Below are 56019 nucleotides of genomic sequence, written 5' to 3'. Positions count from 1 at the left end.
AGGATTGCCCACGGCTTTGCAACGCCCCGCCGGCGAATTCCTCGCCTGTACGGAACAGCGACGGCCCTCGGCGGCGACCTTGATCCGACGGCGCAAGCCCGGCGCCGCGATAGCATTGGACCGCATCGGCCGGCAACTCTAAGCTGCGTTTCCCTTCGTACACGCGGGCGCCCATGTACTCCGTCGTCAACGTCGTCATTCCGATCTTCGCCCTGATCCTGGTGGGCTACGTCTGCCGCCGCACCGGCCGCCTGGGACCGACCGCCGCCGCCGAGATCAACAAGTTCGTGGTCTGGCTGGGCCTGCCCTCGCTGCTGTTCCAGGTCACCGCCGGCTCGAGCTGGGAGAAGGTCTGGCAGCCGGGCTTCATCGTCGCCGTCACCGTCGGCTGCCTGGCGGTGTACCTACTGACCCTGGCCTACCGCCTGCGCGGCGAGCGGCGCCTGGTCGACGCCAGCATCGACAGCCTCAGCGCCTCCTACGCCAACACCGGGTTCATCGGCATTCCGCTGTGCGCGCTGGTGTTCGGCCAGGATGGCCTGGAGCCGGCGATGATCGCCTCGATCCTGGTGGTCTGCGTGCTGTTTTCCCTGGCGGTGGTGTGCATCGAGATCGGCCTGCAGGCCGAGAAGAGCCTGCACCACGCCGTGCTCAAGGTGCTCAAGGCACTGGCGAAGAATCCGCTGATCGTCTCGCCGATCCTCGGCGCGTTCTGGGCAATGGGCGGGCAGCCCCTGCCCGGCCCGCTGCACCAGTTGCTCACCCTGCTGGCGAACGCCACCACGCCCTGCGCACTGGTGTCGCTCGGGCTGTTCCTCGCCCAGGCGCAGAAAGGCTCCAGCGAGGGCGCGATGCCGATCGTGCTGATCAAGCTCATCGTGCAGCCGCTGATCACCTGGGTGATCGCCTTCCCGCTGCTGCACCTGCCGCCGCTGTGGGCCAACTCGGCGCTGCTGCTCGCCGCCCTGCCCACCGGCACCGGGCCGTACATGCTCGCCGAGTTCTACAACCGCGAGGCCGCGCTGGTATCGCGGGTGATCCTGGTCTCGACCCTCGGCTCGCTGCTGACCACCTCGCTGCTGCTCTACCTGCTCGGGCTGTAATCCGCCGTACAAAGGCAGCTGCGGCGCAGACACCGCGCGGCGGCGCTGGCATCATTGCAGCCCGCCGCGCCTGCTCGCCCCAGGACGCGCAGCAGACTTTGCACAGGTTCCCAGGAGAGTTCGCCCATGGCCGCCCGGCCCATCCTCACCGTGATTCCACCCACCTCGCCGCTGCGTGGCCAGGTCGCGCCGCCCGGCTCGAAGTCGATCACCAACCGCGCGCTGCTGCTGGCGGCGCTCGCCAGGGGCACCAGCCGCCTCAGCGGCGCGCTGAAGAGCGACGACACCCGGCACATGTCCGAGGCACTGCGGCAGATGGGCGTCGAAGTGCTCGAGCCGGACGACACCACCTTCGTCGTCAGCAGCGACGGCCGCCTGCGCGCGCCGACCGGCCCGCTGTTCCTCGGCAACGCCGGCACCGCCGTGCGCTTCCTCGCCGCCGCGGTCGCCAGCGTCGATGGCGCCGTCACCCTGGACGGCGACGACTACATGCGCAAACGCCCGATCGGCCCGCTGCTCGACGCACTGCGCAGCGTCGGCGTCGGCGTCGACTGCGCCAGCGGCTGCCCGCCGCTGACGGTGCACGGCACCGGGTGCTTTCCGGCCGGGCGCATCGAGGTCGACGCCGGCCTCTCCAGCCAGTACGTCTCGGCCCTGCTGATGGCCGCCGCCTGCGCCGAAGGCCCGGTGGACATCGCCCTGCACGGCAAGGACATTGGTGCCCGTGGCTACGTAGACCTGACCCTGGCGGCGATGCGGGCCTTCGGCGCGCAGGTCGAGCAGCAGGACGAGATGACCTGGCGCGTAATGCCCGGCGGCTATGTCGCGCGCGACTACTTCATCGAACCCGACGCCTCCGCCGCCACCTACCTGTGGGCCGCTCAGGTGCTCAGCGAGGGCGACATCGACCTCGGCGTCGCGGATGCCGACTTCACCCAGCCGGACGCCCGCGCCAACGACTTCATCCGCCAGTTCCCGCGGATGCCGGCGCTGATCGACGGCTCGCAGATGCAGGACGCCATCCCGACCCTGGCGGTGCTCGCCGCCTTCAACGAGACCCCGGTGCGCTTCGTCGGCCTGGCCAACCTGCGGGTCAAGGAATGCGACCGCGTCGCCGCCCTGCACGACGGCCTCAACGCGATCCGCAGCGGCCTCGCCAGCGTGGAAGGCGACGACCTGCTGGTGGCCGCCGACCCGGCGCTGGCCGGCAGCACCTGCGACGCGCTGATCGAGACCCACGCCGACCACCGCATCGCCATGTGCTTCGCCCTCGCCGGGCTGAAGATCCACGGCGTGCGCATCCTCGACCCGGAATGCGTCGGCAAGACCTACCCCGGCTACTGGAAGGCCCTGGGTTCGCTGGGCGTCACCTTCGAGCGCAGCTAGCCGAACGGACGCGGACAAAAAACGGCCCTGAGGGGCCGTTTTTCGTTCGATTCGAGCGGATACCGCGCGTCGCCCGGCCGACCGGTGCTGCTCGCGCCCGTTACTCGCCGGCCTGCAACACCCAGCCGCTCACTTGCAGGGCGAGGTCGTCGCTGGCCCGGCCGAAGGCGTCGACGACTTCGGGCACCGCGCGGCCCCGCACCGCCTGGCTCACCTCGAAACGCCGGCTGGCGAGGATCGCGCGGTTGCGGGTATCGATCAGTTGCGCGTCGAAGCGGATCAGCACCTGCGGCTGGCCAGCCTGATACTCGCTCTGGAACGCGCGCAGGTTGCCGCCCAGTTCGCGGTCGGCGCGCAGGTTGTCGTCGTCGCTGCTCAGCCGGGCGATGCCGCCGCCGGCGCGCAGCGCCTCGATCAGGCGGTCGCGCAGCAGCACCGGCACGGCGTCGCTCCAGCGCGCGCCCTTGTAGAAGCTCAGCCGGTCAGGCTGCGGCAGCACGGCGATGCGCGTGCCTTCCAGCCCGCCGGCGGCTTTCGGCCGGGTGACGCGTAGCGAACCCTCGCCGCCGGCCGGCGCCGCCGCGCTGGCGAAGTGGCCGCCGGGAAGCAGGTAGGTGTCCACCGTCTCCGGCTGCGACAGCGCCGAGCATCCGCCCAGCAGCAGCGCGCCGGCCAGCAGGGCTAGGGAGCGCCCCGGAAAAATGCGGATCATGGCTCGAACTCCTGTGCATGTTCCCGCCCGAGCAGATAGCCCACCGGGTTTTCGTTGAGGCCGTGACTGACCTGGCGCAGCGAGGCCAGGGTTTCGCGCAATTCGCGAATCGCCGGGCCGAGTTCGCCAAGGCCCTGCAGGCCGTTGGCCAGCGAGTCGCTGTTGGCGGCGAGGATGCCGTCCAGCCGCATGCTGCTGCCCTCCAGCGAGGCCAGCGTCCGCTCGGCCTGGTCCAGCACCACGCGGCCCTTGTCGTTGACCAGAAGGTTGGCATTGCGCATCAGCAGCGTGGTCTGTTCCAGCGTCGCGCTGGCCTGCTGGCTGGCCAGCGCCAGCTGGTGGACCATCTCGCGCACGTCGTCGCGCTGGTCGGCGATCATCGCGGTGGCCTGCTGCAGGTTGTCCAGCGTGCGGCTGATGCGTTCGGCGTTGTCCTCGGAGAGCATCCGGTTGATCCCTGTCAGCGCCTGGGTGACGCCGGTCATCAGGTCCTCGCCGTTGGCCAGCAGGCGGGCGATCGGTGACGGATCGGCGACGATGATCGGTGGCTCGCCGTTCTGCGCCACCAGCGGCTGGCTTTCCGGCGTGCCGCCGCTGAGCTGGATCTGCGAGGTGCCGGTGATGCCGTTCATCGACAGCTTGGCGCGGGTGTCCAGCTTGATCGGCGTGGTCGCGACGATGCGGATCTGCGCCACCACACGACGCGGGTCGTTCGGGTCGAGGTGGAGTTCCTCCACTTCGCCGACGCGAATGCCGCTGTACTGCACGGTGCTGCCCTGCGAAAGGCCGCTGACCGCCTCCCTGAAGACCACCCGGTAGCGGTTGAACTCGCCCTCCCCGGAGCGTCCCAGCCAGAAGGCGAAGAGCATGGCAGCGGCGATGGCGATCACCGTGAACAATCCGATCAATACGTGATGGGCTCGGGTTTCCATCAATCCGTCTCCCGCAGGGATGCATGGGTGTGTTCGGCGGCCCGTGCGCGCGGGCCGTGAAAGTAGTCGCGAATCCAGGCGTCGTCGTACGCCGCCACCACCTCGAGGCGATCGGCCACCAGCACGCGCTTCTGCGACAGCACGGCGATGCGGTCGCTGATCGCGTAGAGGGTGTCGAGGTCGTGGGTGACCAGGAACACCGACAGCCCAAGTGCCTCGCGCAGGGTGAGGATGAGCTGGTCGAACGCCGCCGCGCCGATCGGGTCGAGCCCGGCGGTGGGCTCGTCGAGGAACAGGATGTCCGGGTCCAGCGCCAGCGCGCGGGCCAGCGCGGCGCGCTTGATCATGCCGCCGGACAGCGAGGCCGGGTACTTGTCGCCGGCGTTCGCCGGCAACCCGGCCAGCGCCAGCTTGACGGCGGCCAGGCGCTCGGCCGAGGCGCGCGAGAGGCCGGCGTGCTCGATCAGCGGCAAGGCGATGTTCTCGATCACCGTCAGCGAGGAAAACAGCGCGCCCTGCTGGAAGAGCACGCCGAAGCGCCGCTCGAGCTGCGAGCGACGCTGCTCGGGCAGGGTCAGCAGGTCCTCGCCGAACACCCGCACGCTGCCGGCGCTGGGCCGGTTGAGGCCGATCAGGGTACGCAGCAGCACCGACTTGCCGCTGCCCGAACCGCCGACCACGGCGAGGATTTCGCCACGGCGGATATCCAGGTCGAGGTGCTCGTGCACCACCTGCGGGCCGAAACGGTTGCTCAGGTCGCGGACTTCGACGATCGCCTCGCTCACCAGTCCATCTCCATGCAGAACAGGGCCACCAGCGCATCCAGCAGGATCACCACGAAGATCGATTTCACCACGCTGATGGTGGTGTGCTCGCCCACCGACTGCGCACTGCCGCTGACCTTGAAGCCTTCCAGGCAGCCGATCACGGCGATCAGGAAGGCGAACAGCGGCGCCTTCGCCAGGCCGACCACCAAATGGCTGACGCCGATATCGCTGTGCACGATGTTGAGGAACATGCCGGGCGAGATGTCCAGCGCGATGGCGCACACCGCCAGCCCGCCGAGGATGCCGCTGAGCATGCCGACGAAGGTGAGAATCGGCAGCGCGACCAGCAGCGCCAGCAGGCGCGGCAGGACCAGCAGCTCGACCGGATCGAGACCGAGGGTGCGGATCGCGTCGATCTCCTCATTGGCGCGCATCGAGCCGATCTGCGCGGTGAAGGCGCTGGCGGTGCGCCCGGCGATGAGGATCGCGGCCAGCAGCACGCCGAATTCGCGGAGGAACGAATAGGCCACCAGGTTCACGGTGAACAGGGTCGCGCCGAAGCTCTGCAGCACGGTGGCGCCGAGGAACGACACCACCGCGCCGACCATGAAGGTCAGCAGCGCGACGATGGGCACCGCGTTCAGCCCGGTCTGCTCCAGGTGCGCGACTATCGAGGTCAGCCGCCAGCGCCGCGGGCGCAGCAGGTAGCCGAGCAGCGACTGCAGGATCAGACCGATGAAGCCGAGCATCTCCACCAGGTTGCACCAGTGCTCGACCATCGAGGCGCCGATGCGCTCGAGCAATTCCAGGTAGGCGGCGCGCGGCGCGGGCGGCGACAGCGGCACCTGATCCGCCTGCGAGCGCGCCACCAGCGTCAGCAAGGCCTGCTGCCTGGCCGGCAGGCATTCCTGGGTGGCCGCGCGTTCGACGCCCAGCAGCCGCACCAGCAGCGCGGCGCCGGCGGTATCGAGCTGGCCGATGTCGCTGAGATCGAAATGCCGTGGGGGTTCGGCGCCCTGGGCCGAGACGACTTCGCGCTCCAGCCGCATGTAGTCGGCCAGTACCCAGTCGCCGGCGATGCGCAGGGTCGAGGCATCGCCGGCATCGAGGCGCGTCAGGCTACCAGGCGTTGGGGTAAGGCTCATCGACTGTCCGGGTCAGGCGGCGGGAAACTCCCTGAGCCTGCCATGATGCCGAGAACAGAGCCTTCGCTCTAGCTTTTTGCAGGTGCAATCGCCGCCGCCGACGCGCCCGGCGCACGCCAGGCACGCGCTACTTCTGCCGACGCCGGCGGATCACCGCGATCACCGCGCCGCCCAGCAGTAGCAGGCTCGCCGCGCTGAGCGTGCTCATGGTGCCGAGCGCCGGAACCATCGGCGTGTAGCCGGCGACCATCTTCGAGTACAGCCACTTGGGCACCGTGGAGTCGGCGCCGGCGGTGTACAGCGACAGCGGGAAGTTGCCCCAGGACAGCAGGAAGGCGAACAGCGCGCCGGACCAGATGCCCGGCCACAGCAGCGGCAGGGTGATCTCCTTGAAGATGAACAGACGGCCGGCGCCCAGGTCGATGGCGGCCTCTTCCAGGGTCGCGTCGTAGCTGTAGACCTGGATCGCGATCACCAGCGTCACCACCGGCACGATCCACACCAGGTGCGCGACCACCGCGGTGCGCCAGCTCGGCGTGATGCCCAGGGCGTTCATCCACAACAGCAGCGCCAGGCCGAGCACGGCCTGCGGGAAGAAGATCGGCAACAGCAGCAGCTTCTGGTACAGCTTGCGGCCCTTCCACTCGTAGCGGGCGAACGCCAGCGCGCCGAAGAATGCCAGCAGCACCGAGATCAGCGTCACCAGCAGGGCGACGGTGATCGAGTTCTGCACAAGCGTCTGCACTTCCAGCGAGGCCAGCGTGCGCTGCCACCAGTCCAGCGAGAACTGGCGCACCGGGAACAGGAAGTAGCGGCTCTTCGACAGCCCGGCCAGCGCGCTGCAGACGATCGGCAGGTAGATCGCGATGAGCACGAAGGCGGCCCAGCTGCGGATGAAGAATTCGGAACGGATCTTCGCTTGGGTTCTCATGCTCAGCGTCTCCCCAGCACGCGGTCGAGGTCCAGCCTGGAAAGCACCGCCAGGGTCAGCCCGCCGATGATCAGCACCAGCAGCACGGCCAGCGCGGCACCGAGCGGCCAGTCCTGGGCGTAGGTGAAGGCGATCTCGATGTCGTGCACCACGGTGATCACCGATTGCCCGCCGAGAATCTTCGCCTCGGCCACCGCGCCGACGGCGAGGACGAAGGTCAGCAGCATGCCGATGAGGATGCCCGGCATCGCCAGCGGCAGCTCGACCTCGCGCCAGACCATGAAGCGCCCGGCGCCGAGGTCGGCGGCCGCGTCGATCAGGTCGCGCGGCACCATCGACAGGCCCAGGGTCATCGGGAACAGCATGAACGGCAGGTACACGTAGACCATGCCGAACAGGGTGATCCCCGGCGTGTACAGCACTTCGGGCCCCGACCCCAGGCCTAGGGCGTTGAGCAGGCCGTCGACCACGCCGTTCTTGATGAAGAACTGCACCCAGCCATAGAGGCGGACGTTTTCCGACACGAACAGCGGGAACACGAAGAGCACGCTGACCAGCGAGGAAAAACGCCCGAACGCGTGGTTGAGGCCGTAGGCGATCGGATAGGCGATCAGCGCCAGGATGATCGTGCAGGCCGCGGCCAGCCCCAGCGACCAGACGAACGAGGTCCACACGGTGTTGGAGGAATCCAGCACCGCGGAGAAGTTGGCCAGGGTGAACGAGGTGAACACCTCGAAGCTCTTCGGCGAGGCGAAGGCGTAGGCGACCACGGTGACCAGCGGCGCGAGGAAGCCCAGCATCAGGAAGAGCAGCACCGGGCTGGCATAGCGCAGGCCGGTGGACACCACGGGTGGCGCGTCGGAATCGTGCATCTCAGGCCTCCGTCACGAAGGCATCGGCGGCGTTCCAGCCGATCATCACCTGCTGGTCGAGGGCCGCATCGCGCGCCAGGGTGCGCGGGATCTCGATGAGCACGCTCTTCTCGCCGCAACGCACCTGGTACTGGATGCGCGAACCCAGCGAATACTCGTTGAACACGCTGCCGCGGATGACGTTGTCGAACTCGTCCGGCGCACTGGCGAAGCGCATGTACTCGGGGCGCACGATCACCGTCGCCGCCTGGGCGCCCTGCAGCGAATCGGGCAGGGTCAGGGTCACGGCGCTGTCGGTGTCGGCGCTGAACCATCCGCGCTCAGGATCGCGCACCAGCGGAAACTTGTTCACCTCGCCGAAGAACTCGGCGACGAATTCGGTTTCCGGCCGCGCGTAGATGCTCTCCGGCGTACCGATCTGGACGATCTTGCCGGCACTCATCACCGCGATGCGGTCGGACATCACCATCGCCTCCTCCAGCGAGTGAGTGATGTACACGAAGGTCTTGCCGCTCTCGCGGTGCAGGTCCTTGAGCTCCTTCTCCAGCACCTTCTTCAGCTTGTAGTCGAGCGCCGACAGCGGCTCGTCGAACAACAGCACGTCGGGGTCGTAGGCGAAGGCGCGGGCCAGCGCGACACGCTGCTTCTCGCCGCCGGAACACTTCATCACGTTCTTGCCGTAGTAGCTCTCCGGCAGGCGCAGCATGCGCAGCAGCTCCAGCGCGCGCTCCTTGCGTTGCGCTGGCGGCACGCTCTTCACCTTGAGCGGGAATTCGATGTTCTCGCCGACGGTCTTGTGCGGGAACAGCGCCAGCGACTGGAACACCAGGCAGGTCGGCCGCTGCTTCGCCGGGACGTTGTTGATCAGCTCGCCGCGCAGGGTGATGTTGCCGTCGCTCGGCGCCTCCATGCCGGCCAGCATGCGCAGCAGCGTGGTCTTGCCGGAGCCGGACGGGCCGACCACGGTGAGGAACTCGCCGTCGAGGATGTTCAGTGAAATGCCGCTGACCGCGGTGAACTCGTTGAAACGCTTGTAGACATCCACCAGTTGCAGAATCGGTAGCGGTGCCTTGGCGACATCATTCAATGCGCTGCTCATAGTCGTGCCTTGTTCGATTACGGGACGTGCAGGGTCCCGCCCACGCGCCGGCAAGCAGCAGCCGCGTGAGCGGGCGATGGGGCCATTCGGCGGCGCGGGCGCGCGTCATCCGGCGACGCCCGGCCTGCGGGTGTCGCGATCAGCGCATGCGCTTGGCGGCGGTGATCATGTCCAGTGCCTCGGCGTACTCGGGAACGATGTCGTACTCGACGCATCGACTCATCTCCTCGGCCAGGCTGTCCCACTGGATGATGTCCAGCTCTTCCTGGGTGAACAGCTTGAAGCACTCCGGGCTGCCCATCTGGCTGACCGGGTTGAAGGTGCCCTCGGCGAACGCCACCTGGTGGGCGACATCGGGCTTCTGCACGTACTTGAGGAATTCGGTGGCCAGCGGCGAGACGTTGGGGTTGTTCACCACCGAGGTGATCTCGATCCAGGAAACCCCGCCCTTGCCGTCGATCGGCCCGCGCAGCGGCGTGATCCCGCGGATTTCCGGATAGCCGTCGGCGCGTGCCGGCGAGGCGGTGTAGGTGCCGCCGGTGAGGTACAGGTCGATCTCGCCGGAGATCATCGCCTGGTTCAGGCTGGCGACGTCGCCGACCATCTTCGCGCCCTTGAAGACCTTCACCGCGGTCTGCTGAAACAGCTCCATCTCCGCCGGCGTGTGCTTGACGAAAGGGTTGATGCCGGCGATCAGGAAGATGTCGAAGACGTTCCAGTCGTCCGACTCCTGGATGCCGTACTTGCCGGCAAGAGCCTTGTCGTTGAACAGGTCCCAGCCAGTGTCCTCGGCGCTGGCACGGCTGATCTTCTTGGTGTTCACCACGTAATTGAACGGCCCGAAGCGCTGCGCCATGCCCAGCAGGTCTTTGCCGTCCTCGCTCATCGCCCACTTATAGGGGGCCTTGAACTCCGGCAGCATGGCGTCGAAATAAGGCTCGAACTCGGCGCGCGGCAGCGACTTGATCAGCCCAGCGGGCGCCATGACCTTGCGCGCCCAGGGGTTGTTCACGTTGATCAGGTCCCAGACGTTGGTCTCGCCACCGCGCAGGCGGTTGATCATGGTCGGGTCGTTGGTGAGGCTCTCGGCCTTCACCGTAGCCCCGGTCATCGAGCGGAACGGGTCGAGCACCTGCGCCGAGTTGTAGCCTTCCCAGCAGAGGATGTTCAGCTCCTTGCTGCGCGCCGCGGCGAAGGCCGACGAGCCGCCCAGCAGCGTGCCACCGCCCAGCGCCATCGCACCGGCGCCAGCCCCCATCATCTTCAGCAATTTCCTTCTCGACAGATCGTTCATCTTCTCTCCTACCCGGACGGGGGCGTGGTTCAGCGATGCGTCGAGTAGAACTCACGAATGAGGCAGGTTCAACATTTTTTTTCGCACCAGATGTGGACCTTCACGCACTAAAAAGCAGCACGAAATCCGTTCGATTTCAGAGTATGAGCCATAAGATATTGATTTTTATATATTTGATTGGTGGTCTGTATTTTGCCAGAGATCTCTCACTATTCAGAGAGGACCACCAAATGTTTGAGTCACTACAAAACAAAACCGTCATCGTGACGGGCGCCAGCCGCGGGATCGGCCTGGGCATCGCCAAACGCTTCGGCCAGGCCGGGCTGAACGTGCTGGTGGTGTCGCGCTCGCTCGCCGACGCGCAGGCGGTGGCCGAAGGCATCGGCGCCAACGCCTCGGCGTTCGCCGCCGACGTGAGCGAGGAATCGGCCTGCCAGGCGATGGTGAACGCCGCCGTGGAACGCTACGGCTCGGTGGACGTGCTCGCCGCCAACGCCGGGATCTTTCCCTCGGCGCGCATCGAGGACATGACCACGGCGGACTTCGACCACGTGATCGCCACCAACCTGCGCAGCAGCTTCCTCAGCACCAAGGCGGTCCTGCCGGTGATGAAGAAGAACGGCTTCGGCCGCATCGTCCTCACCTCCTCCATCACCGGCCCGATCACCGGCTATCCGGGCTGGTCGCACTACGCCGCGAGCAAGGCCGGTCAATTGGGCTTCATGCGCACCGCCGCCATCGAACTGGCCAGCGCCGGGATCACCATCAACGCGGTGATGCCCGGCAACATCCTCACCGAAGGCCTGGACGGCATGGGCGCCGACTACCAGGCTGAAATGGCCGCCTCGATCCCGCTGCGCCGCCTCGGCTCGGTGGACGACATCGCCAACGCGGTGCTGTTCTTCTCCACCCGCGAAGCCGGCTTCATCACCGGCCAGACGCTGGTGATCGACGGCGGCCAGGTCCTCCCCGAATCCAGTGCCGCGCTGGGTTGAGGATTGGGAGCTACTCGGCTCCGGCTGGTGGGTTACGCGGTGGGTGATTCGGGGTGAACCTCGGCTTCGTTGTGCCGCTAACCCACCCTACGAGTTCGGCGTGAACCGTAGGGTGGGTTAAGGCGCCCACCGGGGATGCGATCAAGGAAATGCGTAGCGCCGCAACCCACGCGGGTGGGGACACTCGACTCCGGCTGGTGGGTTACGCCGCGGGTGATTCGAGGTGAACCTCGGCTTCGGTGTGCCGCTAACCCACCCTACGAGTTCGGCGTGAACCGTAGGGTGGGTTAAGGCGCCCACCGGGGATGCATCAAGGAAATGCGTAGCGCCGCAACCCACGCGGAGCGGAGGTCCACGCGACTCCGCTTGGTGGGTTACGCGGTGGGTGATTCGGGGTGAACCCTTGGCTTCGGTGTGCCGCTAACCCACCCTACGCTCAATGCTCGCCCGCGCCTGCCCGCCGCCCAAGCGGGAGTCAAGCCTGGCGCTGCTCATCGAGCCTGCATGGATTAGCTCCCCTCTCCCATCATGGGAGAGGGGCTGGGGGAGAGGGCGGGAAAGACCGCGAAACGGCCAGCCCCTCCCCACATCGAACTCGACCACCGCTCAAGTGAACAGCCTTACGCTCAAGCCCGCCTTTCAGGGCGCGCGGCTCACACGGCCCGCAACACCTTCTCCAGCGTCTCGACGAAGAAGCCGGCGTTGTCCTCGCCAAAGCACAGCGCCGGACGAATCTTCAGGACGTTGCCGTAGGCGCCGGCCGCGCCGATCAGTATGCCCTCCTCCTTCATCGCGTTGATCACGTAAGCCGCCAGGCTGGCATCCGGCTCGCGCTGGCCACGGCTGAATTCCAGGCCGATGAACAGGCCGGCGCCACGCACGTCGCCGATCCGCTCGTCGCGACGACCGAGGTCGCGCAGGCCGTCACGCAGCAGCGTGCCGATCCGGTCGGCGTTGGCGATCAGCCCTTCCTGCTCGATCACCTGCAACACCGCTAGACCGGCCGCGGCGGCCACCGGGTTGGCGCCGAAGGTGTTGAAGTAGCCGGTTTCGGCGCAGAACGCCTCGAGCAGTCCCGGGCGCGTGACGACACCGGCCATGGGGTAGCCGTTGCCCATGGGTTTGCCCAGGGTGACGATGTCCGGCTCGATGCCGTGCCGGGCGAAACACCAGTGGCCCTTGCCCGTGCGGCCGAAGCCCGGCTGCACCTCGTCGGCGATGAACAGCCCGCCCGCCTCGTGCACCACGGCCAGCGCCTCGGCGAGAAAGCCGGCGGGATCGGCGAACACGCCGTCGCTGGAGAACACCGTGTCCACCACCAGCCCGGCGAAGGTGATGCCGTTGTTCTGCAGGTCGGCGATGGCCGCGCGCAGGTGCGCGGCGAACACCTTGCCGACCTCCTGCCCCGGCTCCAGGTGATAGCTGTCCGGCGCCGGGATGGTGCGGATGTGCGGCGGCAGCGGGCTGCCCTTGCGGTACGACGACGGCGAGATTTCCATCACCGCCGTGGTGTTGCCGTGATAGGCCGTCTCGGTCACCACGAAGCCGTTGCCGCCGGTGTGGGTCTGCGCCATGCGCAGGGCGATGTCGTTGCTCTCGCTGCCGGTACAGGTCAGCACCAGATTCGACAGCGACGCCGGGAAGGTCGCCAGCAGGGTTTCCGCGTAGGTATGCAGGTTCTCGTACAGGTAGCGGCTGTTGGTGGCGAGCAGCGCGGCCTGGCGACTGATCGCCTCGACTACTTGCGGGTGGCAGTGGCCGACGGTGGGCACGTTGTTGTAGACGTCCAGGTAGGCCTTGCCGGCCGCGTCGAACATGGTCACGCCCTCGGCGCGAACGATCTCCAGCGGCTTTTGGTAGAACAGCACCGAGGAGGCGCCGAACGAGGCGCGGCGACGCTCGACCAGCGTCGCCAGGCGCGCGTCGAGGCGCTCGGCGCTGGCCATGTCGAAGCGGTTCAACTGGAGGATTTGCTTCGACTCGGTCATCTCGGGTCCTTCTCTGCATAGGCGCTCAGGTAGCGCTCGGCCAGGGCAACGGTGCCGCGGGTGTAGTCCTCGCCCATCGACTGCGCGGTGGGCGTTTCGGCGTGGCTGGCGATCCAGGCGGTGAGTTGCATGCGACGCAGCATCAGCAGCATGGGAATGGCGTCCTCGTCCTCCCGGGGCAACTCGGCAACGCTGCGATAGCCGTCCAGCCAGGCGGCGAGGAAGTCCGGTATCCGCGAGTCTTCCTCGAGGAAGCTGACGCAGGCGGCGAAGTCGTAGGCGTACCAGCTCAACCCGCAGTCGTCGAAGTCGATCACGCTGAGGCGGTCGCCATGCACCAGCAGGTTGGCCGGGCGCATGTCGCAGTGGACCAGGCCGAAACGCTGCGCATCGGTGCCGTAGGCCGCGGTCTGCGCGCGCAGCAGCGCCTGGGTACGTTCCAGCACGTCGCGTCCGTGCGCATCGAGGCCCAGCGCCTGGCGCCAGTCGCCCCAGTGCGCCCGCGGGCCGATGATGGTGTCGAAGTCCCACACCTTGCGCACGAAGCCCTCTGGCTTGACCCAGCTGCGGCTGTGCTGGTGCAGGCGCGCGTTGATCTGGCCGAGCACGCGATACCACTCGGCGAGGTCGCCGGCGGCGTCCGGCTCGCTGCCCGGCATCCACTCGAAGGCGGCGACGTGGCGCACCGTGTCGCCATCGGCGAAGGAGCACAGCAGGCGTCCGTCGAGGGTGGGAATCGGCGCCGGCGCGCTGACCAGGCCGGACTCGCGCAACGCGAGAATCCAGCTCAGCTCGGACTCGATCTCGGCGACGCTGTGATAGTCGGGGCGCTGCACGCGAATCACCTGCCGGCGTTTTGTGGCAGTGTCCTCGACCAGATAGGTGGCGTTCTCCGAGATCGCCAGCAATCTGACCGCCGCATCCCCCGGCAGCCCCCAGTTCGGCAGCGCTCCGCGCAGCCCGGCCTCGAGCCGCTGAAGAAATTCGCTTTCGTACAACATGACAACCCCCACAACCTTGGTGCGCTAGAAGTACAACATTTGAACCACAGCAACAAGATTAAATATTGCGCTTGCAACATTTTCAGGGCGAGACGACCCCATTTCGGGCGATGGGAAAGCCTTCAACACCGAGCACCGCGGGTGACGGCGCCGGGCGTTCCCGCACGGGGGCGAATGATCTACCATGCGCAATCCATCGGCCTTTTTGTGGTGAATCCCACAGTTGGCGCCCACCTTCAACGCAGCGATTCGAGGGCACATGTCCAGAGCGAAAACCGCACGCCAGGCCAAGATCATGGCGGAACTCAACAACGCGCCGAGCCTGCGCATCGTCGACCTGGCCCGCCTGCACAACGTGTCCACCGAAACCATCCGCCGCGACCTCGACGAGCTGACCCAGGGCGGCCACCTGAACCGCACCTACGGCGGCGCCGTGCGCGCCATCGCCAGCGAGCCCTCGCTGACCGAACGCCACCGCCTCTACATCAACGAGCGCGAACGCATCGCGCGGGCCACCGTGCAGCTGATCGCCGATGCGCAGATCCTCATGCTCGGCTCCGGCTCCACCACCGTGCACGTGGCCCGGCGCATCGCCACCGAGATGAAGGACATCACCGTGCTCACGCACTCCTTCGGCGTGGCCACGGTGCTGTCGATCAACCCGACCATCCGCGTCATCGTGCTGCCCGGCGAGTACCACGCCACCGAGGGCGCGATGGTCGGCGCGCACACCATCGCCTTCCTCAACGGCTTCTCCGCGGACTATGCGATTCTCGGTGCCAGCGGCCTGTCGGACGACGGCGCCAGCGATGCTCTGATCGACTGCAGCGCGGTGTACAGCACGATGATGCAGCGTTCGAGCAAGACGCTGATCGTCGCCGACCATTCCAAGTTCAACAGCACCTTCCCCGGTCGCTACGCCTCCTGGCACCAGGTCGACTGCCTGATCACCGACCAGCAGCCCACCGGCAAGCTGCTGCAGTGCCTGAACCAGAACAAGGTGACGCTCAGGCTGAGCAACGAACCGGCGGCCTGAAGCGCCGGCCGCCCCTCAGCCGCGCAGTGCTTCCAGGCTCTGCTTCTGGCGCCCTTCTCCATCGAAGTTGTCCTCGCCCAGCCAGCGCGCGAATGCCGCCTGGCAGCGCGGCCATTCGCTGTCGAGCAGGGAAAACCAGGCGCTGTCGCGATTGCGCCTCTTGACCACCATGTGCTGGCGGAAGGTGCCTTCGTGGACGAAGCCCAGGCGCTGCGCCGCGCGCATCGAGCGGGCGTTGAGCGCGTTGCACTTCCATTCCAGGCGGCGGTAGCCCAGCTCGTCCATCACCCGTTGCGCCAGCAGGTAGACCGCCTCGGTCGAGCCCGGCGTGCGCTGCATGACGCGGCCGAAGGCAATGTGGCCGATCTCGATGCAGCCGTCCTTCGGCGCCAGGCGCAGGTAGGCGAGCAGGCCGACCGCGCGCCCGCTGGCGCGATCGATAACGGCGAAGAACAGCGGATCGGCGCTGGCCTGGTTGCCCGCCAGCCAGGCATCGAAGGGCGCGCGCTCGGCGAATGGCCCGTACGGCTGATATTCCCACAGCAGCGGGTCGGCCTCCGGCCCCTGCAGCGCCCGCCACAGATCGTCGCCGTGGCGTGCGCTATCCAGCGGTTCCAGCCGCACGAAGCGACCGTCGATGGGGGTGTGCGACGGCGCGGCGACGGGTTGCCAGTCGAGGTGTCGTTCGGTGGTCATGGGGCACTTCCTGATCAGAACAGCTTGCGGTACTGGACGAAGCCGGAGCGGTCGCCGATGCGGTCGTAGAGCTGCATGGCGTCGGTGTTGGTTTCGTGGGTCAGCCAGTGCACGCGCGAGGCGCCGGCGGCGCGGGCCTCGGCGTAGACGTGCTCGATCATCCGCCGGCCGATGCCGCTGCCACGCAGGTCGCCGGCGACGAACAGGTCCTGCAGGTAGCAGTAGTCGCCCAGCGTCCAGCAGGATCGGTGGAAGATCCAGTGCACCACCGCGACGGCGCGGCCGTCCTGCCAGGCCAGCGCGGCGTGCATCGGCTCGGCGGGATCGAGGAAGCGCTGCCAGGTGACCGGCGTGGTGCCTTCGGCCAGCTCGCTCTTATAGAACGTCAGATAGCCCTGCCAGAGCGGCAGCCAGGCGTCATGGTCGGCTGCCGTGACGGCGCGGATTTCGAGGGTGGACATGCGGGTTCCTTCTGCGTGGGTTCAGGATGGGTGATTCATGCGCTGCGCCAGTTCGCGGTCGCGCGCATCGGTGCTGGCGCCAAGGCCGTCGCGCACGCCCTGGCGGTCCGCGGCGCTGCGGTTCTGGCCGAGCTTCCACTTGCCTTCCAGGCGCTCGATGGGCAAGGCGAAACCGACGATGGCGCGCAGCATGGCATCGATATAGTCGCGCGGTGCATCGCCCAGCGCCCAGGGCTGCGCGCGCCCGGCCTCGTGACGGTCGCTGAGGCGGGCGAGCAGGTCGAGCAGGCGCGCCGGTTCGTCGAAGACCTCGGCGCGACCCTGCGCGTGGACGGCGATGTAGTTCCAGGTCGGCACCACCTTGCCGTGCTCGGCCTTCGCCGGATACCAAGACGGGCTCACGTAGGCATCCGGCCCGCTGAACACCGCCAGCGCCGGACCGCCCTCGGCGAGCACCCGCCCGTGCGGATTGGCCCGGGCGACATGCCCGTAGAGCGTGCCGAACGGACCCTCCTCCGGCACCAGCAGCAACGGCAGGTGGCTGGCCTGCAACCCGTCCGCGGCGTGGCTGACCAGCACCGCCAGGCGGCTGTCGGCGATCTGCAGGTGCAGTTCGGCGAGTTCGTCCTGGCGGAAGGCGGTTGGGACGTACATGGGGTGATTCTCCTGGCTTGACGGGATCATCCTATGCAGACTATTGGCCTTCCCCAAGATCCATTTATGCCGACTTCGACAGGGCCAATCCATGCCAGCTGTCCCGCTTCCCTTCGACCTTTCCGGCATCCGCCTCGAACCCGGCAAGGGTCTCGCCCGCCAGCTCTACCAGGCCTTGCGCGAGCGCATGCTGGACGGGCGCCTGCCCGGCGGCACGCGGCTGCCGGCGAGCCGCGACCTTGCCGCCCTGCTCGGCATCTCGCGCAACACCGTGACCCGCGCGTTCGACCAGCTGTACGCCGAGGGCTACGTCGAGGGCCGTGTCGGCGATGGCACCTACGTCGCCGCCCCGGTGGGCGCGGTGCGCACGGCGGCGCTGGTCAACGGCGGTCCGCCGCCCAGCGCGGCGCTGCGGCAATTGACGGAGCATCACCTGTCGCCGCCCCCGCAGGGCGCGCCACGGGCGTTCCGCGTCGGCGTACCGGCGTTCGACCTGTTTCCCTTCGAGACCTGGGCGCGGCTGTCGGCGCGTTTCTGGCGCAAGCCGTCGCCGGCGCGGCTGGGCTACGGCGACCCGGCTGGCGATGCGCAACTGCGCGAACTGATCGCCGCCTACCTGCGCAACAGCCGCGGCCTGCACTGCGACCCGGCGCAGATCGTCGTCACCTGCGGCGCGCAGCAGGCGATCAGCCTCTGCGCGCAGCTGCTGTTGCGCCCCGGCGACCGCGTGGCGATCGAGAACCCCGGCTACCGCGCCGCCGGGCATGCCTTCGCCGTGGCCGGCGCGCGCCTGCACGGCATCCCGGTGGACGCCGAGGGACTGGACTGCGCCGCCCTGGAGCGCGCCGGCGACTGCCGCCTGGCCTACGTCACGCCGTCGCACCAGTACCCCACCGGCGTCACCCTCTCGCTGGCGCGGCGCCTGGAACTGCTGGACTGGGCCGAGCGCCACGACGGCTGGATCGTCGAGGACGACTACGACGGCGAGTACCGCTACAGCGGCACGCCGCTGACACCGCTCGCCGCGCTGGACCGCCAGGGCCGCGTGCTCTACGTCGGCACCTTCTGCAAGATCACCTTTCCAGCGCTGCGCCTGGGCTATCTGGTGCTGCCGGCGAACCTCGCCCAGCCCTTCGCCCGGCGCCGCGCGCTTGACATGCGCCACTCGGAAATCGGCACCCAGGCGGTGATGGCGGAGTTCATCGCCGCCGGGCATTTCCAGCGCCATATCCGCCGCATGCGCAGCGCCGCCCGCAGCCGCCGCGACGCCCTGCTGGCCGGTTGGCCGGACGCCATACCGGGCTGCGCGCCGATGCCGGCGGTGGACGCCGGCCTGCACCTCTGCGTGCGCGTCGACAGCCTGGCCCGCGAACGCCAGTTGATCGGCGCCGCCGAACGCGTCGGCGTGGAAATCAATGCCCTGAGCCGCTACTGGCTACCCGACAGCGACACCCCGCAGGAGGCACGCGCCGGTCTGGTCCTCGGCTTCGCCGCCGTGCCGGAAGCGGAGATCCGCCGCGCGCTGGATGCCCTGCGCCAGGCGTGGAAAACTCCGCCCGCGTCACCAGAGGAATGAGCGAAGCGAAAGGCCGGCGGACGAATCGCAGGCAAAAAAAAAAGCAGCTCGATGCACGAGCTGCCAAGTGAGAAAGCGTTCACATGGAAAGGAGCCAATCCAAACGGTCGCGAATCCAGACGACCGACTGCATCCTAAGCCGGATGCAAGGCAGTTTCGTGACAGCGACGCCGGCGGCCGTGAAGGCGGGCTCAGTGGCCCTGCCAGCTGCAGCGATCTCGACCAGAGGCGCCCTCACGGCCGATCTTCAGAGTTCATTAAGGTTCGTTGTCGATAGTGCCCCCAGCTAATCAACGCTGGAGGGGATGTCGATGATCGATACCGAGTGGAACACCGTGTTTCCGTTGAGCTTTGGCGCGGATTTGCAGCGTCCGCTGGCGTTGTCGCTGACGCGCGAACAGGACCCCGGCCGCGAGGCGGTCGAGACGTTCATTCGCGAGCGCTTCGCGGCGGTGCACAACGCCGAAATCCATCATTTCATGCCCGAGCTGATGGCCCTGCACGACCGCCAGGGCCAACTTTGCGCCGCCGTCGGTGCCCGCCTGGGCAGAACGGGCCCGATGTTCATCGAGCAGTACCTGCAGAATCCGATGGAACAGGTCGTTTCGCTCATCGCCGGCGAACCGGTGGAGCGCCGCTGCATCGTCGAAGTCGGCAACCTCGCGGCGCGCAACGCCGGCAGTGCCCGGCTGATCATCGTCGCGATGACCTGGCTGCTGGCCCGTCATGGGCTGGAATGGGTGGTTTTCACCGGCGCCGCGACGCTGATCAACAGCTTTCAGCGCCTGGGCCTGGAGCCCCTTCTGCTGTGCGACGCCGACCCGGAAAGACTGGGCGCGGAACAGGGCACATGGGGGAACTATTACAGCCAGCATCCGCACGTCTATGCCGGCGACATCCGCTTCGGCCTGGAGCAGCTGGAAAGCAGCGGAGTGCTGGCACGCCTGGGTTTTCCTTTTTTTGACGCGCGGCACTGCCATGCGGCGTGAACTGACGGCGCTGCACGCCGAGTTGCAGAACCACCGGAACCTCCGCCCCTCGACTTATGCCCTGATCGGGGACAGCAGCCGCTTCGACTACCAGCAACTGTGGGAAGGAGTCGAGCTGCGCCGCGCCGTGCTTGAGGCACAAGTGGGCAAGGTGTTCGCGCTGGTGATGGACAACAGCCCCGAAGCCGTACTCTGGGACCTGGCGGCGTTGTTCAGCGGTTTGCCCTGCGTGACCCTTCCGCCGTTCTTCACCCAGGACCAGCGCGTCCATTGCTTCGACCAGAGCCAGGTGGATATCGCGATTGCCGACGAGGCGATGGCCGCCGACATGCAGCGCGCGGGCTTTCACCGCGACGGTGCTTTCTGGCGACGGGCGCAAAGCGCGGACCCGGGCATTCCCGCGGGCACCGCGAAGATCACCTACACCTCGGGCACCACCGGTACGCCCAAGGGCGTATGCCTGAGCGCGGAGGCCCTGCTGCGGGTAGCACGGGAGCTGGAACACGCAAGCCGCCCGGCCGCGCCGGAACGCTACCTGGCGGTGCTGCCGATGGCGGTGCTGCTGGAGAACCTGGGCATCTACGCGGCGCTGCTGGCCGGGGCGAGCATCACCGTATTCTCCCAGAAGCAGCTGGGCATCCACGGCGCCACGGGCGTGGAATGGCGACGTCTGCTTTGCGCGCTGGTAACCAGCGGCGCGCAGAGCCTGATTCTGGTGCCGCAATTGCTGCTCGGCCTGGTCATGGCGATCGAGCGCAAGCAGCTGTCCGCCGAGCAATTCCGCTTCGTCGCAGTGGGCGGCGCGCGGGTATCGGACGATCTGCTGCAACGCGCCGCCCAGGTCGATCTGCCGGTGTATCAGGGCTACGGGCTGTCCGAGTGCGCCTCGGTGGTCTGCCTCAACCGCCCTGGGCACGATCGCCCCGGCAGCGTCGGGCGGCCGTTGCGGCACGTCACGGTGCGGCTGGCGGATGACGGCGAAGTGCTGGTCAGCGGCTCCGCCCTGCTGGGCTATCTCGGCGAGCGGCCCTTCAGCGGCGACTGGCTGCCGACCGGGGATATCGGCAAGTTCGATGCGGACGGTTACCTGTACCTGCTGGGGCGCAAGAAGCACCAGTTCATCACCAGCTTCGGCCGCAACGTCAACCCGGACTGGGTCGAGGCCGAGTTGACCCAGCGCGGCACCATCGCCCAGGCCTTCGTGCACGGCGAGGGCATGCGCCAGAACATGGCCCTGCTCTGGCCGCTGGACCCCGACTGCAGCGACGAGACGCTGGCCGCGACCGTCGCCCAGGCCAACGCGCACCTACCGGACTATGCCCAGGTGCATGCCTGGCAACGCCTCCCCGAACCCTTCACCCCGGACAACGGCCTGCTCACCAGCAACGGCCGGCTGCGCAGGGAAGCGATCCTGTCGCGCTACCGCGACGCTCTTTCAGAACGCATCACCCAGTGAGGTCACACCATGAATTTCTTTGACGAACTGCAAGCCGCCACCGCCCAGGAACGCCAGACCCTGTTCAGTCTGCCGGTGATTCGCGAAGCTCTGGCCGGCGACGTCAGCCTGGAAAGCTACCGGGCGTTCCTTACCCAGGCCTATTACCACGTCCGCCATACGGTGCCGCTGTTGATGACCTGCGGCGCGCGTTTGCCCGCCCGCCTGGAGTGGCTGCGGGGCGCGGTGTGCGAATACATCGAGGAGGAATATGGCCACGAGAAGTGGATCCTCGATGACATCGAAGCCTGTGGCGGCGACGCCGACGCGGTGCGCGACGGACAACCCTCGATGGCGATCGAGCTGATGGTCGGCTACCTCTATGACCTGATCGCGCGGGGCAACCCGGTCGGTCTGTTCGGCATGGTCAACGTGCTGGAGGGCACCAGCATCGCCCTGGCCACCCAGGCCGCCAGCACCCTGCAGCAACGGCTGGAGTTGCCGGAGAGCGCCTTCAGCTACCTGTCCTCCCACGGCGCGCTGGATATCGGCCACATGGACACGTACCGCGCGCTGATGAACCGACTGGAGGACCCCGAGGACAAGAAGGCGGTGATCCACGCCAGCAAGGTCGTCTACCACCTCTACAGCGAGATGTTCCGCGGCCTTCCACGTAGCCAGTCGCGGCCGACGGCCACCGAGGTGCGGCATGCAGCTGTCTGACTGCCGCGTGGTTCTCACCGGCGCCACGGGCGGCATCGGCCTGGCGCTGGTGGAGCAGCTCTGCGAGGGCGGCGCGCAGGTGCTGGCGGTGACCCGTCAGCCCGACGCCCTGGCGGCGTTGGTGGCACGCTATCCGCTGCAACTGCATCAGGTCAGTGCCGACCTGCGCACCAGCGCCGGCCGCCAGGCCATCGTCGAGGCGGCGCGTCACCTGGGAGGCGTGAACCTCCTGCTGAACGGCGCCGGGGTCAACCGTTTCGCCCTGCTCGAGCAGCTCGACGATGCGGAGATCGCCGACATGCTGGCGGTCAACCTGGTCGCCAGCCTGCAGCTGACGCGCGCCCTGCTGCCGATTCTGCGCAGCCAGTCGCATGCGCTGGTGGTCAACGTCGGGTCCACCTACGGCTCCATCGGCTATCCCGGTTATGCCGTGTACTGCGCGAGCAAGTTCGCCTTGCGCGGTTTTTCCGAAGCGCTGCGTCGGGAGCTGGCCGACACCGACGTGAACGTGTTGTACGTGGCGCCCCGCGCCACCCGCACCCGCATGAACAGCAGCGCCGCCATGGCCCTCAACGAAGCCCTCAAGACCAGCGTCGACGAGCCGCACGGCGTGGCCCGCGAAGTCATGGGCGCCATTCGCAAGAACCTCAACGAGTTGTACCTGGGCTGGCCGGAGAAGCTCTTCGTCCGCCTGAATGGGCTTCTGCCCGGCGTCGTCGACCGCGCCCTGCGCAAACAGCTGCCGGTCATTCGCAGTTTCATTCAATTGCAGGAGAATCCCCCACGATGAAAACGGGCTCACTCACCGCCCTCGCCGCCCTGCTGTGCCTGCTTGGCCAGACCTCGGCCTGGGCCCTCGATCGGGCCGACAGCCAGCGCCTGCTGAGCATCCAGCAGCGTTGGGCGGAGGTGCAGTACAACACGCCGGAAAAACAGAAGGCGGCTGAGTTCGAGAAGCTTGCCGCGCAGGCGCAGGCGTTCACTCAGGAACGACCGGCCGCCGCCGAGGCCTGGATATGGAACGGCATCGTGGTGAGCAGCTGGGCCGGTGCCGAAGGGGGTCTGGGCGCGCTGGGCAAAGCCAAGCAGTCGAAGGCGATGCTGGAAAAAGCGCTGGAACTGGAGCCGACGGCGTTGCAAGGTTCGGCCTACACCAGCCTCGCCGCCTTGTATGACCGAGTACCGCGCTGGCCCATCGGGTTTGGCGATGTCGACAAGGCGGACGCGTTGCTGCATGACGCCCTGCGCATCAATCCGAACGGGATCGATAGCCTGTACTTCTGGGGCGACCATCTGTACCGCGAAGGAAAATACGCCGAGGCCAGGGCCGCGCTGCTCCAGGCCAGGCAGGCGGCGCCCAGGCCAGGCCGCGAACTGGCCGACGAAGGCCGGCGCCGCGATATCGATGCTTTACTCAAGGAAATCGAGCCCAAGCTCGATTGATTGCCCAGCCCGTAAGGATGCCCATGCGTTTGCTGCTCGTGGAAGATGACACCGCCCTCGGTGAGGGCGTACGCGCCGGTTTGCGCGCCGAGGGTTACACCGTGGACTGGCTGCAGGACGGCGTCAGCGCGGTGCATGCGCTGCTCAGCGAATCCTTCGACCTGCTGGTCCTGGACTTGGGCTTGCCCCGCCTCGGCGGCATCCAGGTGTTGCAGCAGATCCGCCAGCAGGCCAGCACCCTGCCGGTGCTCATCCTCACGGCGCGGGACGACACCGAGGACCGCATCGCCGGCCTTGATGCCGGCGCGGACGACTACCTGGTCAAGCCCTTCGACCTCAATGAACTCAAGGCCCGCCTGCGCGCACTGCTGCGCCGCAGTAGCGGGCGTGCCCAGGTGGTGATCGAGCACGCGGGAATCAGCCTCGACCCCACCACCCAGCAGGTGCGCTACCGCGACGCGCAGGTGGTTCTCACGCCCCGGGAATACACGCTGCTGCACGAGCTGTTGTCGCAACCGGGCAAGGTGTTTACCCGCGAGCGGCTCACCCAACTGCTGTACGGCTGGGACGAGGAAGCCGAAAGCAACACCCTCGAGGTGCATATTCACCATCTGCGCAAGAAGCTGTTTCCCGAGCTGATCCGTACCGTGCGCGGCATCGGCTATCGGGTGGAGGGCTGAGATGACTTCGTTGCGCCATCGCACCCTGTGGCTGGTCCTGGCGCTGCTGATCCTAGGCACCCTGACCATCACCCTCTACAACTTCCACGACAGCAGCCACGAAATCACCGAGATCTACGACGCCCAGCTGGCGCAGAGCGCCCGACTGCTGCAGGGTATCGTGCAGATGCCGTTGCCCGACGAGCAGCGCCAGCAGCTCTACGAGGCCTTCAATACCGCGCTGAGCCAGGCGGGACGGCACAAGGTCGGCCATCCCTACGAAGGCAAGATGGCCTTCCAGGTCTGGGACCTGCAGGGCAAGAGCCTGGTGCGCTCGGCCAGCGCTCCGGTGTTCGATGAGGTGCCGGGCGCTCCGGGGTTCGCCGAAGTGAGCATCCAGGGAGTCGGCTGGCACGGTTTCCTGTTGCCGGACGAGAAACGCGGCCTGCGCATCTGGGTCGGCGAGCGCGACGATGTCCGTCAGGACCTGGTCGACCGGATCGTGCGGCACACGCTGATCCCCAACCTGATCGGCCTGGTCCTGCTCGCGGTGCTGGTCTGGCAGGCCGTCGGCTGGGGGCTCCGGCCGTTGCAGAACATGGCACAGGTCATTCGCGGCCGGCACGCCGAGTCGCTCGAGCCACTGCTGCTGACCCCGCTGCCCCGGGAACTGGAACCGATGCAGGCCGCGCTGAACCGGCTGCTGTCGCAGGTCGGCCACCTCCTGCAACGCGAACGGCGCTTCATCGGCGATGCGGCCCATGAAATGCGCACGCCGCTGGCGATCCTGCGCATCCATGTGCAGAACGCCCTGGAGGCGCAAGACGATGAAACCCGCGAGCAGGCCTTGCGCTTCCTGCTGGGCGGCGTTGACCGACTGACCCGGGTGGTCAACCAGCTGCTGACCATGGCGAGGGTGGAGCCCGAGACGGCGCGCCAGGGCTGGCAGCCGGTAAACATCGAGAGCGAGGTGCGCAAGACCCTGGCCGAACTCACCCCGCTGCTGCTGGACAAGGGGCTCGAGCTGTCCCTGGAGGTGGCCGCCGGCCGCTACGAAACCCGCAGCGACGCGCAAGCCATAGGCATCGCCCTGCAGAACCTGGTGACCAATGCGGCCAACTTCTCGCCCGCCGGTGGCGAGGTCACCGTGCAGCTCGCGGAGGCCGGTGGCGACCGCTTCGTGCTGAGCGTTCGTGACCGGGGGCCGGGTATCGACGAGGCAAAGATCGAACGCCTCTTCGAGCGTTTCTACAGTCGCGACAACCCCAATGGCGCGGGCCTCGGGCTGTCGATCGTGGAGATGATCGCCAAACGCCTGGGCGGCAGCATCGCACTGGAAAACCACCCGCAAGGCGGGCTGCTCGCCAGCCTTTCGATCCCGCGCAGCAGCTGACGCGGCCAGGACCAACACGGCCGAGCTTCAGACTCCGTTAAGCCAAGCCCGGGATACTTCCCGCAACCAACGGCCACTCGGGGTGGCCATTTACTCACGAGGGGCATATGGCCGATCTCATCCGTTCCACCGTCAATCATCCGCGGGCCGCCGACACCCCCGTTCCCGCCCGCTATGCCCGCACTTCCCGGTGGTTGCACTGGGTGATGGCCGGGCTGGTGATCCTGGCGTACATCCTGATCAATTGCCGCGGCTGGTTTCCCAAGGGCAGCACGCCGAGAACCCTGTTCGTCCAGGGGCATTTCTGGATCGGCCTGCTGGTTCTGGCGCTCGTCCTGCCCAGGCTGCTCGCGCGCCTGCGCTCCCCGGTGCCGCCGCTGCAGCCACCGCTTGCGCCGCTTATGCAACTGCTCTCCAAGGTGACTCACCTGGCGCTCTACGGCTTCCTGCTGGTACAGCCGCTGATGGGCCTGATGGTCGTGCTGCTGGAGCGAGGCGGCATTCCGCTGGGCGGCCTCACCCTCGCTTCGCCCTTCGCGCTGGACAAGGCGATGGCGGAGAACATCGAAGCCGCCCATGTCTTCCTCGGTGAAGCGTTCTACTACGTCATCGGCCTGCACATCGCCGCCGCGCTCTGGCATCACTTCTACCTGCGGGACAGCGTGCTCAGACGCATGCTCTAGCGTTCGCCGCCCGCGCATCGGCGCCTTCCCGGCAGCTCGTCCGCCAGCGCCGATTTGCCTTTGACAGGGCCGGGAAAACCGCCACACTCACCGGCCTTTTCGCGCGGGGAATGCCCCGCGCCGGAGTGCGATTCCGTCCTCGCCAGGCGCCCTCCCCGCAGACAGGCTGACGCTGGCTACTCTACTTCGAGAAACCGGCGGCAGAATGACTGGCGGGCGCCCGCTGCCGATTCCGTCGGCCTACCGGACCTTCGCCGCCCACTCAGAGCCGTCGCGTGATCCATGCAGAGTTCTGATTCCACCGTTGCGATTGCCCTCGTGGCGCGCTCCGTTTTTCCCTGCCTGATGCTGGCCTTGGCGCTCTGGCCGCGTCGCCTACCGCGAAGGCGTGCGCTGCTGGAGCTCGCCGCCCTCGAAGTGCTGGGCCTGGTCACGCCCAACCTGCTCTGGCTACCCTGGCGCTGGCCTATGGCGTGGCGGTCGCGCTGGATCGCGCCTTCTACGCCCGACTGGGCTGGCCTGTGGATGCCGATGCACTGCGCTTCGCCCGGCGCCAACCGGCCAATGCGAAGTTGCTGTTACGCCAGGAACTCGGCGCGCGCGACGGGTTGCTCCTGCTGGCCGTGCTGGGCGCCTGCCTGCTGGCGGCCACCGGCCCGGCGTTCGCCGCGCCCGGTGGTCTCCTCGTCGTCCTCTGGGCCGGCTACCTGGGCGTGAACGGCCTGTCGCTGCGGCGCGGGTCACCCAGGCTGCCGGTGCCCAATCTGATCCTGGCATGGTGGAAAAGCCGCCGCGAACCTGAACGGGTCGCCGGGCTGGCGGCAGCGCAGCGCGAGGAACTCCCCCGCCCCACCGCCTGGCCCTTCAGCTCAACCCGGCCCAACGTGCTGCTGATCGTCTGCGAGAGCCTGTCCAGGCGCGTGCTGGAAAGCCCGGCCGGGCGCGAGGCGACGCCGCGGTACCAGGCGTTCGTCAGGCAGGAGATCGACTCGGGGCGGCTGGTCGACTTCCCCCAGGCGCTGGCCAACTCATCGAGCAGCGACATCGCCTATGCCAGCCTTTTCACCGGCCTGTCGCCCGAGCAATCCTGGGAGCGTTTCCACCGCACGCCGTTGCTCTGGGATGTCGCCAAGTCGCGGGGCTACCAACACCTCGTTCTATCGGCCCTTCGCTGGACCGCGCCGTTTACCGCGAGGTGCTCGGCGAGCAGGCCGTGAACGACATGGCGATGGATGATCGCGTACTGAACCGCTACCTGACGGCCGAACTGCCGCGCTGCGCCGCGCCGTTCTTCTCGGTGGTCAACTACAACATGCTGCACGCGCCGTTTAGCCCCCAGGGCGGCGACCGGCCGACGCGCAAACCCTCGGCACTCACCGACTACCTCGACGCGCTGCGCCTCTTCGACGCCTGCCTGGGCGAGCTGCTGGACAGCCTCTCGGCCAGCGGCCAGCTGGGCAACACGCTGATCTCCTTCACCGCCGACCACGGCGAGACGCAGGAGCGCTACGACCGCCAGCAGGCGCGGCGCATGCCGCTGCGCCTCGACCAGCTGGACCTCGACAACCTGTCGGTGCCGTTCTGGCTGCGCTGGCCGGCCAACGCCCTCGACCACGCGCAATGCCGGCAGTTGCGGGCCAACGTCGAGGTCACCGTAAGCCATATCGACCTGGATCCGACGTTGCTGCAACTGTTCGGCGTCGACCTCGAAACGCGCCAGCGCCTGGGCTCGGGGCAAAGCCTGCTGGCGCCCATCGGCGCCGGCAGGACCCTGCTGATGCACAACACCAGCGCGTTCCGCCAATGGGCCTGCGAACCCTTCGCCCTGAGTCGCCAGCACTGGCTGCTGATCTACCACGACCTGACGCGGCACTTCGAACTGCTCGACCTCAGGAACCCTGAGCTCGGCGACCACTGGGAGCCACTGGAACCCGAGGAGCGGGTGGCGTGGCTGGCCGAGCTGGCGGGCCATCCGCTGGCTGCCGAAATCCTTGCGCGGCGCCAGTTGCTCGCCCCGCCTCGCCGATCTCGGCGGTCGCCGCGCAGTACGACGAGCTGGCCAGGGACAGCGAGCGAAGCGACCTGCACGAACTGAACAACTGGGGGCTGTTTTCGCGTAGCGACTGGCAGGCCTTCTGCCAGAACTGCGCGCGCTTCATCGGCGTGCAGGACGGCGACCGGGTGTTCGAGGCGGGCTGCGGCTCAGGCGCGTTCCTCCACGCCTTGCAGGCACACTGGCAGATCGAGTTCGACGGCATGGACCTGTCGGCCGAGCTGATCAGGGTCGCCCAGTCCCGATTGCAGGGCGAGTTCTGGGTGGGCGACGTGCAGGACCTCTCCCGCGCGACCGCCAATCACTACGACAAGGTGATCTCCAACGCGGTGTTCCTCTACCTGCCGTCGCAGGCGGCGTGCGAGCGGGCCGCTCTGGAGATGGTCCGCCTGGCCCGTCCCGGCGGGCTGATCTACATCGGCCTGCTCAACGACCCGGAACGCCTGGGCCGCTATCGCAGCGAGCACCGACCTTCGGGCAACGCCTTCTTGCGCCGCAGCTTCTGGCACGACCTGGGCGAACGCCATGGGCTGGCGGTGGAAACCGTGGACCAGGACGCCCTGTACAGCAAGGCGGACGGCTACGACGCCCACGCCCGGCTGCGCTATTCGATGCGCATGCGCAAACCCGTCGCGGGCCCGAATGGCTGAACTCGGCGCGCCCCGGTCAGGAGCGGGCGAGGTGCTGGCGGAGGTGCGGCACGCGGCTTGCGCCGGCCACTAAATTGCCTGCCCGGTCATGGTGGGGAGAGCGCAGGTAGCCGATGGCGTCCAGAGGCGCGCCATTCTCCTTTCGATCAGGCGTTGCCCCCAACCATCCGCAGACGCGTCCCTGATGAAGCCGGGCACGCCACCTGCAGGCGTACTAGCGTGGTCACCTCCAGCGAGCCGGTCAGTTGGACATAGAGACAGGCAGTGGCCATCAAAAATCGTCCTCCGCCATTTTCCTGAGTCGAACCCGATGCTCGTCGCTACCCGGCGAAGAGACAGGGAAGACCTCGTCCAGCAGCCCGAGATGCCACAGGACCGACAGGTAGCCGCGCATCTCGACCGTCGGCGTACCTGCCTCGATCTTCCCTCACTCCGGGAAGGTCAGCGCGTTGCCTGGCGCCTCGCGGTAGATGTGCAGGAAGTTCAGGTGGCGCTCGTAGTGGTCGAGGATGTCGTTGATCACCTGGTTCTTGCTGTAGTCCATCAGGTCGTTGCCTTGTGTGCCTTCGCGCAGGAAGGTCTCCAGGCGGAAGTAATGCGACTTGCCGGCGCGGGCGCGGTAGGTGAAGCCCGGCACCACGTATTCCTGCGGCCAGATCTGGTAGACGAAGTTCTGCTCGTCGCCCAGCAGCACCAGCAGCTCCAGGTGGCTGAGTTTCTCGTCGCCGGTCGGCGGATGTTCGGAGAACTGCACCTTGGCGCCGCGCAGTTCCAGCTCCTGCGCCACTTCCTGCATCGCCGGGCGGCAGACGCTGTCGAGCATCTTCTGCGTGTGCGAGGTGCCGGGGAAATGCATCACCCGCGACAGGCGCTGCTTCCAGTTCAGCGAGGCGTCCACCGACATGCTGGCGAGCGGCTGCAGGTTGCTGGCCTTGCGGTAGTCCTCCAGGCGCAGCGATTTGTACAGCCCGGCCATCACGAAGAACATCACGAAGCTGAACGGCAGGCCCATGATCACCGTGGTGTTCTGCAGCGCGGTGATGCCGTCGGTCATCAGCATGCCCAGGGTCAGCAGGCCGATGGTCACCGACCAGAAGATGCGCAGCCAATTGGGCGCGTCGCTGTTGATGTCGGCGAGCCGCGAGGTGAAGTTGCCCAGCACCAGCGAGCCGGAATCCGCGGAGGTCACGTAGAACAGCAGCCCGGTGATGGTCGCCACCGAGGCGCTGAGGGTGAAGCCCGGATACTGCGCCAGCAGGCTGTAGACGCCGCGCTCCGGGTGGGCGATGACTTCGTTGGCGAAGGCCAGGTTGCCGTGGAGGATCTGGTACAGCGCGCTGTTGCCGAAGATCGACAGCCACAGCAGGGTGAACACGAACGGGATGATCAGCGTGCCGAGAACGAACTGGCGAATCGTCCGCCCGCGCGAGATGCGCGCCAGGAACAGCCCGACGAAGGGCGCCCAGGCCACCCACCAGGCCCAGAAGAACAGCGTCCAGCTGTTCATCCACTCGGTCGGCCGGTCGAAGGCGAAGCTGTTCAGCGTCATGCCGAGGAAGCGGTTGACGTAGTCGCCGATGTTCAGCACCAGCGCGTTGAGCAGGAACTCGGTGTGGCCGAAGAACAGCAGGAAAAGCAGCAGCCCCAGCGCCAGCAGCACGTTGAGTTCGGAAAGGATACGGATGCCCTTGTTCACCCCGGAGGTGACCGAGATCGTCGCCATCACCACCGACAGCAGGATCAGCGCGCCTTGCACCGTGAGGTTTTCCGGCAGGTCGAAGAGCACCTTCAGCCCGTAGTTCAGCTGCACCACGCCGATGCCCAGGGTGGTGGCGATGCCGAAGATGGTGCCGACCACCGCGGCTATGTCGACGCTGTGGCCGATCGGCCCGTCGATGCGTTTGCCGAAGATCGGGTACAGCGAGGAGCGGATCGTCAGCGGTAGGTTGTAGCGGTAGCTGAAGTAGCCGAGCGCGATGCCCATCAGCGCGTACATCGACCAGCCCGTCAGGCCGTAGTGGAACAGCGTCCAGACCATCGCCTGGCGCGCCGCCTCCACCGTCTGCCCCTCGCCTTCGGGCGGCAGCATGTACTGGGTCACCGGCTCGGCCACCGAGAAGAACATCAGGTCGATGCCGATGCCGGCGGCGAACAGCATCGCCGACCAGCTGAGCAGGCTGAATTCGGGCTTGGACTGCTCCGGGCCGAGCTTGATGGCACCGAAGCGCGAGCTCGCCACGAAGAGCACGAAGACGATGTAGAGCGTGGCCGCCAGCAGGTAGTACCAGCCGAAGGTGGACGACACCCAGCTCAGCACCGCGCCGATGGTTCGCCCCGACACCTCGGTGAAGAACACGGTCATCAGCGTGAAGGCGAGGATCAGCCCCGCGGCGGTGAAGAAGACCGCCTTGTTGAGCGAATCTCTGGGTTTCGTCTGGAGGTCGGTCGAAGGCATGTTTTCCCCTGGAAGGTCCCTTGGATGAGTCGCAGCGCGATCCGTGTCCGGCGTGGCCCGCCGGTGGCCTCCGGCGCCTGTGGAGAGCGGCCCGGAGCCGCGATTACCGGGCTGTTGAGCCAGGAAGATAGACGCCTCGTCGGCCGCTTCGTTCAGGCGCGAAGCAGGCGGCGGCGAGCAGGACGTCGCGCGGATCGACGCTGCGGCGGAGGTGAAATATACTTTTTATTGATTGAACGTTCAATTAAAAACGACTAGATTGAAGGGGTGATGCCATCGGCCGCCGCGTCCGCAGAACACGCCCGGCCACCCCAAAACGCCGCGCCAGGAGACGCACATGCCGAAAGTGGGAATGCAGCCGATACGCCGGCAGCAGCTGATCGAAGCGACGCTCGCCGCCGTCAACGAAGTGGGCATGCACGAGGCGTCGATCTCGCAGATCGCACGCCGCGCCGGCGTGTCCAACGGCATCATCAGCCACTACTTCAGCGACAAGAACGGCTTGCTGGAAGCGACCATGCGCTACCTGCTGACGCATCTGGGCAGCGCCGTGCGCACGCGTCTCGACGCCCTCGCCGACCGCTCGCCCCAGGCCCGCCTGCGGGCGATCGCGCTGGCCAACTTCGACGACAGCCAGACCAACGCCGCGGCGATGAAGACCTGGCTGGCGTTCTGGGCCAGCAGCATGCATCACCCGCAGCTGTACCGGCTGCAGCAGGTGAACAGCCGCCGGCTGTACTCGAACCTCTGTTACGAGTTCCGCCGCTTCCTGCCGCGCGACGAGGCGCGCCTGGCGGCGCAGGGCCTCGCCGGCCTGATCGACGGATTGTGGCTGCGCAGCGTGCTCAGCGGTGAACCCTTCGACCTGTCGCAGGCTCTGCTGATAGTCGATCGCTACATCGCTTCGCAACCTTAGGGTGCGCCACGCGCACCGCCGGCAACCGCGCATTCCCTGGTGCGCACGGCGCACCCTACAGCGACACCGGTACCCGTAGGGTGCGTCGCGCGCACCGCCGGGCAACGCCACATTCGCTGCGGCGCGCAGCGCGCCCTGCGACCAGCAATCCACCCATGAGAGGAGCCTTCATGTCCCGCTTTGGCGTGCAACAACTCCACATCGACGGTCGCTATCAGAGCAGCAGCGGTAGCGAGACCTTCGAGGCCATCAACCCGGCCAACGGCGAGGTCATCGCCGAACTGCAGGCGGCGACGCGCGCCGACGTCGACCGCGCCGTCGAGGCCGCGCAGCGCGGACAGAAGGTCTGGGCGGCCATGACCGCGATGCAGCGCTCGCGCATCCTGCGTCGCGCCGTCGACCTGCTGCGCGAGCGCAACGACGCGCTGGCCGAACTGGAAACCCTCGACACCGGCAAGGCGCTGTCGGAAACCACCGCGGTGGACATCGTCACCGGCGCCGACGTGCTGGAGTACTACGCCGGGCTGATCCCGGCCCTCGAGGGCCTGCAGGTTCCGCTGCGCGAGGGTTCCTTCGTCTACACCCGCCGCGAGCCGCTGGGCGTGGTCGCCGGGATCGGCGCCTGGAACTACCCGATCCAGATCGCCCTGTGGAAATCCGCGCCGGCCCTGGCGGCCGGCAACGCGATGATCTTCAAGCCCAGTGAAGTCACCTCGCTGACGGCGCTCAAGCTGGCTGAGATCTACAGCGAAGCAGGCCTGCCGGATGGCGTGTTCAACGTGCTCACCGGCAGCGGCGCCGAGGTCGGCCAGGCGCTCGCCGAGCATCCGGGGATCGCCAAGGTCTCCTTCACCGGCGGCGTCGCCACCGGCAAGAAGGTGATGGCCAGCGCCTCGGCCTCGACGCTCAAGGAAGTGACCATGGAGCTGGGCGGCAAGTCGCCGCTGATCGTCTTCGAGGATGCCGACCTCGACCGCGCCGCCGCCATCTCGCTGATGGCCAACTTCTACAGCTCCGGGCAGGTCTGCACCAACGGCACGCGGGTCTTCGTACCGCGCGCGCTGCAGGCGGCGTTCGAGGCCAAGGTGGTGGAACGGGTGAAGCGCATCCGCCTCGGCGACCCGCTGGATGCGCGCGTCAACTTCGGCCCGCTGGTGAGCTTCGCGCACATGGAGTCGGTGCTGCGCTACATCGAGAGCGGCAAGCGTGAAGGCGCGCGCCTGCTGATCGGCGGCGGGCGCGTGACGGAAGGCGAGCTGGGCAAAGGTGCGTTCGTCGCACCCACGGTGTTCAGCGACTGCACCGACGACATGCAGATCGTACGCGAGGAAATCTTCGGCCCGGTGATGAGCATCCTCACCTACGACGGCGAAGAGGAGGTCATCCGCCGCGCCAACGACACCGACTACGGCCTCGCCGCCGGCCTGGTGACCCGTGACCTCGCCCGCGCGCACCGGGTGATCCATCGCTTGCAGGCCGGCATCTGCTGGATCAACACCTGGGGCGAATCCGCGCCGGAAATGCCGGTGGGCGGCTACAAGCACTCCGGTGTCGGCCGTGAGAACGGCGTCGCCACGCTGGAACACTACACGCAGATCAAATCGGTGCAGGTCGAGCTGGGTGATTTCGCCTCGGTGTTCTGAATGCCTGCCGGCCCCGCGGGGCCACCCGAGCCGAACAATGCGAAAGGAGGTTTCATGCAGTACGACTACATCATCATCGGCGCCGGCTCGGCCGGTAACGTCCTCGCCGCGCGCCTGAGCGAAGACCGCGACGTCAGCGTGCTGCTGCTGGAAGCCGGCGGTCCCGACTACCGGATGGACTTCCGCACGCAGATGCCCGCCGCCCTCGCCTTCCCCTTGCAGGGCCGCCGCTACAACTGGGCCTACCTGACCGATCCCGAGCCGCACATGAACAACCGCCGCATGGAGTGCGGCCGTGGCAAAGGGCTGGGCGGGTCGTCGCTGATCAACGGCATGTGCTACATCCGCGGCAACGCGATGGACTTCGACAACTGGGCGAAGGAACCGGGCCTGGAGGACTGGACCTACCAGGACTGCCTGCCGTATTTCCGCAAGGCGGAGAGCCGCGACACCGGCGCCAACGACTTCCACGGCGGCGACGGCCCGGTCAGCGTGACCACGCCGAAAGCGGGCAACAACCCGCTGTTCGAGGCGATGATCCAGGCCGGCGTCGAGGCCGGTTACCCGCGCACCGACGACCTCAACGGCTACCAGCAGGAAGGCTTCGGCCCGATGGACCGCACCGTCACGCCGAACGGCCGCCGCGCCAGCACCGCACGCGGCTACCTCGACCAGGCCAAATCGCGCCCCAACCTGACCATCGTCACCCACGCGATGACCGACCGCATCCTCTTCGAGGGCACGCGCGCAGTGGGCGTCAGCTACCAGAGGGGCCACCTGAAGGAAACGGTCAGCGTGCGGGCGAATCGCGAAGTGCTGCTGTGCGGCGGCGCCATCGCCTCGCCGCAGATTCTCCAGCGCTCCGGCGTCGGCCCGGCCGACCTGCTGCAACGCCTTGGCATCGAACTGGTGCACGAATTGCCGGGCGTCGGCGAGAACCTCCAGGACCATCTGGAGATGTACCTGCAATACAGCTGCACCCTGCCGGTTTCGCTGTATCCGGCCCTCAAGTGGTACAACCAGCCGGCGATCGGCGCGCAGTGGCTGTTCGCCGGCAGCGGCATCGGCGCCAGCAATCAGTTCGAGGCCGGCGGCTTCATCCGCAGCCGCGAGGAGTTCGAGTGGCCGAACATCCAGTACCACTTCCTGCCGGTGGCGATCAATTACAACGGCAGCAACGCGGTGGAAGAGCACGGCTTCCAGGCCCACGTCGGCTCGATGCGCTCGCCCAGCCGCGGCCGCGTGCAAGTGAAGTCCAAGGACCCGCACGAGCACCCGAGCATCCTCTTCAACTACATGTCCAGCGAGCAGGACTGGCAGGAGTTCCGCGACGCCATCCGCATCACCCGCGAGATCATGGCGCAGCCGGCGCTCGACCCGTACCGCGGCCGCGAGATCAGCCCCGGCGTCGAGGTGCAGAGCGACGAACAGCTGGACGCCTTCGTCCGTGAACACGCGGAAACCGCCTACCACCCCTCCTGCACCTGCAAGATGGGCAGCGACGCGATGGCGGTGGTGGACGGCCAGGGCCGGGTGCACGGGGTGCAGGGCCTGCGCGTGGTGGACGCCTCGATCATGCCGCAGATCATCACCGGCAACCTCAACGCCACCACCATCATGATCGCCGAGAAGATCGCCGATCGGATTCGCGGCGTCACGCCCCTGCCGCGCAGCGAAACGCGCTACTACAAGGCCGATGGCGCGCCGCTGCGCCAGCCCCCGCGCCGCGCGCTGGGCTGATCGAAACGCCGAAGAGGCAACGAAAAAGGCGATCCAGACGGATCGCCTTTTTCGTAAGTGCCGCTGACGCCGCTGTGCGAACGAATCGCCACCGTTCGGCCCCGCGCACCCGTCGCTCAGTAGTGGGCAAGCGCCACTGCGGATGGCTATGATCGGACCCATGACGCCTCCGCCGACCCGCCAACCCTGCCCTCCCGGCGCCTGCAACTGCGAGCGCGAGCGGCTGCACGAAACCCCGGGCGCCGACCTGCGCATCCTCGGTCTCACCCGCAGCGAGGAAAAGCGCCTGCTCGAACGCCTTGAGAACCTCACCGACCTCCCCGACCTCGAACACATGCAGCGGCGCATGTACGAGCAACTCGGCATCCGCCTGGAGATCGCCCCCGGCTTCAACGAAGTGCGCAGCATGCGCGGCCTGCAGATCCAGATCGATCCCCTGCCCGGCCTCTGCCGCAAGACCCGCCAGTCGATCCCTTCGGCGATCCGCCGGGCGCTGGAAAAACGCCCCGAGATCGCCTATCGCCTGCTCGACGCCAACGACCTGCTGCGCGACACCTGAGGCGCCCGGCACCGTGCCGGACATTAGCACTAGCCCTGCAACAGCCCATCCAGCTCGCCGCGACGCTCCAGGGCGGCCAGGTCGTCGAAGCCGCCGACGTGCAGCTCGCCTATGTAGATCTGCGGCACCGTCCGGCGCCGGGTGCGCTCCATCATCTGCGCCAGGGCCTGCGGCGAGGACGCCACGTCGATCTCGTTCGGGGTGATGCCCTTGCGTGCCAGCAACGACTTGGCGTTGACGCAGTAAGGGCAGTGACTCGTGGTGTAGAGGGTTACCGGTTTCATTGCGCTTGCTCCTCTGTCTGCCGTGCTCACAGGGTCACGGGCGGAAAGTCGACGTCGGTGGAAGCGACGTTGTTGAGGTAGTTGGTCAGCGTGAGCAAGGTGACCTGGGCGATCAGCTCGACGATCTTCGCATCGCTCAAACCGCCGGCGCGTGCCGCGGCGAGTTGTGCATCGCTGACCTGGCCGCGGCTCTCGGTCACCTGCCGGGCGAACAGCGCCAGCGCGCTCAGGCGGCCCTGCCGCGCTTCGCCGATGGCCTCGGCATCGAGCCCGGCCTTGCCGGCGAACAGCGTATGCGCGGCCAGGCAGTATTCGCAGCCGTTGACCTGCGATGTGGCGAGGGCGACCGTCTCGCGCTCCGCGGCGCTGAGCGAACTCTTCGCCATGGCCCCGGCCAATGCCAGGTAACCGCCCAGGGCCGCAGGCGAATGGGCCAGGGTCTTGAACGCGTTGGGGAGGAAACCGAGGCTCTTCTGCAGGGCTTCCAGTTGTGCGCGGGAAGCGGCGGGAGCTTGTTCGAGGGGCAGTGCGGCGATGCGGGTCATGATGATTCTCCAGTCGGTGGCGGGTCGCCGATCGACAACCCTTGGAACCGATGGTAGGCAGCCGGCCTTTCCTTTTGGATTCAAATCGTCGAAGTTATGCGACTGATCGTCTAAACGAGAAAACCAGACATGGATCGACTCTCCGCCCTCATGGAGCACTTCAGCCTGCACGCCTCGGCGTTCCACCTGGGTGGCTTCTGCGGTATCAGCGGTTTCACCGGCAAGGAGCAACGCGGCTACGTCCACCTGCTGCGTTCGGGGAGAATCAGCTTTCGCGAGGGCAACGGCCCGCCCACCGTCATCGACAGGCCCAGCCTGGTGTTGCTGGCGCGGCCGCAGGCGCACCAGCTGGTGGCGGGCGAAGCCGATCACGCGGAGCTGGTCTGCGCGACGCTGAATTTCGACGGTGGCGTCGACAACCCGCTGTCACAGGCGCTGCCCAGCCACATCGTGCTGCCGCTGGACGAGCTGCCGACGCTGAGCGCCAGCCTGGACTGGCTGTTCCGAGAGGCGTTCGGCGAGGATTGCGGGCGCGACGCGATCCTCAACCGGCTGATCGAGCTGATGCTGATCCAGCTGTTCCGGCAACTGATGAACGAGGGCGCGATCTCCACGGGGATGATGGCCGGGCTCGCCGACCTGCGCCTGGCGCGGGCGATGACGCTGATGCACGACCAGCCTGCCCGGCCCTGGTCGGTCGCCGAGCTGGCCAGTGCCGCGAGCATGTCGCGCGCCAGCTTCGCGGCCCGTTTCCACAAGGTGGTGGGCAGCACGCCGGCGAACTACCTCGCCGGTTGGCGCGTCAGTCTGGCGCAGAAACGTCTGCGCGAAGGACGCCCGATCGCCCTGATCGCCGACGAAGTGGGTTACGAAAGCCCGTCCGCGCTGGCCCGGGCGTTCCGTCGCAAGGTCGGGGCAAGCCCGAGCGAATGGACGCAGCGGATCGGCGCCGCCGGCTAGAAACCCGAAGCGCCGCCCGGACCACCGCCCCCCCCAGGTCGAGGGCGGCGCTCCACCGCACCTGATCAGCCGGCGCTCTTCGCCTTGTGCGCCGCCAGGTAGGGCGCGAGCCGCGCGCCCATCTCCGCGCCCAGCGCCTGCAACGCGCTCATTGGCCGGACCATTACCTCGAAATCGACGATCTTGCCGCTTTCGTCGAAGCGGATCATGTCGATGCCCTTGAGCTCCTTGCCACCCACCTGGGCGCTGAACTCCAGTACCACGTTCAGCCCGTCGGCGCTCGCCAGCTGGCGGTGATAGGTGAAGTTCTCGAAGACCTGGATCACCGTGTTGAGAATCGTCGCCACGACCGGCGCACCCGGATAGGCGCTGTGCGCCATCGGCGAGCGGAACACCACGTTCGCTGCCAGCAGTTCCGGCAGCGCGCTCAGGTCGGCGTCGGCCACCATCGCGTGCCAGCGTTGCAGGGAGGTTGCCGCGGGCGGCTGGAGTTGCAGTTCGCTCATGTCTGTACCTTCTTCTTGTTGTCGGAGCCGCCAGCGCGGCGGCGGATTGCGCTGTTGGCGCACTACGGGTTCGCTGCAGCGCTATCCCGGATAACGCTGCAAGCTCCGGATGGCACGAGATTACGGAGCGCAACTTATCACTGTCAAGATTCTTCCGCGTGTTAGGATTCCGCCTCCTCCCGTACTCACCGACCGCCCATGCCGACCGCCCCGAAGAAAGCCTCGCCGCGCAAGCGCGATACCTACCACGTCGGCAACCTAGCCCCGCAACTGCTCGATGCGGCCCGCCGGCTGCTGGATGAAGAAGGCCCGGGAAAACTGTCGCTGCGCGCCGTGTCCGAACGCGTCGGCGTGAGCCCCACCGCCGCCTATCACCACTTCGCCAGCCGCGGTGAACTGCTCGCCCACCTCGCCGCCCAGGGCTTTCGCGAACTCAGCCAGGTGCTCTCGGACGACAGGATCGGCGGCGGGCAACTGCTGCAGGTGTGCCTGGCCTATTTCCGCTTCGCCCGCGGTAACCCGGCGATCTACCAGTTGATGTTCGGCGCGGAATTCGTCAGCGGCGAGACCCTGCCCGCACTCGCCGAAGCACGGGACGAAGCCTTCGGCCGACTGGAACGGATCATCGCCGACGAACTCGCTTTGCCTCGGGACGCCTCGGAAGTGCGCGCCGCCGCGCTGGCCAGCTGGTCCTACATCCACGGCTTGGCCTCGCTGATGATCCACGGCGTGATCCAGGTGCCGGATGCGGTCGGCGACGAGCGCCTGGTGGAGTTGACGCTGGGGGGACTGCAGCGGGTATTCCGGGGAACCTGAGCCTAGGCGGCGCAGGCGATGCACCTGCGCGCCCTGGCGGGCGGCTGCTCAGTGGCTGCCGAGCATGTCGTTGGCCAGTTCCACGAGCGCGCGCAGACGGTCCAGGCGCCGCATGTCCTGGTGGTAGCCCATCCAGATATCCCGCGGTGGCGGTGCTTCGCCGAGGTCGATGCGCGTCAGGCCCGGCAGCTGGTCGCCCAGCAGGCGCGGCAGCACCGCGATTCCCAGCCCCTGCGCGCACATCCGCGCCTGCACGGTACGGCTGCTGCTGGTGAACACCGTGCGCGCGGCGGGCAGCATGCGCTGGACCCACAGCACATCGGGGTAGTACGCCTGCGCGGTGTTCATCAGGATCAGCGTGCAGCCCGAGCCATCCGGGCCGGGCTCGAAGGGTAAGGCGGCGCTGGTATACAGACCGTAGGGCATGCTCATCAGCCGGCGCTGCACGATGTCCGGCTGGTCGAACGGCACGATGCGAAAGGCGATGTCCGCTTCGCGACGGGTGAGGTCCGATAGCCGCATTCCGGCGATCACCTCGGGCACTACCGCGGGATAGCGGCGCACCAGTTCGCCCAGCACCGGTGCGAGCACGTAGCCGGCGAACCAGTCGGCGGAAGAAATGCGCAGGATGCCTTCGGGCTGCTCATCGCTGCCATCGATGCGCCGGGCGATGGCCAGGGCGCTGCTCTCCATTTCCTCCGCAAGGCTCAGGATGCCCTCGCCGATCGCCGTCGGGACGAGGCCTTCGCCGGTGCGCCGGAAGAAGGCCTGGCCGCTGGCCTGCTCCAGTGCCTGCAAACGCCTGCCCACGGTGGGGTGGCTGACGCCCAGTTGCCTGGCCGCAGCGCCCAGGGAGCCGGCGCGGGCTATCGCCAGGAAAAACCGCAAATCGTCCCAATCCACCCCGCCACCCCTTACAAAAATGAACGTGCAATGTGCAGCGATGGCAGTCCCGCCAGCGCCTCCCGGCTTTCAAACTTCGGCCACGTTCGGCCTGGCCGCGTCGCCAGGCCACTCTCACGCCGCTCGACAGTGTACGTAGCGGCGCGCTGGCCAGGCCAGGGACCTCTTCGAACCCGCCGGGCAAGTGCCGTTTTCTGGAGACCTTGCCATGACGCTTTCTACCTCAGCTCCAGCCGCTGCCGTTGCATCTCGCCGCTGGCTGGCCTTCGCCGTGCTGCTGGCCGGTGCATTCCTGCCGCCGCTGGATTTCTTCATTGTCAACGTCGCCCTGCCCTCCATTCGCCAGGACCTGGGAGCGACCCCGGCGCAGATCGAGTGGGTGATCTCGGCCTACGCGGCCACCTACGCGGTGTTCCTGATCACCGGAGGACGCCTGGGCGATCTGTTCGGGCGGCGTCGGGTGTTTCTGGCGGGCATGGCCGGCTTCGGGATCGCTTCGCTGATCTGTGGGCTGGCGACCTCGCCGGCGGTGCTGATCGCGGGCCGTGTGCTACAAGGGCTGAGCGCCGCGGCCATGGCGCCGCAGGGGCTGGCGTCCATCCATGCGCTGTTTCCCGAGCACGAGCGCTCGCGGGCGCTGGCGGTCTATGGCGCGGCGCTGGGCTTTGCCGCCGTGCTCGCCCAGGTCCTCGGCGGCGTGCTGATCGCGGCCAATGTATTCGGGCTGCAGTGGCGGGTGATCTTCCTGATCAACCTGCCCATCGTGGCCCTGGTTTTCCTGGCCGGCATCCCCTTTCTGCCCGACACCCGCAGCCCCACGCCGGCGTCGCTGGATCGCCTCGGCGTGCTGCTCTGCGCGCTGACGCTGGGGCTGCTGGTGGTGCCGCTGGTGCAGGGCCGCGAGCTGGGCTGGCCGTGGTGGCTGTGCCTGATGCTGCTCGGCGCGCCGCTGGTAGCCGTTGGCTTCTGGCGCCATGAAGTGGCACTTCAGCGGCGCGGCGGTACACCGCTGCTCAGTCCCCAGCTGGCGCGGTCGCCGCGCTTGCTGGCGGGGCTGGTCGGCGCGCTGTTCTTCTATGTGGTCTCCGCGTTCTTCCTGACCTTTTCGGTGTATCTACAGGACGCCCTAGGCGCTTCACCGGTGGTCACCGGCCTGATGTTCGTGCCCTTTGGCGTGGGTTTTCTGGTCGGCCCGCTGACCACACCCGCCGCCATCCGCTGGTTCGGTCGCTGGGTGCCGGCCCTGGGCATGCTGCTGGAGGCGTTGGGCTGCCTGGTGCTGAGCCTGGCGGTGGATTCCGCCGCGGCCGGTGAACGACCGACCCTGGTGCCGCTGATCCTGGGCGTCGGGCTGCTGGGTTTCGGCCAGGGCTGGGCCTTGCCGACGCTGATCCGCAGCGTGATCGACCGCGCCCCGGCCGGCGGCTCGGGAATGGTTTCCGGGCTGGTCAACTCGGCGTTGCAAATCAGCGCGGCACTCGGTGTGGCGGTACTCGGCGGGCTGTTCTACGCCGTCGCCGCACCGGCCCACAGCCCGGCCACGCTGGCCCACGGTTTCATCGCCGCACTGCTGGGCATCGCCCTGTGCCTAAGCCTGTCCGCACTGCTCGCGCTCTACGCCTCAGCGCCCCGTTCGGGCAGCGCCAAGTCCTTGTAATTAACCCCCTGTAAGGAGCTCACCCATGTCTGGCAGATTCTTCAACCAGGTCGCTGTGGTCACCGGCGGCTCGACCGGCATCGGTTTTGCCATCGCCCAGGCGCTGCTCGCCGAAGGCGCCAAACGCGTTTACCTCACCGGGCGCTCGGCCGCCTCGCTCGACAATGCCGTGGCCACGCTGGGCGAACGGGCGGTCGCGGTGGTGTCCGACGTCAGCCGGCAAGCCGACCTCGATGGCCTCAAGGCTCTGGTGCAGCAGCGCGATGGGCAGCTCGATATGGTGTTCGCCAATGCCGGAATCTGCGAAAAGAACCCCGTCGGCGAGACCAGCGAAGCCAGTTACTACACGATGTTCGATATCAACGTGAAAGGCGTGTTCTTCACCGTGCAGACCCTGCTGCCGCTGCTCAAGGACGGCGCGGCCATCGTGCTGACGGCGTCCATCTGCTCCAGCAACGGCATGGAAGGCCTGAGCCTGTACAACGCCTCCAAGGCGGCCGTGCGTTCCTTTGCCAGAACCTGGGCCAACGAACTCAAGGGCCGCAAAATCCGCAGCAACGTGCTGAGCCCCGGCTTCACCCGCACCCCGCTGATGGACAACGGCCTGAAGATGGACGAAGCGCAGATCCAGGCGCTCACCGAACATGTCTCCGCCATCGTGCCCCTGGGCTACATGGCCAGCCCCGACGAGATCGCCACCTCGGCCTTGTTCCTGGCCTCGAACGATGCCCGCTACGTCAACGGCGTCGAGTTGATGGTCGACGGCGGTCTCTCGCAGATCTGATACGCGCAGGGCCGGGCGCGGGCCGCCCTCGCGAATGCGCTCAACCTGCCCGCCGCGAGGCGAATCCTTCTCGTACAACCAGGCTCAATGGCTCGGAACGGAGAGCCACACCGCCAGTCCGGCCAGGGCACATCCGATCAAGACCTGAATGACGCTGCGCTTGTAGCGGAACAGGGCAACCGCGGCGCCCAGCGCGATCAATGCCGACGGCCAGTCGAATTCGCCGCCGAAACCTCGGGGCCAGAGGACGTGGTAGCCGAAGAACAAGGCAAGGTTGAGGATCACGCCCACGACGGCGGCGGTGATGGCGGTCAGGGGTGCGGTGAACTTCAGCTCGTTGTGGGTCGACTCAACGAGAGGCCCGCCCACAAGGATGAACAGGAACGACGGCAGGAAGGTGAACCAGGTGACCAGGGTCGCGGCCAGGGCACCGGCGAGAAAGGCCTGATCCGGGCCGAAGACCTGCTGCACGTAGGCCCCCACGAAAGCGACGAACGCCACCACCATGATCAGGGGGCCAGGCGTGCTTTCGCCGAGGGCCAGGCCATCGATCATCTGCGTGGGCGTCAGCCAGCCGTAGTGGCCGATTGCGCCCTGGTACACGTAGGGCAGTACGGCGTAGGCGCCGCCGAAGGTGAGCAGCGCGGCCTTGGTGAAGAACCAGCCCATTTGGGTCAGCGTGCCGTCCCAGCCGAAGGCGAGGACCAGTAATCCCATCGGCAGTACCCAGAGCGCCGCCCCCGTCACCAACAACATCGCCAGGTGCGACCACCTGAAACGCGCGTGCTCAGGGATGGGGGTGTCATCGTCGATCAATGCCGGGCCGAAGATCTTCCTGGCTCCGGCATGTCCGCCGCCAACCTGGAACGTGTCGGGGGCCATTTTGCCGCCTATGAAGCCGAGCACTGCCGCGCCCAGCACGATCAACGGGAATGGCAGGTTGAGCGCGAAGAGGGCGACGAAGGAAGCCGCGGCGATCGCCCACAACGCGTTGTTCTGCAGCGCCCTGGAACCGATGCGATGGGCTGCCTGTACGACGATGGCCGTCACCGCCGGCTTGATGCCGTAGAAGATTCCCGCCACCAGCGGGACGTCGCCTAGTGCGATGTACACCCACGACAGGGCAATCAGGATGAACAGCGAGGGCAGCACGAACAGCACCCCGGCGATCACGCCGCCCCACGTCCGGTGGAGCAACCAGCCGATGTACGTCGCCAACTGCTGCGCCTCCGGACCTGGGAGGAGCATGCAGTAGTTCAGGGCGTGGAGGAAACGGCGCTCGGATATCCAGCGTCGCCGCTCGACCAGCTCCTGGTGCAGGATGGAAATCTGCCCGGCGGGCCCGCCGAAGCTGATGAACCCGATCCTGAGCCAGAACAGCACAGCCTGAAGCAGGCTGACCGGCTCGACGCGCTCTGGCGCCTGCCTCGTGCTGGGGGTGACTTCACTCATCGCCTGTCTCTTCTCTCGAAAGCCGCCTGCTGCTTGAGCCCAGCCAGATCCGGCCAGCACACCGCCGTTTTCGGGCGCTGTGCAGGGGCGGAATCCGCCAACGCCCGGCCGCTCCGCCCCATGATAGGTTTACCGGCCGCTCATCCGGCAAGGCCCGCTGAAAGCGGACCAAAAAAACGCCCTTGCGGGCGTTTTTCGTGGCTGACGAGTCAGGCCCAGGGGCGGTCGCCGGCCTCGTCGCGCACGCGGGTGGGCAGACCCATCACGTCCAGCGCGCGGAGGAATGGCTCGGCCGGCAGTTCCTCGACGTTGACCATGCGCTGCACGTCCCATTCGCCACGGGCGACCAGCAGGGCAGCCGCCACCGGCGGCACGCCGGCGGTGTAGGAAATGCCCTGGCTGTCGGTCTCGGCGAAGGCCTCCTCGTGGTCGGCCACGTTGTAGATGAAGACTTCGCGCGGCTGGCCGTCCTTGCTGCCCTTGACCAGGTCGCCGATGCAGGTCTTGCCGGTATAGCCCGGCGCCAGCGAGGCGGGATCGGGCAGCACGGCCTTGACCACCTTGAGCGGCACGACTTCCAGACCTTCGGCGGTCCGCACCGGTTGCTCGGAGAGCAGACCGAGGCTGTTCAGCACGGTGAACACATTGATGTAGTGCTCGCCGAAGCTCATCCAGAAACGCACGTTGGGCACGTCGAGGTTCTTCGACAGCGAGTGCACTTCATCGTGGCCGGTCAGGTAGAGGTTCTGCGAACCCACGACCGGCAGGTCGTCCGTGCGTTTGACTTCGAACATGGTGTTGCTGGTCCACTGGGCGTTCTGCCAGCTCCACACCTGTCCGGTGAATTCGCGGAAATTGATTTCCGGGTCGAAATTGGTGGCGAAGTACTTGCCATGGGAGCCGGCGTTGACGTCGAGGATGTCGATCGAATCGATGCGATCGAAATACCGCTGTTGCGCCAGGGCCGCGTAGGCATTCACCACACCCGGATCGAAGCCCACGCCGAGGATGGCGGTGACGTTCTTCTGCTGGCATTCCTCGAGGTGCTTCCACTCGTAGTTGCCGTACCAGGGCGGCGTTTCGCAGACCTTGCCCGGTTCCTCGTGAATGGCGGTGTCCAGGTAGGCGGCGCCGGTATCGATGCAGGCACGCAGCACCGACATGTTGAGGAAGGCGGAACCGACGTTGATCACGATCTGCGATTCGGTCTCGCGGATCAGCGCCTTGGTCGCTTCGATATCCAGTGCGTCAAGCGCGAAAGCCTTGATATCGGCGGGCTGCTTGAGGCTGCCCTTGGCTTTGACGCTGTCGATGATGGCCTGGCATTTGGAGATGTTCCGCGACGCGATGGCAATACGACCGAGTTCGTCGTTGTGCTGCGCGCACTTGTGGGCCACCACCTTGGCGACACCTCCTGCGCCAATGATAAGAACGTTCTTCTTCAATTGTTTCACCTCCTGGTACTGCGGTTTTGAGACGGTTATTGCAGGCCTGCTCGTCGTCTCGCGAGGCAGGCTTTTTTCATCCGACCGGAGCGCCGCGGGACGTCGGCGACGCCCGTTTGCCGACGCGGTCAGCCGAGGCTGGACAGGTAGTCGTCGAAGCCGAACTCGCGGACCACCTCGACGCTGCCGTCGAGCTGCCTGACCGCGATGGCGGGCATCTTCAGGCCGTTGAACCAGTTCTTCTTGACCATGGTGTAACCCGCCGCGTCGACGAACGACAGGCGATCACCGATCTGCAGCGGCTTCTCGAAGAGGTACTCGCCGAAGATATCGCCGGCCAGGCAGGATTTGCCGCACACCATCCAGCTGTGCTCGCCCGCGCTGGGCGCGAGCTTGGCGTTGAGGCGGTAGATCAGCAGGTCGAGCATGTGCGCCTCGATGGAGCTGTCCACCACGGCCAGGTTCTTGCCGTTGTAGAGGGTGTCGAGCACGGTCACTTCAAGCGAGGCGCTCTGGGTGATCGCGGCTTCGCCCGGCTCCAGGTAGACCTGCACGCCGTAGTTCTCGGAGAAGGCCTTGAGGCGCGCGCAGAAGGCGTCCAGCGCGTAATCCTCGCCAGTGAAATGGATGCCGCCGCCGAGGCTGACCCACTCGACCTTGTGCAGCAGGTGACCGAAGCGCTCTTCGATATGGCCGAGCATCTTGTCGAACAGGCCGAAGTCGCCGTTCTCGCAGTTGTTGTGGAACATGAAGCCGGAGATTCGCGAGATAACCGCTTCGATCTTCGCCGGGTCCCATTCGCCCAGACGGCTGAACGGACGCGCCGGGTCGGCCAGCAGGTAGTCCGAGCTGCTCACCTGCGGGTTGACGCGCAGGCCGCGCACCTTGCCTTCGGAGGCGTCGGCGAAGCGCTGCAACTGGCCGATGGAGTTGAAGATGATCTTGTCGCAGTTCTCCAGCATCTCGCCGATCTCGTCGTCGGCCCAGGCGACGCTGTAGGCGTGGGTCTCGCCGGCGAACTTCTGTCGGCCGAGCTTGAGTTCGTAGAGCGAGGACGACGTGGTGCCGTCCATGTACTGCTGCATCAGGTCGAACACCGGCCAGGTGGCGAAGCACTTGAGCGCCAGCAGGGCCTTGGCGCCGGACTGCTCGCGCACGTAGGCGATCTTCTGCATGTTGACCAGCAGCTTCTGCTTGTCGATGAGGTAGTACGGCGTCTTGATCATTTCGAGGCTCCGGCGCGCCCAGCCAAAAAAAGGACGCGAATTGTGCCGGCCCCCAGTCGATATCGGAAGGGCGGGAGGCGTATTTCGCTGCGTCGGCGCCCTGCCCGCTCCCGCCTGGATGAAACAAAACGCCGCAGGCCGGCCGTTGCACGCCCGCCCGGACCCCGGCGCAGCCGGTGCCACGGGGCGCTGCGCGGCCACGAGGCGTGTGTAACGCGATCTTTCCGCGGATGGCCTCGCTGCGGCGCGCGGCCGTGTCGGGCGACGGGCGGTAATCAGGCGCGTCTGCGCTCGTCCACGTCCAGGGCCTGGCGGACCTGGCGCAGGTCCGCGGCGTCCTGGTTCAGGCTGTGGATGACCTCGAGCAACTCCCCGCGCAGGACCTGGCATTCCATCCGTTCGGCCATTCTCATCACCGCCAGCGCGGCGCGCTCGTTGTGGTAGGCGACGAGGTCGAGGGTCTTGCGGGTACGGCGGGCAGCACTGTTCATGGAGGGGCACCTGGAAGTTCAGGGGCCATACCCTAGAGCAGCTTTGTTGCCGCGATATTTCAGCCGGGCGGCGCTCAGGCCGCAAAGCCCCGCTTCACCGATTCAAGCCAGGCGGGGTCGAGGCGCGTCTGTTCGGTGTCCAGGCCGGCCTCCTCCATGCGCTGCCGGTGCCGTTCGATCTCGGCCCGAGCCTGGCCCTGGTCGCTGCTGTTGCCGTCCAGTTCGTGCATCTGCATCAGCCCCAGATGATAGAAGCGCAGCAGCTTCATCGCCACGGGGTCGCCGGCGGCCACACCCGCCTCGAGCCGGTGCATGAGATTGGTGATGCTCATCAGGCTGCGCTTGAGCTGCCAGCCGTAGAGGCTCGGCGCCAGCCAGGCCTGCGACCAGAAGCGCAGGCGCACCAGCGCCACGCTCAGGCCCAGCCCGATGACCACGCCGGCGACGTTCCAGCGGAAGTTGTCGCCGCCGCTTTCACCGAACGCCAGCACCAGGATCTGCGAGAACAGCATCGCCAGCGCGAGAAAGAGCACGGCGATGATCAGCGTCGCGCGGCGCGTTTGCCGGCGATAGGTTTCGGGGTTGAGCGGTTTGATTTCGAACGGCGCGGCCACCGGGGCTCCTTGGGTGAGCGGATAACAGTCGCCGCATTATCACCACATCCGGCGGGCCCTGTGGACTTCCTGGCGAGCCAACGCGCTTTCGCTCAACCCCGGATGGCCACCAACCAGCAGCCTTAAAAACTCAAAACATATCGAATACAGACTTTATATATATTTTAAATATTCAAATACAGGTCCTAGCATCGTCCTGGATGTCACCCGGCGGCTTTTCGCAGGTGCCGTCGCCACAACAAGAACAACAAGCACAGGACATGAACATGTCGATTAAACCTCTGCACCTGGGGCTGGCTTCGGTCGGTCTCGGTATTGGATTCACCCTCCCCTCCATCGCCAGCGCGGAATTTCTGGAAGACAGCAAAGCCGAGCTGGAACTGCGCAACTTCTACTTCAACGGTGATTACCGCCAGGAAGATGCCAACCAGTCGAAACGTGAAGAGTGGGCTCAAGGGTTCCTGCTGCGTTACCAATCCGGCTTCACCCAAGGCACGGTCGGCTTCGGCGTCGATGCCCTCGGTCTTCTCGGCGTCAAGCTGGACTCGGGGCAGGATCGGCAGAACTCCGGGTTGTTGCCGGTAGGCGACGACAGGGCACCCGATGACTACAGCCGGGTTGGCGCCACCGCCAAGGCGCGAATCGCCAACAGCACGCTGCGCTTCGGTACGCTGATTCCGCGCCTGCCGACGGTGCAACCGAACAATTCGCGCCTGCTGCCGCAAACCTTCCAGGGCACCCAGCTGACCTCGAAGGACATCGACGACCTCACCCTAAATCTCGGGCGCCTCACGGAAAACAACCTGCGCAACAGCAGCGGCGGCGACAAGCTCGCCGCTTCGGGCTCAGGGTTGACCGGTCGCCAGGACACCGACACGTTCGATTTCTTCAGCGCCAGCTACAAGTGGAGCAAGGCGCTGACCACCGGCTACAGCTATGCCCATCTGGATGCCAACTACAAACAGCACATCTTCAATCTCAGCCACGACCTGCCCTTCGGCAAAAAACAGGCACTGAAGAGCGATATCCGCTACGCGCGCTCCACCGACGATGGCGCGACCAATGTCGACAACAACGCCTTCGGCGCCAAGTTCACCTACAGCTTCGGCTTCCACGCCCTGGGCGCGGCCTACCAGAAAATGTCCGGCGGGACCGGCTTCCCCTACCTGCAGGGTACCGACCCATTCTTGGTCAACTACGTGATGCTCTCGCCGGATTTCGCCAACCCGGACGAACGCTCCTGGCAGGTGCGCTACGACTACGACTTCGCCGGCCTCGGTATTCCCGGCCTGAGCTTCATGACCCGATATCTGCGCGGTGACAACTTCGAGTTGGCCAACGGTGCGACCCGTGAATGGGAGCGTGATACCGACATCCAGTACACCTTCCAGAGCGGCGCGCTGAAGAACCTCGCCGTGCGTTGGCGCAACGGTACCTATCGCAGCGGCGGCGATCAGGACATCGACCAGAACCGCCTGATCGTCAGCTACACGATTCCGCTGCTTTGACACCTCGCCCCGCCCACAACCGCCGGCCCGCACCGGCCCAGGAAACGCTGATGCACACCAGAAAATCCCTGCTGCACCTCGCCATTCTCTTGGCCCTGGCCGGTGGCCCGGGTGCCTATGCCGCCAACACCGGCGAGATGAACTGCAAGACCACCGCCGAGTGCGCCGCGCAGGCGAAGAAGATCGGCGCCACGGTCGAGAAGCCCGCGGCGGGCAAGAAAAAAAGCGAAGACGGTCAGTTCGACTGGATCAACCGGATCAACAAAGCCTCCATCGTCATGCTCACCGAGGAAGGCATCGTCTCGGCCGACGAAGGCCGCAAGATCGCCGGCAGCGTGCGCTACACCATCGACCAGGGTGGGCGGCCGGACGGCAAGCGGCCCACCGACGTATTGCAGATCGAGCGCATCATGACCGACAAGATCGGCCCGGAAGCCTCGCTGATCCACTCCGGGCGCAGCCGCCAGGACATGTACGCGACCTATCGCCTGGCCAGCCTGCGGCGTCAGGTGCTCGATTACGGCGATGCGCTCGATGCATTGCGCCAGCGCCTGCTCAAGCTGGCCGCCGAGAACATCGACACGCTGGTGCCGGCCTACACCAACGGCGTACAGGCGATGCCGATCAGCTACGCGCACTATCTGCTCGCCTACGACGCTTCGTTCGAGCGCGACGCGCAGCGCCTCCACGAACTCTACGCACGGCTCAATCTCAGCCCGATGGGCACCGCCGTGCTCGCCAACTCCGCCTATCCGCTCAACCGCACGCGCCTGGCCACGTTGCTAGGCTTCGATGGCGTGCGCGAGAACTCGCTGGATGCCAGCCAGGTTTCCCCGTACGACATTCCCCTCGAAGCGTCCGCCCTCGTCGCCTCCACGGCGATTCGCATCGGCGCGATGATCGGCGACATCCACACCCAGTATCACCAGATCCGCCCCTGGCTGCTGCTCGACGAGGCTTCCACCTACACCAGCAGCGCGATGCCACAGAAGCGCAACCCGGGGCTGCTGATGCGCACCCGCGAGGCCGCCTCGGACGTGGTCGGCCTGTCGCAACTGGTGACGCTGCGCGCGCACAACGTCACCACCGGGATGACCGACTACAAGTTCGCCTATGACTCCTCCGGCCTGTTCGACGAGAGCGTCGAGATGATCGACCGGATGAACACCGTGCTCGATGCCCTGAAAATCGACCCGGCGCGCAGCCTGGAAGAACTCGAGTCGGAATGGACCACCTCGATGGAGCTGGCCGACACCCTGGAGCGCACGCACGACGTGCCGTTCCGCATCGGCCACAGCTTCGCCTCGCTGATCGTCACCTATGCCCGTGACCATGGCATCACGCCGAAAGCCTTCCCCTATGCAGAGGCGCAGAAGCTCTACACCCAGGCCGCGAAAAAATACCAGTGGAAGACCACCGAGTTGCCCCTCAGCGAAGCCGCGTTCCGCGCCACGCTATCGCCGCGTGCCATGGTGGATAGCCGCCAGGGCATCGGCGGCCCGCAGCCGGCGGAAGTCAAACGCATGCTGGCGCAGGCGCAGAAGACGCTGGGCACGGATCAGGACTGGATGCGTGAGCGGCGCCAGCGCCTGAGCGACGCCGAAACGACGCTGAACGAGGCGTTCAGCAAGCTGGCCGGCGACTGACGCCCGGCAGCGACCGGTCTGCCGCTGCCCCAGGCGCAGCGACGGACCGGCCTGCCCCGCCCCGGAAAACGCGCGGTGCCCGCCGCGCCTGTCGAACTAGCGGGTGGCATTCACGCCGCAGCGCCGTCTATCTGGTACCGACACGGCCCTTCAGCGCCTGTCTTCGCCCGTCACACCGCCACTCAACGGTTCTTCGGCATGCCCGCCGCCCGCGCCGCGCGACGTGTTGCGCAGCGGCCCCCGGCCGGGTACCGCGCGAGCCGGATTCAACGCCCGCTGCAAGATCGTCTGGTCCAACGAGCCGTGCCAGCGCGCGATCGCCAGGCAGCCTACGCAGTTGCCCAGCACGTTGGTCAGCGAACGGCATTTCATCAGCCGCTCGACGCCCAGCAACAGGCCGGCGCTTTCCACAGGAATCATCGGCAGAACGCTCAGTGTCGCGGCCAGGGTCAGGAACGAGGAACCGGCGATGCTGGTGGAACCCATCGAGGTGAACAGACACACCAGCAGAAGGCCAAGCAGTTGCAGGCCACCGAGTTCGACATTGCCGGTCTGGGCAAGGAATAGCGCAGCACAGGACAGGTAGATATTCGACCCCGCCAGATTGAAGGTGTAGCCGGTGGTCAACACCACCCGCGCCGACTGCCGTGCGCATCCCAGCCGTTCCAGCTTGCGCAGCAGCCCCGGGAGAGCGATCACCGAGGACCCGGTGGACGCCACCAGCAACAGCTCTTCCTTGATGTACGCGATCAACCGGAGCAGGCCGACGCCTGCGAACCGCGAGGCGGCGGCGAGCACGATGCCAACGAATGCCAGGCAGGTGAGGTAGATCACCGCGATGAATTTCAGCAGGTGAACCGTCGAGCCCGGCCCGTAGCGGCCGATGGTGAAGGCCATGGCGCTGAAGGCCGCCAATGGGGCGAAGCGCAGCAGTACCCTGAGCAAGGCGAACAGCAGCGCCAGCAACCGGTCGAGGGCCGCGAGAACAGCTTCACCGACGGCTCCCAGGCGGCTCAGCAGATAGCCGCAGACCAACGCCAGCAATGCCACCTGCAACACCGGGCTGCGACTGAGGAGTTGCCAAAGGTGCAACGGCGAGACGCCGGCTCCCGCCTCGACCATGCGTTCGGTGCCCTGCACCGCGCTGTGAACCTGGGCAGCCAACGCGTGCGCCGGAAATTCAGGGGGCGGGGAGAAACCGTCGCCGGGGCGCAGCAGCAGAGCCCCGAGCAGGCCGCAGAGCAATGCCAGCACCTTGAGTGCCTCGAAATAGACCAGGGTGCGTGCGCCGAGTCCCCGGGCCTGTCGGCGACAGCGCAGGCGTGCCACGCCGGACGTCACCAGAACGAACATCAGCGGCGGTATCACCCAGCCCACCAGTTGGAGGAAGCCGCTGCCCAGCGGCTTCATGGCCATCGCCAGGTCCGGGCGCCAGAGCCCCAGCAGAATACCCGCGCTCACCGCGACGACGATCTGCAGGGTCGGATTGCGTGCCAGCTTGAGGATCATGCGTGGGGTCCGCTGCAGCGTGAGTTCTTGTTATCGGACCGAAGACTTGCCCCGGGCTGCCGTATCCTACCCAATTACGCCGCCGACCATCGCCCGCTGCGCCATTTTTCCAGGCCGCGGTCCGCTGGCCGAAAACCACCCCTCATTGGCGAGCCCCGCATGGAACTACGGCACTTGCGCTACTTCACGATGGTCGCCGAAGAGCGCCACTTCACCCGCGCCGCGGCGCGCCTGCACATGCAGCAGCCTCCGCTTAGCCAGCAAATACGCGCGCTGGAACTGGAACTGGGTTTCGATCTGTTCAAGCGCCACGCCAAGGGCGTAGACCTCACCGCCGCCGGCCAGGTATTCCTCGAGGAAGCCAGGGCGATCCTCGCTCAGGTGGACAACGCCAGCCGCCGCGCCGCCCGCGTTGCCGAAGGCGTGGAGGGCGTCCTGTCGATCGGCTTCACCAGTTCCGCCGCCGCGCACCCGCTGATCCCGCGGATCATCCGTGCCTACCGGCAGGCGTTCCCACGCGTCAGCATCGTGTTGCACGAGGGCAATGCACGCGGCCTCACCGATGAAGTGGGCTCGCGCAGCCTGGATGTCGGCATCCTTCGTGCGCCGGTCGCCCGCCCCGACGAGGTGCAGTTCCACCGCCTGCTCAACGAGGAACTGCTGCTGGTGCTGCCGGTGGACCATCCGCTGCTGGCGGGACGCGAGGCGCCCGACGGAATGCCCGAACTGCGCCTTGCCGAACTCAGGGACGAACCCTTCATTCTGGTGCGCCGGCCCGGCGCGCCGGGAATGTACGCGAACCTGTTGAAGGCCTGCCGCAATGCCGGCTTCGAGCCGGAGGTGGCCTTCGAGGTCGAACGCATGCTGACCAATGTTAGCCTGGTGGCGGCTGGCGCCGGCGTATCGGTGGTGCCCGCCTCGATGAAGGACCTGCAGCGCGCCAGTGTCGTCTATTGCCGGATCGTCGGCGCCAAGCCGCGCCTGGCAGCGCCTATCACCCTGCTCTGCCATGCGCAGAACCAGACACCGCCGGTGATCAACTTCACAACCCTGGCACGTCGCCTGAGCGGAAGGCTGTACCTCGCCCGCTAAGCCCCGCACCGTTCGCCAGCCACGCCACCCTCACCAGTTGAACGACACCGTGCCGAGCAGCGTGCGCTCCTCGCCCCAGTAGCAGCGCCCGGCGTTGTTGCAGCCGGTCACGTATTCCTGGTCGAAGAGGTTCTTCGCGTTGACCTCGGCGGACCAGTGCTCGTCGATGCGGTAGCCCACGAGCGCGTCCACCAGGGTCACGTCGCCGGTATCCAGCGTGCCGTACAGTGACGCCGCGGTGTAGGCGAAGGTGCTGTCGAAATGGCGCACGCCGCCGCCGATGTGGAAGCCCTTGAGCGCGCCGTCGAGGAAGCGGTAGGTGGCCCAGACCGACGCCTGGTTGCGCGGCACGCCGGTCATCTGGTGGTCCTCCAGCAGCGAGCCGGGGCTGTCCTTGGTGATGCGCGCATCGGTGTAGGAGTAGGACGCCACCAGGTTGAGGTTCTCGTTGAGGTCGCTGTTCATCTCCAGCTCCACGCCCTTGGAGCGGCTTTCGCCGACCTGGCGGTAGCCGCCGGTGGTGGCGTCGGCGATCACGTCGTCCTCTTTCACCAGGTCGTAGACGGAGGCAGTGAAGGCGGTGTTCCAACCCTTCGGCTCGTACTTCACGCCCACTTCGTACTGGCGGCTGGTGGTCGGTTCCAGTGGCGAACCGTTGCTGAACACCTGCTGGGTGGGAACGAAGGACGTCGAATAGCTGACATAGGGCGTGAGGCCATTGTCGAACTGGTACATCAGGCCGGTCTGCCAGGTGAAGTCGTGGTCCCAGTAGTCGAAGTCGGCCGGGTCGTTGAAGGGACCCCGGCGGTTGCGGTACTGGCTGTTGACGTAGTCCTGGCGGCCGCCGAGGAGGAATATCAAGTTGTCGTACTTGCTCTGCAGCTGGCCGTAGACGCCGTACATCTGCTGTTCCAGCAATGCGTCCTGTAACGTCGCCTGCATCGCCGGCTTGCCGCTGTAGACCGGGTTGTAGATGTCGATGCTGCCGCCCGCGCCCGCCTCCCAGTTCTGGTTGAACGAAGTACGATCGAAGCTCGCGCCCAGCAGCACGGTGTGCTCGAACTCGCCGGCGTTGAAATGCCCCTCGAACTGGTTGTCCAGCGAGTAGACCATGGACTTGTTGTAGCGGTCGTAGGCCGTGTTGACGAGCGTGGTGCCGAAACCGCCGTTGTTCAGGTTGCCCGGCCAGGTTTCCTGACGATCGATGCGCGACTGCATGTAGCGCGAGTTCTGCCGGAATGCCCAGGTGTCGTTGAACTGGTGGCTGAACTCGTATCCCAGCGACCAGGCCTCGCGCTCGAAATTGTCCCAGTTCGGGTTGCCGAGGAACGCGTCCTTGTCGATCTTGCCGTTGGGGTTGTCCAGCAGCGTGCCGGCGGCGGGATAGCCCAGCTCCAGCTTGGTACGGTCGCGCTGGTAGCTCGACAGCAGGGTCAGCGCGGTGCTGTCGCTGAAGTTCAGGGTCAGCGAGGGCGCGATGTAGAGGCGATCGTCCGGCACCTGGTCGACCTGGGTGTCGGCGTTGCGACCGAGCATCACGATGCGCCCGAGGATGTTGCCCTCGTCGGTCAGCGGGCCGGAGACATCCACGCCGAGCTGCCGGCGGTTGTTGCTGCCGTAGCTGAGCTGAACCTCGCCCTGCGGGGTTGCGGTCGGTTTCTTGCTGACCAGGTTGACCACGCCACCCGGCGTGTTTTCGCCGTAGAGGATGGAGGTCGGGCCGCGGAAGACCTCGGTGCGCTCCAGGCCGTAGGGCTCGCTGGTGGTGTCGTAGCGGTTGCCCTGCACGCGCAGGCCGTCGCGCAGCAGGCCGTAGCCGAAGTCGGTGGCGAGGAAGCCGCGGATGTAGAACAGGTCGCCAGCGAGTCCGTCACCGGCGGCGAACGGCGGCGCGAAGATGCCCGGCACGTAGCCGAGCACCTCGGTCAGGGTCTGGGATTTCTGGTCCTCCATGCGCTGGCGGGTGACCACCGAGATCGAGCGCGGGGTTTCCGCCAGCGGCGTGCCGGTCTTGCTGCCGGTGTTGCTCAGGGTCGCCCGGTAGCCGCTGTCCCCGGACATGTCACCCGAACCGATACCGGCTCCGGTCACGGTCGCCGGCGCCAGCTGAATCACGCCGCTGGGCGCAATCGGCTGCAGCACATAGCCGCCGCTGGCCTGCGGCAGCGCCTGGAGGCCACTGTTCTGCAGCAGACGGGCCAGGGCCTCCGGCACGCTGTAGCGGCCATTCAGCCCGGGGCTGGTCTTGCCGGCGGTGAGGTCGTTGTGCCCGACCAGGTAGATGCCGGCCTGACTGCTGAACTGGTTGAGCGCGGCGCTCAGCGAACCCGCGGCGATGGCGTACTGGCGTTCGCCGGCGGCGTCCTGGGTGGTTTGCGCGTGAACCTGGGTGGTGGCCAGAAGCAGCGGTGCGCCGGCCAGAACCGGTAGCGCGACGGCGAGCGCCATGGGCCGCAGGGCAAAGCGGCGGGCGAGATGAGCAGGCAAGTGCATGGGGTCCCCTGAAGCGTTCGATTGTCGAGGTTTTCCTGTAAACCGAACGAACCTCGAAAAGGGGAACCGACGCGCCGGTTTTATTTTCGGCGGGCCGGC

General features: G+C 66.9%; 52 protein-coding genes. 27 read left to right on the top strand and 25 right to left on the bottom strand.

The features are described from left to right. The first annotated feature begins 173 nt into the window (after positions 1–173). Positions 174–1103 carry an AEC family transporter gene (locus tag QMX85_RS03605; protein ID WP_282338840.1) on the top strand — a complete coding sequence of 310 codons (930 nt, stop codon included), beginning with the start codon at positions 174–176 and terminating at the stop codon, positions 1101–1103. A gap of 126 nt (positions 1104–1229) precedes the next feature. Next, positions 1230–2489: a 3-phosphoshikimate 1-carboxyvinyltransferase gene (locus QMX85_RS03600; RefSeq protein WP_282338838.1), complete on the top strand. Its 1260-nt coding sequence runs from the start codon at positions 1230–1232 to the stop codon at positions 2487–2489. Between the two features lie 100 nt (positions 2490–2589). Here the strand turns inward: QMX85_RS03600 and QMX85_RS03595 are convergent, their stop codons facing one another. From QMX85_RS03595 to QMX85_RS03560, 8 genes are all read right to left on the bottom strand, one after another. Further along, a complete protein-coding gene (locus QMX85_RS03595) occupies positions 2590–3201 on the bottom strand; it encodes an ABC-type transport auxiliary lipoprotein family protein (RefSeq protein WP_282338837.1) in 612 nt (203 codons plus the stop codon). After that, positions 3198–4133: an MlaD family protein gene (locus QMX85_RS03590; RefSeq protein WP_282338836.1), complete on the bottom strand. Its 936-nt coding sequence runs from the start codon at positions 4131–4133 to the stop codon at positions 3198–3200. The genes QMX85_RS03595 and QMX85_RS03590 overlap by 4 nt, the downstream gene beginning before the upstream one ends. After that, positions 4133–4921: an ATP-binding cassette domain-containing protein gene (locus tag QMX85_RS03585; protein WP_282338874.1), complete on the bottom strand. Its 789-nt coding sequence runs from the start codon at positions 4919–4921 to the stop codon at positions 4133–4135. Before QMX85_RS03585 ends, QMX85_RS03590 begins: the two co-directional genes overlap by 1 nt. Beyond that, positions 4915–6045: an MlaE family lipid ABC transporter permease subunit gene (locus tag QMX85_RS03580; protein ID WP_282338835.1), complete on the bottom strand. Its 1131-nt coding sequence runs from the start codon at positions 6043–6045 to the stop codon at positions 4915–4917. Before QMX85_RS03580 ends, QMX85_RS03585 begins: the two co-directional genes overlap by 7 nt. Before the next feature lie 127 nt (positions 6046–6172). Continuing rightward, positions 6173–6976: an ABC transporter permease gene (locus QMX85_RS03575; RefSeq protein WP_090231583.1), complete on the bottom strand. Its 804-nt coding sequence runs from the start codon at positions 6974–6976 to the stop codon at positions 6173–6175. Positions 6977–6978: 2 nt separating this feature from the next. Continuing rightward, positions 6979–7848 carry an ABC transporter permease gene (locus QMX85_RS03570; RefSeq protein WP_282338834.1) on the bottom strand — a complete coding sequence of 290 codons (870 nt, stop codon included), beginning with the start codon at positions 7846–7848 and terminating at the stop codon, positions 6979–6981. Position 7849: 1 nt separating this feature from the next. Then, on the bottom strand, positions 7850–8947 hold the full coding sequence (locus tag QMX85_RS03565; RefSeq protein WP_282338833.1) for an ABC transporter ATP-binding protein: 1098 nt from the start codon (positions 8945–8947) through the stop codon (positions 7850–7852). Positions 8948–9086: 139 nt separating this feature from the next. Then, positions 9087–10241, bottom strand: a complete 1155-nt coding sequence (locus QMX85_RS03560; protein WP_282338832.1) for a PotD/PotF family extracellular solute-binding protein — start codon at positions 10239–10241, stop codon at positions 9087–9089. A 230-nt stretch (positions 10242–10471) separates the two neighbouring features. On the opposite strand from QMX85_RS03560, the gene fabG reads away from it, so the two are divergent. Then, entirely contained in the window at positions 10472–11236 is a 765-nt protein-coding gene (gene fabG, locus QMX85_RS03555) for a 3-oxoacyl-ACP reductase FabG (RefSeq protein WP_282338831.1), read from the top strand. A 653-nt stretch (positions 11237–11889) separates the two neighbouring features. On the opposite strand, the gene QMX85_RS03550 is transcribed toward fabG, so the two are convergent. Together QMX85_RS03550 and QMX85_RS03545 are read right to left on the bottom strand one after the other, a co-directional pair. Continuing rightward, complete coding sequence (locus QMX85_RS03550; protein WP_282338830.1) at positions 11890–13224, bottom strand: aspartate aminotransferase family protein; 1335 nt, start codon at positions 13222–13224, stop codon at positions 11890–11892. Continuing rightward, positions 13221–14225, bottom strand: a complete 1005-nt coding sequence (locus tag QMX85_RS03545) for a phosphotransferase enzyme family protein (RefSeq protein WP_282338829.1) — start codon at positions 14223–14225, stop codon at positions 13221–13223. The genes QMX85_RS03550 and QMX85_RS03545 overlap by 4 nt, the downstream gene beginning before the upstream one ends. Before the next feature lie 259 nt (positions 14226–14484). Between QMX85_RS03545 and QMX85_RS03540 the strand changes: the two genes are divergently transcribed. Then, entirely contained in the window at positions 14485–15261 is a 777-nt protein-coding gene (locus tag QMX85_RS03540) for a DeoR/GlpR family DNA-binding transcription regulator (RefSeq protein WP_282338828.1), read from the top strand. Between the two features lie 15 nt (positions 15262–15276). Here the strand turns inward: QMX85_RS03540 and QMX85_RS03535 are convergent, their stop codons facing one another. The 3 genes from QMX85_RS03535 to QMX85_RS03525 are packed head-to-tail and all read right to left on the bottom strand — an operon-like array spanning position 15277 to position 17072. Then, the gene (locus QMX85_RS03535; protein WP_282338827.1) at positions 15277–15957 is read right to left on the bottom strand and encodes a GNAT family protein; all 681 of its coding nucleotides are present in this window, start codon (positions 15955–15957) and stop codon (positions 15277–15279) included. Positions 15958–15971: 14 nt separating this feature from the next. Further along, positions 15972–16418 (bottom strand): GNAT family N-acetyltransferase, encoded by a 447-nt coding sequence (locus QMX85_RS03530; protein WP_282338826.1) that lies wholly within the window; start codon positions 16416–16418, stop codon positions 15972–15974. A 21-nt stretch (positions 16419–16439) separates the two neighbouring features. After that, a complete protein-coding gene (locus QMX85_RS03525) occupies positions 16440–17072 on the bottom strand; it encodes an FMN-binding negative transcriptional regulator (RefSeq protein ID WP_282338825.1) in 633 nt (210 codons plus the stop codon). Positions 17073–17163: 91 nt separating this feature from the next. On the opposite strand from QMX85_RS03525, the gene QMX85_RS03520 reads away from it, so the two are divergent. From QMX85_RS03520 to QMX85_RS03465, 12 genes are all read left to right on the top strand, one after another. Continuing rightward, a complete protein-coding gene (locus QMX85_RS03520) occupies positions 17164–18648 on the top strand; it encodes a PLP-dependent aminotransferase family protein (RefSeq protein WP_282338824.1) in 1485 nt (494 codons plus the stop codon). A gap of 311 nt (positions 18649–18959) precedes the next feature. Beyond that, on the top strand, positions 18960–19637 hold the full coding sequence (locus QMX85_RS03515) for a thermostable hemolysin (protein ID WP_282338823.1): 678 nt from the start codon (positions 18960–18962) through the stop codon (positions 19635–19637). Then, positions 19627–21093 carry an AMP-binding protein gene (locus tag QMX85_RS03510; RefSeq protein ID WP_282338822.1) on the top strand — a complete coding sequence of 489 codons (1467 nt, stop codon included), beginning with the start codon at positions 19627–19629 and terminating at the stop codon, positions 21091–21093. Before QMX85_RS03515 ends, QMX85_RS03510 begins: the two co-directional genes overlap by 11 nt. Positions 21094–21102: 9 nt before the next feature. Next, positions 21103–21795: an iron-containing redox enzyme family protein gene (locus QMX85_RS03505; protein ID WP_282338821.1), complete on the top strand. Its 693-nt coding sequence runs from the start codon at positions 21103–21105 to the stop codon at positions 21793–21795. After that, positions 21782–22585 (top strand): SDR family oxidoreductase, encoded by an 804-nt coding sequence (locus QMX85_RS03500; RefSeq protein WP_282338820.1) that lies wholly within the window; start codon positions 21782–21784, stop codon positions 22583–22585. Before QMX85_RS03505 ends, QMX85_RS03500 begins: the two co-directional genes overlap by 14 nt. Then, a complete protein-coding gene (locus QMX85_RS03495) occupies positions 22582–23238 on the top strand; it encodes a hypothetical protein (protein WP_282338819.1) in 657 nt (218 codons plus the stop codon). Before QMX85_RS03500 ends, QMX85_RS03495 begins: the two co-directional genes overlap by 4 nt. Before the next feature lie 23 nt (positions 23239–23261). Continuing rightward, positions 23262–23918 carry a response regulator gene (locus tag QMX85_RS03490; RefSeq protein ID WP_282338818.1) on the top strand — a complete coding sequence of 219 codons (657 nt, stop codon included), beginning with the start codon at positions 23262–23264 and terminating at the stop codon, positions 23916–23918. 1 nt (position 23919) lies between these two features. Beyond that, positions 23920–25290: a sensor histidine kinase gene (locus QMX85_RS03485; protein WP_282338817.1), complete on the top strand. Its 1371-nt coding sequence runs from the start codon at positions 23920–23922 to the stop codon at positions 25288–25290. Positions 25291–25397: 107 nt separating this feature from the next. Then, positions 25398–25973, top strand: coding sequence for a cytochrome b (locus QMX85_RS03480; RefSeq protein WP_282338816.1), 576 nt, complete (start codon positions 25398–25400; stop codon positions 25971–25973). 473 nt (positions 25974–26446) lie between these two features. After that, entirely contained in the window at positions 26447–27190 is a 744-nt protein-coding gene (locus tag QMX85_RS03475; RefSeq protein WP_282338815.1) for a hypothetical protein, read from the top strand. A gap of 11 nt (positions 27191–27201) precedes the next feature. Next, the gene (locus tag QMX85_RS03470) at positions 27202–28068 is read left to right on the top strand and encodes a sulfatase-like hydrolase/transferase (RefSeq protein ID WP_282338814.1); all 867 of its coding nucleotides are present in this window, start codon (positions 27202–27204) and stop codon (positions 28066–28068) included. Then, positions 27999–28676 carry a class I SAM-dependent methyltransferase gene (locus QMX85_RS03465; RefSeq protein WP_282338873.1) on the top strand — a complete coding sequence of 226 codons (678 nt, stop codon included), beginning with the start codon at positions 27999–28001 and terminating at the stop codon, positions 28674–28676. The genes QMX85_RS03470 and QMX85_RS03465 overlap by 70 nt, the downstream gene beginning before the upstream one ends. Before the next feature lie 427 nt (positions 28677–29103). Here the strand turns inward: QMX85_RS03465 and QMX85_RS03460 are convergent, their stop codons facing one another. After that, a complete protein-coding gene (locus tag QMX85_RS03460; protein ID WP_282338813.1) occupies positions 29104–31131 on the bottom strand; it encodes a choline transporter in 2028 nt (675 codons plus the stop codon). A 337-nt stretch (positions 31132–31468) separates the two neighbouring features. On the opposite strand from QMX85_RS03460, the gene betI reads away from it, so the two are divergent. The 4 genes from betI to QMX85_RS03440 all read left to right on the top strand — a co-directional run bounded on the left by betI (position 31469) and on the right by QMX85_RS03440 (position 35989). Further along, complete coding sequence (gene betI, locus QMX85_RS03455; RefSeq protein ID WP_282338812.1) at positions 31469–32047, top strand: transcriptional regulator BetI; 579 nt, start codon at positions 31469–31471, stop codon at positions 32045–32047. A gap of 170 nt (positions 32048–32217) precedes the next feature. Beyond that, a complete protein-coding gene (betB, locus tag QMX85_RS03450) occupies positions 32218–33690 on the top strand; it encodes a betaine-aldehyde dehydrogenase (protein WP_282338811.1) in 1473 nt (490 codons plus the stop codon). 54 nt (positions 33691–33744) lie between these two features. Continuing rightward, positions 33745–35430 (top strand): choline dehydrogenase, encoded by a 1686-nt coding sequence (betA, locus tag QMX85_RS03445; RefSeq protein ID WP_282338810.1) that lies wholly within the window; start codon positions 33745–33747, stop codon positions 35428–35430. A gap of 160 nt (positions 35431–35590) precedes the next feature. Beyond that, a complete protein-coding gene (locus QMX85_RS03440) occupies positions 35591–35989 on the top strand; it encodes a hypothetical protein (RefSeq protein WP_282338809.1) in 399 nt (132 codons plus the stop codon). Between the two features lie 29 nt (positions 35990–36018). Here the strand turns inward: QMX85_RS03440 and grxC are convergent, their stop codons facing one another. Together grxC and QMX85_RS03430 are read right to left on the bottom strand one after the other, a co-directional pair. Next, positions 36019–36273 carry a glutaredoxin 3 gene (grxC, locus tag QMX85_RS03435; RefSeq protein ID WP_090231556.1) on the bottom strand — a complete coding sequence of 85 codons (255 nt, stop codon included), beginning with the start codon at positions 36271–36273 and terminating at the stop codon, positions 36019–36021. Between the two features lie 26 nt (positions 36274–36299). Next, positions 36300–36818, bottom strand: coding sequence for a peroxidase-related enzyme (locus tag QMX85_RS03430; protein ID WP_282338808.1), 519 nt, complete (start codon positions 36816–36818; stop codon positions 36300–36302). A gap of 129 nt (positions 36819–36947) precedes the next feature. On the opposite strand from QMX85_RS03430, the gene QMX85_RS03425 reads away from it, so the two are divergent. After that, positions 36948–37778, top strand: a complete 831-nt coding sequence (locus QMX85_RS03425) for an AraC family transcriptional regulator (RefSeq protein ID WP_282338807.1) — start codon at positions 36948–36950, stop codon at positions 37776–37778. 65 nt (positions 37779–37843) lie between these two features. On the opposite strand, the gene QMX85_RS03420 is transcribed toward QMX85_RS03425, so the two are convergent. After that, entirely contained in the window at positions 37844–38284 is a 441-nt protein-coding gene (locus tag QMX85_RS03420; RefSeq protein ID WP_282338806.1) for a nuclear transport factor 2 family protein, read from the bottom strand. 198 nt (positions 38285–38482) lie between these two features. Here QMX85_RS03420 and QMX85_RS03415 point away from each other — a divergent pair, with 198 nt between their 5' ends. Further along, on the top strand, positions 38483–39100 hold the full coding sequence (locus QMX85_RS03415) for a TetR/AcrR family transcriptional regulator (protein ID WP_282338805.1): 618 nt from the start codon (positions 38483–38485) through the stop codon (positions 39098–39100). A gap of 48 nt (positions 39101–39148) precedes the next feature. Here the strand turns inward: QMX85_RS03415 and QMX85_RS03410 are convergent, their stop codons facing one another. After that, positions 39149–40003, bottom strand: a complete 855-nt coding sequence (locus tag QMX85_RS03410) for a LysR family transcriptional regulator (protein WP_282338804.1) — start codon at positions 40001–40003, stop codon at positions 39149–39151. A gap of 208 nt (positions 40004–40211) precedes the next feature. Here QMX85_RS03410 and QMX85_RS03405 point away from each other — a divergent pair, with 208 nt between their 5' ends. Next, positions 40212–41660 (top strand): MFS transporter, encoded by a 1449-nt coding sequence (locus tag QMX85_RS03405; RefSeq protein ID WP_282338803.1) that lies wholly within the window; start codon positions 40212–40214, stop codon positions 41658–41660. A 25-nt stretch (positions 41661–41685) separates the two neighbouring features. Next, positions 41686–42444, top strand: a complete 759-nt coding sequence (locus QMX85_RS03400; RefSeq protein WP_282338802.1) for an SDR family oxidoreductase — start codon at positions 41686–41688, stop codon at positions 42442–42444. 84 nt (positions 42445–42528) lie between these two features. On the opposite strand, the gene chrA is transcribed toward QMX85_RS03400, so the two are convergent. The 5 genes from chrA to QMX85_RS03375 form a co-directional block, all read right to left on the bottom strand. After that, entirely contained in the window at positions 42529–43896 is a 1368-nt protein-coding gene (gene chrA / locus QMX85_RS03395; RefSeq protein WP_282338801.1) for a chromate efflux transporter, read from the bottom strand. A gap of 209 nt (positions 43897–44105) precedes the next feature. Next, the gene (locus tag QMX85_RS03390; protein WP_282338800.1) at positions 44106–45341 is read right to left on the bottom strand and encodes a saccharopine dehydrogenase family protein; all 1236 of its coding nucleotides are present in this window, start codon (positions 45339–45341) and stop codon (positions 44106–44108) included. Positions 45342–45469: 128 nt separating this feature from the next. Further along, positions 45470–46567, bottom strand: coding sequence for a carboxynorspermidine decarboxylase (locus QMX85_RS03385; RefSeq protein ID WP_282338799.1), 1098 nt, complete (start codon positions 46565–46567; stop codon positions 45470–45472). Positions 46568–46842: 275 nt separating this feature from the next. Next, positions 46843–47058: a hypothetical protein gene (locus QMX85_RS03380; RefSeq protein ID WP_282338798.1), complete on the bottom strand. Its 216-nt coding sequence runs from the start codon at positions 47056–47058 to the stop codon at positions 46843–46845. A gap of 74 nt (positions 47059–47132) precedes the next feature. Further along, complete coding sequence (locus QMX85_RS03375; RefSeq protein ID WP_282338797.1) at positions 47133–47672, bottom strand: DUF3087 domain-containing protein; 540 nt, start codon at positions 47670–47672, stop codon at positions 47133–47135. A gap of 266 nt (positions 47673–47938) precedes the next feature. Here QMX85_RS03375 and QMX85_RS03370 point away from each other — a divergent pair, with 266 nt between their 5' ends. Continuing rightward, positions 47939–49180: an OprD family porin gene (locus tag QMX85_RS03370; RefSeq protein ID WP_282338796.1), complete on the top strand. Its 1242-nt coding sequence runs from the start codon at positions 47939–47941 to the stop codon at positions 49178–49180. A gap of 50 nt (positions 49181–49230) precedes the next feature. Then, the gene (locus QMX85_RS03365; protein ID WP_282338793.1) at positions 49231–50826 is read left to right on the top strand and encodes an argininosuccinate lyase; all 1596 of its coding nucleotides are present in this window, start codon (positions 49231–49233) and stop codon (positions 50824–50826) included. A 150-nt stretch (positions 50827–50976) separates the two neighbouring features. Here QMX85_RS03365 and QMX85_RS03360 read toward each other — a convergent pair whose 3' ends face one another. After that, complete coding sequence (locus QMX85_RS03360) at positions 50977–52335, bottom strand: cation:dicarboxylase symporter family transporter (RefSeq protein WP_282338792.1); 1359 nt, start codon at positions 52333–52335, stop codon at positions 50977–50979. Positions 52336–52494: 159 nt separating this feature from the next. On the opposite strand from QMX85_RS03360, the gene QMX85_RS03355 reads away from it, so the two are divergent. Further along, positions 52495–53427 (top strand): LysR substrate-binding domain-containing protein, encoded by a 933-nt coding sequence (locus QMX85_RS03355; protein WP_282338790.1) that lies wholly within the window; start codon positions 52495–52497, stop codon positions 53425–53427. Positions 53428–53457: 30 nt separating this feature from the next. On the opposite strand, the gene QMX85_RS03350 is transcribed toward QMX85_RS03355, so the two are convergent. Continuing rightward, positions 53458–55920 (bottom strand): TonB-dependent siderophore receptor, encoded by a 2463-nt coding sequence (locus tag QMX85_RS03350; protein WP_282338788.1) that lies wholly within the window; start codon positions 55918–55920, stop codon positions 53458–53460. Between the last annotated feature and the right edge of the window lie 99 nt (positions 55921–56019).

Origin of the sequence: Pseudomonas sp. PS02288 (genome assembly GCF_029959715.1) — a bacterium.
Lineage (GTDB): Bacteria > Pseudomonadota > Gammaproteobacteria > Pseudomonadales > Pseudomonadaceae > Pseudomonas_O > Pseudomonas_O kuykendallii.
The sequence above is the reverse complement of the archived record's forward strand: the minus strand, read 5'-3'. Positions and strand labels throughout refer to the sequence as shown.

What these genes read in the sequence shown, in the direction of transcription:
- QMX85_RS03605 (WP_282338840.1), top strand. Translation starts at nt 174, where the DNA reads ATGTACTCCGTCGTCAACGTCGTCATTCCGATCTTCGCCCTGATCCTG.
- QMX85_RS03600 (WP_282338838.1), top strand. Translation starts at nt 1,230, where the DNA reads ATGGCCGCCCGGCCCATCCTCACCGTGATTCCACCCACCTCGCCGCTG.
- QMX85_RS03595 (WP_282338837.1), bottom strand. Translation starts at nt 3,201, where the DNA reads ATGATCCGCATTTTTCCGGGGCGCTCCCTAGCCCTGCTGGCCGGCGCG.
- QMX85_RS03590 (WP_282338836.1), bottom strand. Translation starts at nt 4,133, where the DNA reads ATGGAAACCCGAGCCCATCACGTATTGATCGGATTGTTCACGGTGATC.
- QMX85_RS03580 (WP_282338835.1), bottom strand. Translation starts at nt 6,045, where the DNA reads ATGAGCCTTACCCCAACGCCTGGTAGCCTGACGCGCCTCGATGCCGGC.
- QMX85_RS03575 (WP_090231583.1), bottom strand. Translation starts at nt 6,976, where the DNA reads ATGAGAACCCAAGCGAAGATCCGTTCCGAATTCTTCATCCGCAGCTGG.
- QMX85_RS03570 (WP_282338834.1), bottom strand. Translation starts at nt 7,848, where the DNA reads ATGCACGATTCCGACGCGCCACCCGTGGTGTCCACCGGCCTGCGCTAT.
- QMX85_RS03565 (WP_282338833.1), bottom strand. Translation starts at nt 8,947, where the DNA reads ATGAGCAGCGCATTGAATGATGTCGCCAAGGCACCGCTACCGATTCTG.
- QMX85_RS03560 (WP_282338832.1), bottom strand. Translation starts at nt 10,241, where the DNA reads ATGAACGATCTGTCGAGAAGGAAATTGCTGAAGATGATGGGGGCTGGC.
- fabG (WP_282338831.1), top strand. Translation starts at nt 10,472, where the DNA reads ATGTTTGAGTCACTACAAAACAAAACCGTCATCGTGACGGGCGCCAGC.
- QMX85_RS03550 (WP_282338830.1), bottom strand. Translation starts at nt 13,224, where the DNA reads ATGACCGAGTCGAAGCAAATCCTCCAGTTGAACCGCTTCGACATGGCC.
- QMX85_RS03545 (WP_282338829.1), bottom strand. Translation starts at nt 14,225, where the DNA reads ATGTTGTACGAAAGCGAATTTCTTCAGCGGCTCGAGGCCGGGCTGCGC.
- QMX85_RS03540 (WP_282338828.1), top strand. Translation starts at nt 14,485, where the DNA reads ATGTCCAGAGCGAAAACCGCACGCCAGGCCAAGATCATGGCGGAACTC.
- QMX85_RS03535 (WP_282338827.1), bottom strand. Translation starts at nt 15,957, where the DNA reads ATGACCACCGAACGACACCTCGACTGGCAACCCGTCGCCGCGCCGTCG.
- QMX85_RS03530 (WP_282338826.1), bottom strand. Translation starts at nt 16,418, where the DNA reads ATGTCCACCCTCGAAATCCGCGCCGTCACGGCAGCCGACCATGACGCC.
- QMX85_RS03525 (WP_282338825.1), bottom strand. Translation starts at nt 17,072, where the DNA reads ATGTACGTCCCAACCGCCTTCCGCCAGGACGAACTCGCCGAACTGCAC.
- QMX85_RS03520 (WP_282338824.1), top strand. Translation starts at nt 17,164, where the DNA reads ATGCCAGCTGTCCCGCTTCCCTTCGACCTTTCCGGCATCCGCCTCGAA.
- QMX85_RS03515 (WP_282338823.1), top strand. Translation starts at nt 18,960, where the DNA reads ATGATCGATACCGAGTGGAACACCGTGTTTCCGTTGAGCTTTGGCGCG.
- QMX85_RS03510 (WP_282338822.1), top strand. Translation starts at nt 19,627, where the DNA reads ATGCGGCGTGAACTGACGGCGCTGCACGCCGAGTTGCAGAACCACCGG.
- QMX85_RS03505 (WP_282338821.1), top strand. Translation starts at nt 21,103, where the DNA reads ATGAATTTCTTTGACGAACTGCAAGCCGCCACCGCCCAGGAACGCCAG.
- QMX85_RS03500 (WP_282338820.1), top strand. Translation starts at nt 21,782, where the DNA reads ATGCAGCTGTCTGACTGCCGCGTGGTTCTCACCGGCGCCACGGGCGGC.
- QMX85_RS03495 (WP_282338819.1), top strand. Translation starts at nt 22,582, where the DNA reads ATGAAAACGGGCTCACTCACCGCCCTCGCCGCCCTGCTGTGCCTGCTT.
- QMX85_RS03490 (WP_282338818.1), top strand. Translation starts at nt 23,262, where the DNA reads ATGCGTTTGCTGCTCGTGGAAGATGACACCGCCCTCGGTGAGGGCGTA.
- QMX85_RS03485 (WP_282338817.1), top strand. Translation starts at nt 23,920, where the DNA reads ATGACTTCGTTGCGCCATCGCACCCTGTGGCTGGTCCTGGCGCTGCTG.
- QMX85_RS03480 (WP_282338816.1), top strand. Translation starts at nt 25,398, where the DNA reads ATGGCCGATCTCATCCGTTCCACCGTCAATCATCCGCGGGCCGCCGAC.
- QMX85_RS03470 (WP_282338814.1), top strand. Translation starts at nt 27,202, where the DNA reads ATGGATGATCGCGTACTGAACCGCTACCTGACGGCCGAACTGCCGCGC.
- QMX85_RS03460 (WP_282338813.1), bottom strand. Translation starts at nt 31,131, where the DNA reads ATGCCTTCGACCGACCTCCAGACGAAACCCAGAGATTCGCTCAACAAG.
- betI (WP_282338812.1), top strand. Translation starts at nt 31,469, where the DNA reads ATGCCGAAAGTGGGAATGCAGCCGATACGCCGGCAGCAGCTGATCGAA.
- betB (WP_282338811.1), top strand. Translation starts at nt 32,218, where the DNA reads ATGTCCCGCTTTGGCGTGCAACAACTCCACATCGACGGTCGCTATCAG.
- betA (WP_282338810.1), top strand. Translation starts at nt 33,745, where the DNA reads ATGCAGTACGACTACATCATCATCGGCGCCGGCTCGGCCGGTAACGTC.
- QMX85_RS03440 (WP_282338809.1), top strand. Translation starts at nt 35,591, where the DNA reads ATGACGCCTCCGCCGACCCGCCAACCCTGCCCTCCCGGCGCCTGCAAC.
- grxC (WP_090231556.1), bottom strand. Translation starts at nt 36,273, where the DNA reads ATGAAACCGGTAACCCTCTACACCACGAGTCACTGCCCTTACTGCGTC.
- QMX85_RS03430 (WP_282338808.1), bottom strand. Translation starts at nt 36,818, where the DNA reads ATGACCCGCATCGCCGCACTGCCCCTCGAACAAGCTCCCGCCGCTTCC.
- QMX85_RS03425 (WP_282338807.1), top strand. Translation starts at nt 36,948, where the DNA reads ATGGATCGACTCTCCGCCCTCATGGAGCACTTCAGCCTGCACGCCTCG.
- QMX85_RS03420 (WP_282338806.1), bottom strand. Translation starts at nt 38,284, where the DNA reads ATGAGCGAACTGCAACTCCAGCCGCCCGCGGCAACCTCCCTGCAACGC.
- QMX85_RS03415 (WP_282338805.1), top strand. Translation starts at nt 38,483, where the DNA reads ATGCCGACCGCCCCGAAGAAAGCCTCGCCGCGCAAGCGCGATACCTAC.
- QMX85_RS03405 (WP_282338803.1), top strand. Translation starts at nt 40,212, where the DNA reads ATGACGCTTTCTACCTCAGCTCCAGCCGCTGCCGTTGCATCTCGCCGC.
- QMX85_RS03400 (WP_282338802.1), top strand. Translation starts at nt 41,686, where the DNA reads ATGTCTGGCAGATTCTTCAACCAGGTCGCTGTGGTCACCGGCGGCTCG.
- chrA (WP_282338801.1), bottom strand. Translation starts at nt 43,896, where the DNA reads ATGAGTGAAGTCACCCCCAGCACGAGGCAGGCGCCAGAGCGCGTCGAG.
- QMX85_RS03385 (WP_282338799.1), bottom strand. Translation starts at nt 46,567, where the DNA reads ATGATCAAGACGCCGTACTACCTCATCGACAAGCAGAAGCTGCTGGTC.
- QMX85_RS03380 (WP_282338798.1), bottom strand. Translation starts at nt 47,058, where the DNA reads ATGAACAGTGCTGCCCGCCGTACCCGCAAGACCCTCGACCTCGTCGCC.
- QMX85_RS03370 (WP_282338796.1), top strand. Translation starts at nt 47,939, where the DNA reads ATGTCGATTAAACCTCTGCACCTGGGGCTGGCTTCGGTCGGTCTCGGT.
- QMX85_RS03365 (WP_282338793.1), top strand. Translation starts at nt 49,231, where the DNA reads ATGCACACCAGAAAATCCCTGCTGCACCTCGCCATTCTCTTGGCCCTG.
- QMX85_RS03360 (WP_282338792.1), bottom strand. Translation starts at nt 52,335, where the DNA reads ATGATCCTCAAGCTGGCACGCAATCCGACCCTGCAGATCGTCGTCGCG.
- QMX85_RS03355 (WP_282338790.1), top strand. Translation starts at nt 52,495, where the DNA reads ATGGAACTACGGCACTTGCGCTACTTCACGATGGTCGCCGAAGAGCGC.
- QMX85_RS03350 (WP_282338788.1), bottom strand. Translation starts at nt 55,920, where the DNA reads ATGCACTTGCCTGCTCATCTCGCCCGCCGCTTTGCCCTGCGGCCCATG.